Origin of the sequence: Acinetobacter guerrae (assembly GCF_009372255.1) — a bacterium.
Taxonomy (GTDB): domain Bacteria; phylum Pseudomonadota; class Gammaproteobacteria; order Pseudomonadales; family Moraxellaceae; genus Acinetobacter; species Acinetobacter guerrae.
Genome location: NZ_LXGN01000007.1, coordinates 57,672 through 115,342, shown reverse-complemented (window position 1 = coordinate 115,342; position 57,671 = coordinate 57,672). Strand labels below are relative to the sequence as shown.

Here is a 57,671-nt window from a genome sequence, read left to right as displayed (position 1 = left end):
GGATATGTTGCATCTTGGGATGGGAAATGGGGACATGAAATTACCTCAAAATTATCTGCTTATTACAATGATTATGATCAATCTGGCGATGGCTTAACCGCAAAGTCCAATGAGACGATTGTAGAAGGGCAGGTAAACCTACCATTTGACCTCATTGTGCCTAACAAATTAACTTTGGGTGGACAATGGCGTCGTTCAGAGCTAAATAATACTGATACGATCGGAACACCGATTAAAGATGCCAATGGTAATGTAGTACCGAGCTATGATGGTGCTGACTACGAAGGAATTTCAAAGTTAGAAGGTAAAACGTGGGCATTATTTATTGAAGATACTTTGGAATTGAATGATCAACTGAAATTAACACTTGGAAACCGTTATGACCACGATGAAAAATTTGGAGATCATAATAGTCCAAGAGCTTACCTCGTTTATTTACCAAGCGAAGATTGGGCGATTAAAGGTGGTATAGCAAGTGGTTTCCGTGCCCCTACCATTAAAGAAAGTACCGCGGGTGCAGCAACTCAATCGGGTGGAAATGGTTGTACCTCTTTAGCTTCAATGGGATACATTTCTGGTGGTTGTTACATGGCGGGTAATGCTGATTTACAACCAGAAAAAAGCACAAATTATGAAATTGGAGTCAATTATACAGGCTTTGGTAGTGATATTAACTTAACTTATTTTTATACAGATTTTGAAAATAAAATTGAATATGCTGCCTTGGGTCAATTTAACGGAGTTTGGTGGACACAGCTAAGAAATATTCAGAAAGCAAGAACTGAAGGTTTAGAATTTAGTGCAGCAATTCCTATCAATGACCAACTCAAATGGACCAATAGTGCAACCTATTTCTTTGAGGCAAAAAATTTGGATACAGGTGCAGCCTTAATTAACACGCCAGAATTAACTGCAACATCATCTTTAGATTATCTAATTAATGATGCTTGGGCGGTAAACTTACTCGCCGAATATACAGGTAAACAATATACAACCACTGTAACGAAAGACACAACTTTGCAAAAAGCACATACGGTGTTTGGTTTAGCTACAAACTATGATGTAAATGATGACATTACTATTCGTGCAGGGATTAACAATTTGTTAAATAAGAAGTTAGCACGTAGTACTTCTGGTTATTATTTAGAAGGACAAGCAGCATTTGTCGGAATGACATATCGTTTTTAAAAGCTTATTTCAATTTTAAAAAGACGCTGAATGCGTCTTTTTTTATGCCAACTCTTATTGTTAATTTAATCTGAACAATAATTTTTTTATTTTAGATATGAATAATAATAATTCTCGTTTTTATTGAATTTTACAATTTGTTTGCTAAAATGCCTGCGTGTTTTAAGCTAGTTTTAAGTTTTTAAGAAATCATGAAGGGGCGGGTAATGATTCGGCGTTCAATTTTAACGGTATCAGTTTTAGCCAGTATGGCAGCAAATGCAAATACAGAAGTTCCTCAACAGAGTAACGAAAATCTAAATATCCAACCTGAACAGGTGAAGTTAGAAACGATTGTTGTTACAGCAAGTGGTACTGGTGTAGATGTTAAAGATGCTCCAGCATCAATTAGTGTTATAACCTCAGAAGATATTGCAAGAAGACCTGTCAGTAGTTTGGCAGACCTATTAGGTGAGTTACCAGGGGTTACTGGGGGGTATTCTGATGTTGGCCCTGGTTCAAAAGTAGCATTCAGAGGCTCGCCTGATAAATATACATTGATACTTGTAGATGGTAAGCGTATCGGGAATTCTTCATTACTTGGCCATAGACCAGATACTATTTCACAAGATCTAGACTGGATATCACCTGAAATGATTGAGCGGATTGAAGTCGTCCGTGGTTCAATGTCAACGCTTTATGGTTCAGAGGCTGTAGGTGGTGTCATTAATATTATTACAAAAAAAATTCCAGATAAATTATCAGGATCTTTACGTACCGATTATAGTCAACCCGACGGTCGTAATAGAGGAGATACGATCAATGTTGCAGCGAATATTGCTGGGCCAATTACAGAAAATGTAGGCTTTAGACTGGGAGGAAATATCAAAAAAAGAAATGCGGATTCAGATATTCTGGGGGGAACAGGGGAAAATCAAGAAGAAAACATTTCGGGTCGTTTGAATTGGCGCATCAATGAAAATCAGGATTTAAATTTTGATCTTGGTTATGGTATTGAAAAAAATCCTGCATTTAGTGAAGAAGAAGAGCTTGAGCTTGCAGTAGAGCATTTCGGTGCCGATAAAATGGAGCATTTTAATGTTGGTATTGGACATGAAGGTCGCTTTGAAAACGAATTAAAAACCAACATTGATCTTTATTACAATCAATATGAAAATAAAACGTCCACATTTGCTGTTGATGGCGGAAGTAAAGCACAAGAAACAGTACTAGATGCGAAAGCAAGTAAACCCGTTACATTATGGGGCCATAATCATGAGGTCACAGCGGGGATTCAGGGCAAATATGAACAGGTTTCAAATGCCTCTAATATTGGTAATCAGTTTGTCCCTGATGAAAATGGAAATATTCAAGACCCTGAAAAAAATCCAGATGATTATTCTTGGTCAGTATTTGCTGAAGACCAAATCTATTTACGAGATGACTTTATTTTAACTTTAGGTGGTCGTTTAGATGGAAGTGGCGATTACGATGTGAATTTTAGTCCTCGTATTTATGGTGTATATCATCCTGCCGAAGCTTGGACAGTGAAAGGTGGTGTCTCTCGTAGTTTTAGAGCACCTAATCTTAAAGAACGCTCAGGATCATCAGGTACAAGTTCAATGGGAATGGGATGTACCAGTCTTATTCCTTATGGTTGGCAAAGTGGTCAATCATGTTATATGTTAGGAAATCCAGATCTTGATCCTGAAACTAGTACGAATTATGAAATTGGCTTCGGATATGATGAAAATGGTTATGGTGTCGATTTAACATACTTTTTAAGCGACTATAATGATTTAATTATTAATGATTTTTATGGTCGAATTAATGGGGTGTGGTATACACGCCAAACCAATGTTGAAGAAGCACGTACCAGTGGTTTGGAGCTGACTTATAAATTTCCTTTAAATGATTATTTGCGTGTCAATGGTAATGCAACCTATATGCTTGAATCTAAAAATAAAGCAACAGGTCAATCACTCGCGCAAACTCCAGAATTTACAACAAATATTGCAATGTATTGGGATATTAATGATCGTTTAAGTACTTTCGCTCGCGTTCAATATTTAGGTAAGCAGGCATTTACAAAGGCTGATATTGTTGCGGGTAATGGAACTGCTGGTAAAGAGCTGTATTTCACAGACTCTAGTGTTACAGGCGCAGTCGGAGTTAACTTTAATTATAATGATAATTTAAGTGTTCGTGCTGGTATCGAAAATATTGGCGGTGATAAAGTCAATAAAGGTAACTCAGATTACGGCAATGCCCCACCAGCGACTTATTATGTCGGCTTTACCACACGTTTTTAATTAAGACTTTCTAAAAAAGCAGTCCAGAAATGGGCTGTTTTTTATTCAAAATTATCTTTATCGGAGGCTAAATGAACGTATTACAAGAAGGCTATGTGGTGGATATTCCATATCCAACTTTTGTTCATCGTCAAATGATGCCCTCATGGTTGACGATGCTTACTCAGCTTGAGGGCGTACGTGGGCCTGATATTGAAAAACCCTATCGCTATTTAGAACTGGGTTGTGCAATGGGGATTCAGCTACATTTAAATGCTGCTGCAAACCCAATTGGACATTTTGTTGGTGTTGATTTTAATCCTCAACAATTGATGGTAGCTGAGGAGGGTGTACAAACTACAAAAAACAGTAATATCGAATTTATCCAAGCAGATTTTGAATCTTTTTTAGAATATGATATTGAGCCATTTGACTTTATTGTTACTCATGGAGTTTGGTCTTGGATTTCGGAAGAAAATCAGAATTTTATAATAAAAATAATCAATAAATTGTTAAAGAAAAATGGCATTCTATATTGTAGTTATATGAGCCATCCTGGAGCAACAGGATTAACATCGATACAGAAGTTAATGTTTGAAATGTCTAGGAATTTAAATGGTGATTCTGCAAAAAAAGCGGCACAATCTTTAAATTTAGTTAGAGCCATTGGCAATGCAAATGCTGGATTATTTAGAAAAATACCAAGTTTAAATCAGGAATTATCAGAACTTGCACAGGATAAAATAAATTATGTAGCGCATGATTTTTTATCTGAATACTGGCAACCACAACATTCCGCAGATATGATTCGTCAATTTGGGAAAATAGGTTTATCTTATATTGCTAGTGCGGGTATTATGGAAAATCTGAATAGATTGACACTTCCAGTTGAAATACAAAATATAATAAAAACTTTGCCTTTGATAACCCTACAGGAAACAGTGAAGGATATATCCTTAAATACTTTACAGCGTCAGGATATTTATATAAAAGAGCGTCAACAATTGAGCCAAAGTGAGTTGGAATCAGTTTATTCCATCATGAAGTTTGGTTTACTACCCGATGCTCCAGTTGGAAAAGATTTAAATCAAGATCCAAAAATAGGTAGAATTAAAGATGCGATAGATTATTTTAGAAAAATCTTAACTTTACTATCTAGACAAGACGCTAGTATTTTGGAATTATCAAAAGATCTAAATCAAAGTCTTACATTGAGACAGTTGACTGATATGGTCTTGGTGTTGGTTTGGGCAGGTTATATTCACCCTTTGCGTTCTGATAAAACTATTGCAGCATATAAGAAAAGAACAAATCAATGGATGTTGGCACAAAATTTAAAATGGAAATGTATTGCAAAATTTGGTTCAGCGATTGAGTTTTGATTATGTTAATAGTTATAGAGTAAAATAGCGTAAATATAATCTGTAGGAAATAGTGTATTTTTCCTACAGTTTTTATAAGCTATCATTATAGAGGTTTGAGTAAACTACTTACTCGCTCAGAATAATAAAACTTTTGCAAATAATGTCGTGCGCGCTCACGTAAATGTTTGGACTGAATCATCTCTTGAATAATTGGCGATAATAATTCAGTCAGTTGGTTTTGAATTAACTCTTCATTGATATTTAAATCACGCAACATTAAATCAAAAGAACGCTCCTGATTACGTGCATACCATGCATATACACCATCATGCACCTGTTGTTTTAAATAATCAGTCTGACGAATATGTTCCCAAATTTCATGACCAAGTCCGACTGTTTTAGGTAAATCATTCACTTCGACATAATTGCGAATAACGCTCACAGGTAATTTTTTGATCTTATGCCATAAATTGGCTTGGAATTGATATAACTTTTCATCGTTAAAATGCTGATTCAATACTGTTTCACTAAGCTGGCTTAACTTAATAATATTCTTTTGTAGATAGTTGGAGACCGTATCATCCAGATTAGAGTCGGTTACAGACTCAAGTACAGATTTTCCCATTTTCATGAAACGTCCAACACCAGGCACTTTTTTACTCATGAGAGAGTTGTCCAGATAATCCTGAATAGAATGTTGGATAAGTTGAGTCACCATCATTGAAAATGCTGGATTATTGGTGACACGTTTAATCAATGCTTTGCGATGTTCACTTTTACTGGCTACATATTGGGCGATATGGTCAATCGTCACCACAGGAATAATATCTTCAATACTTGTATGGTCATTACTTGGGTGAATTAAGGCAAAACGAATATGCTCAGTAATTTGCTCAATTAAAAAGGGACTGGCAGGCGTATCTAAAATTTGAGTTTGAATTAAATTATAAATTTGTTCAAACGACCATAAATCTTTCAATTGTTGTTTTCTAAGCCAATGATAGAATTCTGAAAATTCAGATTGAACAGTCGATTTTTGTGAAAATTCCTGATCTAAAAAATCAAGCTGTGCTTCTATTAATTGATCAATGATCGCGTTGTTCATAGAATCCCCAAATTAAATACATGAATTTTTAAAGTATAACTTTTTAATGTGTATCCAAAGATACAAGTGGATCGATCAACGGGTTTTTTTGATGCTGTGTTTTTTCTAAAAAAGGCAGGTAATATTGAATGACTATCTGATCGGCTTCAAGTATCGGCATATGTCCGACATGATTTAAAATAATCGGCGTTTCGGCACGTTTCAACATTTTCTTTAATTCACCCGCCGCTTCTACATTGACAATTTTATCCTCTGCACCCCATAAAATTAGGGTAGGTGCTTCAATCGAGCGCGCTAAAACTGAAAATGTATCTGGTGTATATAGACGTTTAAGTGCTACCAGTTGATCGACAATTTTACTGGTTTCCTGAGCATGTGTAATTAAATTTTGTTCCATCGCATTTTTATAATCATTGGATAAAAATGGCTGATGATACATGACTTGGCTCAGCACATAATTCAGATCGCCTTTTTTTGAAACAATCAATTGTTTGAGATAAGTTGGATCTTTTAAATAAATGGTATTGGCTGAATGATAAACGCCAGCACTGCTAATGAGAAATAAGCTTTGTGTATCGAAAGCATATTGTGATGCATAGAGCATCGCGATCGCTCCACCAACTGAATGCCCCACAATATTAATCTGATTGGACACATGTGCAGCTTCGGTAAAACGTCGAAGCTTTTCAGTCACATTGGGTACAGACAAATCAAAATCTTTTGGAACGATGGTATCGCCCGCCATAGGCAGATCAGGAATAATCACGTGGTAATAAGGGGTTAATACTTTGGCAATTGAATTCCAGTTGTCGCGGCTGCCTGCTAAACCATGAATAAGCAAAATAGTAGGTTTATTTGATGCACCACCTTCGCTATAGACCCATGTAATATCATCTACTTTGAGCGTTTTGGTTTTTAAGCCTGCCCAATTACGTTGCTGTTGTAGTTCATCGTGTAAATTAAAATGACAGTCTGCGGCATGAGCGATTTGTAAACTTCCCCCAAATAGTCCCATACATATACACAAAGCAAATGCCAATACGTATGAAAAATGAATCTGAGGAACACGGAAAGTCATTAAACTTCATCCTTGAAAGTTGCCGACGTTATTTGAGATCTTTACATTATGAAATAAAGACCAAATATTCGTCATTTGCTGCTAAAAAAAATATAGAGAAATTATAGTCAATTTGGTCATTCGAGCAGACTCAGAAACGTTAAATAGGTCGTATTATTGAAGAAATAAAATGTAAATAAATTTATAGGCAACAGTTAATTATCATTAATTGATTAAAAAAATATCAAAACACAGAAAGATTGTCATAGTTTAGTTTTTGTCAGTGACTTTCATAGTCTAGCTTATTACACTATTTTGAACTCATTATTTGATGGCAAAACAAATGATCACTGCTCAGGAAGCGCTTGAACGTCTTAAAGCTGGTAATAAAAGATTTGCGACAGGTGAGGTGACTCATCGCAAATTATTATCACATCAGGAACGTACTGATATGGCTCAAGATCAAAATCCATTTGCCATTATTTTAGGATGTTCAGATTCACGTGTACCCGCAGAAATTGTATTTGATCAGGGGCTAGGTGATTTGTTTGTGATCCGCGTGGCAGGCAATATTGTGGCGCCTTCCCAAGTAGGAAGTGTTGAATTTGCAGCGGAACGTTATGATTGTGCCGTGGTGGTGGTTCTTGGTCATAGCCATTGCGGTGCAATTCAGGCAACAGTAGATACGCTAATGAATCCAGATCATCCGCCGTCTGACAACTTGATGTCCATTGTAAATCGGGTGCGTCCATCTGTGGAAATTTTGCTGCAAACCGATTTAAAGCATGACCATGCTAAATTATGTATGCATGCGGTTCGTTCAAATGTATTTGCTTCAGTCAATCAGTTGCGTCATGGTTCTGCTGTGCTTGAAAGCCTGATTGATAAAGGTAAAATGATTGTTGTGGGTGCTGAATATTCTTTAGAAACAGGTGAAGTTACTTTTTTTGATTTTTAATTTGCCTTATGTATAGATTCATTGAAATTACAAAAGAATACCAATCACAATGGCTGTTTCTAAGGCAGCTATTGTGGCCTCGTGATGATGCAGAACATTGGGTCGAAATGCATGCTTTATTAAACAAACCGCAGGTTTATTTGCTTCTTGCACTGGATGGAAATATTGAAATTGGTTTTTTAGAAGCATCAATTCGTTATGAGTATGTGAATGGAACGAAAACATCACCTGTTGCCTTTCTAGAAGGAATTTTTGTTCAGCCATCGCTTCGCAAGTTGGGTATTGCCAAAGCATTAATCAACAAAGCAGAGGCTTGGGCTTTGGAGCAAAATTGTAAAGAATTAGCATCGGATACTTCTTTAGACAATATTCAAAGCCAAAAAGTCCATCTTGCTTTAGGGTTCCAAGAAACTGAAAGAGTTGTATATTTTTCAAAGCAACTCTGATCATCATAGATTTATAACGCGCCTTTAATATAAGGATAGGCATTGTCTAGCAGAATACCTTGAGCTTTGGCATTCGGGTGAATCTGATCATTTTGCATTAGCGTTTTATGTCCCGCGATACCTTGCATAAAAAATGGCAGTAATTGGACTTTATATTGCTGACTCACGACTTTGTAGTTGTTTTCAAAGGCCTGACTATAAGCAGTTCCGTAGTTAGGCGGAATTTTCATACCAAACAAGACCACTTTTGCTTTGGCTCTCTGACTCTGTTGTGCCAGTTGTCCCAAATTTTTTTGGATCATTTGAGGCGGTTGGCCTCTTAAAGCATCATTGCCACCCAACTCTATCACCACAACATCAGGTTTGTAGCTCTGTATAAGTTTAGGGAGTCTGGCTAATGCGCCACTGGTTGTTTCACCGCTTACACTTGCATTGACCACTTTATGCTGTTTCGGATACTGTTGGTCTAGGCGTTTTTGTAATAATTGAACCCAGCCTTGTTCGGGGTTAATTCCATAACCAGCACTGAGGCTATCTCCCACAATCAGAATCGTTTTGGCATAAGCTGCAAAAGGTATCAGGGTGAGTGTAGCAACCAAGTAGTATTTTACAGATTTGGGTTTGAACAAGCGTTTTAAAATTTGCATATTAAAAAGTGACCGATCATTGAATCAGACAGGATAATGACCATCATGCCACAACCGATTATTTCTGCCCACCAACTGACACAAACAATTCCATTAAATAATAAAGTATTTACTATTTTAAATGAGATCAATCTTGAAATTTATGCAGGTGAGCAGGTTGCGATTACTGGACGTTCCGGTTCTGGAAAATCAACACTTTTAGGAATATTGGCCACACTTGATCAGCCAAGTTCGGGTGAAGTATGGGTCTGTGGAGAAGCAGTACATCAACTGAGTGAAGAAGCTCGGGCAAAAGTACGTCTGGAAAATATTGGTTTCGTATTTCAGTCTTTTCAACTTTTACCACACCTGAGTGCATTGGAAAATGTCATGCTGCCTTTAAGATTGCAGCCGCATTTTGGCTATCGGGAAGCTGAACAAAAAGCGTTATCGTGGCTGAAAAGAGTTGGTCTAGAACGTCAAGCATTGCAAACGCCCAAAGTTTTGTCTGGCGGGGAGCAGCAGCGTGTAGCAATTGCGCGAGCATTGATTGCATTGCCTAAAATTATTTTTGCCGATGAACCTACAGGTAATCTGGATGGACAAACTGCGCATGAAATTGAAACCTTATTATTTGAACTTAATCGTGAGTTAGGAACCACTTTAATTCTGGTAACACATGACTCAAAACTGGCTGAAATGTGTCAGCGCCGTTTGCAATTGGTCGATGGGCAACTTTTAGAAGACGCCATCACAAACAATAAATCCTCGCAAAATCGAATATTGAATGAGCAAGCATCTGCCTTGGTCGATCAAGTAGAGGATGGAACATGAGTTCTTTACTAAAACCCTTATTTATTCAAAGTTTTCGTACAGGTGGTATTTATCTGCTCATCATTGCCTTATCACTTGCGATTAGTGCAACGACTGCACTTAAATTTAGTAATGATCAAATTCAAAATGCAGTAACTTTACAAGCCGCTGAAATGCTGGCAGCAGATTTAGTGCTTTCCGACAATGAACCAATTAGCGATACATGGAAGCGAGAAGCGAGTGCTGATAACTTTCAACAGTCCGATGTTACTGTCTTTAGTTCAATGGCGCGAACGCATGATCAATTTGTGATGGTTAATGTCAAAGCGATAGATGCACATTTTCCATTACGTGGGCAGTTAAAAATTGAGCCAAAAAATCAGCAATTAAAATCAGGTGAAATATGGTTAAGTCCACGCGCAATGGATTTACTCAAGGTTAAATTGGGTGAGCAAGTATTTATTGCAGATGGAGAGTTTAAATTCACAGGCATCATTGCACATGATCCCAATCAGGAATTAGGTTTTTCTGGGTTTTCTCCCACTGTCATGATCAATCAGGTAGACATTGCAAAAACCAATGCGATTCAAGTCGGTAGTCGGATTGAATATCGTTTGCTCATGGCTGGAGCGCCTGAGAATATTCAAAATTTTGAAAAAAAATTTAAAGCGCAACATCATGTTAAGGATGATACAGAGGCCGATCCAGAATCTAGTTTAAGGCTGCGTAACGCTGCTCAAGGCAATACTCGTTTGATGAAGCCAATTGAAAATCTGGATACATTTTTGCAGTTGGCCAATATTTTAACGATTTTACTTTGTGGTATTGCAATTGCTTTAACGGGTCAGCGTTATGTACAACAAAATCAGGATCATATTGCACTGATGCGTTGTTTAGGGGCAACTCGTATACAGATTATCTGGGCATATCTTGGATTATTGGCTGTAGTAAGTTTGATTTCAATCCTCATTGGTTCATTACTTGGTGTCGTGCTAGGTTATGGTTTATTACAACTGATGTTGCAGTTGATTCCTCAACTCAACTTAAGTTTTTCAGTGATTGCATTTTTATTCGGCCCATTACCGATTGCGATATTTACCAGTATCGTGGTGATGGCAGGATTTATCTTGCCAAGTATCTGGGAGTTGCTGAATACACCGCCAATTCGGGTGATTCGTCAGGAAATGCGTTCCAGACGCTCATTTACTTTTATATTTTTGGCAGGAATTTTAAGTCTGGCTGTTTTTAGTATGGTGCTGAGTGAAAATATTCAGCTCAGTGGACTTATGTTGGTAGCGATACTCTTACTTAGCGCGATTTTATATGGTGTGGTTTGGAGCCTATTAAAATTCTTTAAGCGCCTCAAAAATCAGTTTTCGGGATATATACGGACACCTGCACATACGGCTTTACAAATTACAGCGCTGGCTTTGGGTTTAAGTTTAATTACGGTCTTGACGGTTTTGCGTACCGATCTGTTACAGCGTTGGCAACAGCAATTGCCAGAGGGGACACCGAATCAATTTGTTTATGGTTTACCCCCTTTTGATATGCCTGAGTTTAAGCAACAGCTTGAAAAAAATGGCTGGCAAAGTACGCCTTTATATCCCAATATTCGGGGAAGATTGATTGCCAAGAATGATCAACCCTTTGCTAATGAATTGATTCAAACAAATAATTCTTTACGGCGTGAGCTGAATTTGACCCAAGCAGAGACCTTACCAAAGGACAATGTCATTACACAAGGACAGCCATTATTTAATCAGGTCAATCAAGTATCGGTTGAGGCTAAATTGGCTGAAGAGCTGGGTATAAAAGTAGGGGATAAGCTGACATTTAATTTACCCGAAGGAGCGATATCTGCGCGGGTGATTAACTTACGAAGTGTAGAATGGGAAAGTTTTAGTCCAAATTTCTTCTTTATTTTTTCACCGCACAGCATGGATGAAAATGCAGGAAGCTATTTAGGCAGTTTTTATGTTCCACCGCAGGACAAAAATCAATTAATTCAGGTGATCCAACAGTTTTCTAATACTGTATTTATCGATGTCAGTTTGATACTTGATGAAATTAAAAGACTAGTCACTGTGTTGGTTCAGGTGATTACGGTATTGGCAATATTGGTTGGGCTGTCTGGGATTTTGGTCTTAGTGGCGTGTTTGAATCTACTCATGGATGAACGCCGTCGTGAAGTGGCATTGATGCGTTCATTTGGATTATCGAATTCAAAACTTAAACATATGCTGAGTTTGGAAATTGGATTTATCGGTTTGATTGCAGGGGTAGTATCCTGCTTCTTTGCTGAAATTATCAGTGCCATTGCCAGTTATAAAATGAATATTGGTCTACAATGGCATCCTGAAATCTGGCTGATTTTACCTATTGCCATGATGCTGATTTGTGCCTTGATTGGACGATATCGACTCAGTTATTTGTGTGACATTCCACCGTTACAAAGTTTAAGAGAAATGAATCAATCTTAAACTCTGAATGTGAGTGAGCTATAACACCATGAAAAGCCAGCTATAAACCAAGCTGGCTTTTCATTTGCGTTAAAATTTCTTGCCAAAGTGGCTCAATCGGTGGAATGAGGCTGACACAGTACTGATAAAATAAGACACAAACCGCAGCACCGATGACTAATCCAACCAATGACCCCATTTTTGCGATATTCATTTTTTGGCTGAAATACCAGATTAAGGCCAATAAAGCGCCCATGATCATTCCGCCAATATGCGCTGCGTTGTTAATCCCTGTCGCAATAAAACCAAAGGCAAGGTTAATCACCATGACCATCAGCAATGACTTTTTATCTAGAATAAAACGCTGATCGGGCAAGGCTGGACATAAAGCTAAAATGGTCAGTGCGGCCCCAAGTCCCATGACTGCACCAGAGGCACCTGCGCCAACATGAGGAAGTAAAGTTGGATCAAAATGCTCAAGTAACGCATAGCTGTCACGAATTGTGACGTAACTGCTGAGCAAACTGCCCATGAGTCCTGCCAATAGATACAACCCGATAAAATAAAAACGCCCAAGCATTTGTTCTGCAATACTGCCGAAAATATACAGCGCCCACATATTCAGCATGAGATGGACTAAACCAAAATGAAAAAACATACTGGTAAATAAACGTTGTGGTTGTTCTAGAAAAGTCATGGGCGAGAAGTCTGCACCCCAACGTATAGCATCGGCTGTTGTGGGGCTAGTAGCATCGACACCTGTCAGCACTTGCCAGCCATATAAACCGACATTAATGGCGATTAAAACTGCGGTGATCCACCACAGATTGACTTCAAGTTTACGATTTATTTGCGGAGGACTATATTCAGACATGATATGCTTTTGTTATATATCAATAATGCTTGCATTAAGCTTAACATGAAATATGCAGATTTCTGGAGAACCCTACTGGCATGAAGAAATTTATTGTTCGCGCTGTTTTAATTCTTGTCAGTTTTATTCTTCTGGTGCAATTATGGATTTTTTGTAGTTTGGCTTGGTGGCGAACTCATCCTGTCGAAACCACTATGTTTATGCGTCTCGATTATTGGTCTGATCCTTCTGAACCGATCAAACATCAGTGGCGTGACTACGACCATATTAGTGATAATTTTAAGCGTGCTGTCGTGGCAGCAGAAGATGGAAAGTTTTTACAGCATCATGGCTTTGACTGGGATGGTATTCAGTATGCGCTTGAGAAAAATGAAAAATCAGGTGAAGTCGTGAATGGTGGTTCTACTATTTCACAGCAATTGGCAAAGAATTTATTTTTATACAACCGCAGATCGTTTATCCGTAAAGGTCAGGAAGCCGTGGCGACTTGGATGATGGAACGGATGTGGTCAAAGCAACGTATTCTTGAGGTATATATGAATTCCGTTGAACTTGGAGATAATATCTATGGCGTGGAAGCCGCCTCTCAATATTATTTTCATAAAAGTGCCAGAAGCTTAACCAATCAACAAGCTGCTTTTTTGGCTGCATTATTGCCGAATCCAAAAGGTTATCAAGAAAATCGTAACGATCCAAAGTTTAAGTTTAAGCAGCGTTTTACCTTAAAATATATGCGTTATAGTCAGATTCCTTAAGCAGTAAACTCTAGATTGTATTAATTTTTAAAAAAGCTTGTGAAAACGGGCTTTTTTTATGAAATTGTCATAATTTTGCAGCATACTAATCACAGGCATCAAAAATTTATAACCTTAGGTTGAATGCATGAATACCGCCATTATAACTCCTTCAGAAACCACGCCGACAGAAGCAGAATATACATATAACGATCGCTATATTAATCGTGAGCTTTCAATTCTCGACTTTCATCTGAGAGTATTGGAGCAGGCAGTCGATCCTCTGCATCCACTTTTAGAGCGAATGAATTTTCTGCTGATTTTCTCACGTAATCTGGATGAATTTTTTGAAATTCGTGTGGCTGGTGTGATGGAACAAATGTCTCTGGGGAATGAAAGTCGTAGCCCAGATGGTTTAACGCCACGACAAGTTTTAGATCAAATATCTAAAACGGCACATGCAGCCATTGAGCGCCAATACCGTATTTTAAATGAAGAAATTTTACCAAAGCTTCGCGAAGAAGATATTTGCTTCTTGCGTCGTGGTGAACTAACGCCTGCACAAGCTGCATGGATTAAAAAGTATTTTCAGGAACAAGTTGCGCCTGTATTAACCCCAATTAGCCTAGATCCTGCGCATCCATTTCCACGTTTAGTCAATAAAAGCCTAAATTTTATCGTGACTTTAGAAGGTAAAGATGCCTTTGGTCGGCAGATTGATCTGGCAGTTGTACCTGCTCCACGTTCGTTGCCGCGTGTGGTACGCTTGCCTGATGAGTTAACAGGCGGTAAAGAACATCATGTGATGCTTTCTGCGATTATTCATGAACATATTTCTGATCTGTTTCCGGGGATGACTGCGACAGGATGCTATCAGTTCCGTGTTACTCGTAATGCAGACTTGGCGTTAAATGAAGATGTTGAAGACTTGGCCAAAGCTTTAAAAGGTGAATTAAGCTCACGCCGTTTTGGTCGTGCGGTACGTTTAGAAGTGACTGAAAATTGTCCAAAGCATATTTATGAATATTTGCTAGATGAATTTGATCTGGATGATGAGCAGCTTTATAAGGTCGATGGCCCAGTCAATCTTGCACGTTTATTATCGAATTTTAAACGTCCCCATTTACGTTATGATTCGCATACCCCTGTAATCCCTAAAATATTAAAAAAATCTGAAAATATTTTTGCTGCCATGCAAAAACAGGACATTTTACTGCATCATCCTTTTGAATCTTTTGCACCCGTCATTAATCTACTGCGTGAAGCAGCACGTGATCCACAGGTACTTGCGATTAAACAAACGCTGTATCGTAGCGGCGCCGATTCTGAAATTGTTCAAGTTTTGGCAGAAGCAGCGCGTAATGGTAAGGAAGTGACTGCTATTATTGAGTTACGCGCGCGCTTTGATGAAGAATCCAATATTGAAGTTGCCAATTTACTACAAGAAGCTGGAGCGGTAGTGGTCTATGGCATTGTGGGTTATAAAACCCACGCCAAAATGATTATGGTCGTGCGCCGCGAAAATAATAAACTGGTTCGATATGTACATTTGGGCACAGGGAATTACCATGCAGGTAATGCCCGTATTTATACAGATTATGGATTACTCACCACAGATAAAGAGCTGTGTGATGATGTGCATCGTATTTTTCAGGAATTGACTGGAATGGGTAAAATGGCAAAGCTGAAAAAGCTTTTACATGCACCTTTTACCCTACATGCCCAATTGGTCAATTTTATTGATGATGAAATTGCCAATGCGAAAGCAGGCAAGGCTGCTCAAATTATTATAAAAGTGAATGCTCTAACTGAAATGCAGTTGATTAATAAGCTCTATGAAGCTTCTCAGGCTGGGGTGAAAATTGATCTGATTATTCGTTCTATTTGTTGTTTGCGTCCTGAATTGCCTGGTCTTTCAGAAAATATTCGTGTACGTTCTATCGTTGGTCGTTTTTTAGAACACACCCGTGTTTATTATTTTAGTAATAACGGCGACGCACGAATTTATTGTTCAAGTGCTGACTGGATGGATCGTAACCTGTTTAATCGTGTTGAAGCTTGCTTCCCAATTGAAGATGCTGCATTGAAAAAGCGTATTTATCAGCAGGGCTTACTCAATTATCTAAAAGATAATCAACAATCATGGCAATTGCATGGCGATGGTACATGGACCAGAGTACAGTTAGCTGAAGGCGAAGAACCACATAATGCGCAACAAACATTATTGGAAATTTTTAAATAAAATTTCAAAATAAAAAAGAGAATCTCAGGATTCTCTTTTTTATTTAAAGAATAAATTATGCGCGAACAACTAATACAGGCAGATGAATCTCTCCTAGAACTTTTTGAGCCACGCTGCCAAGCACTAATTTTTTTATGCCTGTTCGTCCATGTGAACCGATGACCACCAAATCTGCATTTATATCACTTGCTGCTTTTACGATTTCTTTATAGATTTCCTGACCTTCAACTATTTTAGTATTTGCTTCTACACCTTGCGTTGAAAACTCTTGCTTTGCTTCTTGTAAAATTTCATTGATCATGGCTCGACCATGATTGATCGCATCTTCTTTTTGGCTTTCTGCATTGACATATTCGACCCCAATAAAAGGATCAATCGTCACAACCAGTAAAATCGTCACTTCACTGTTATAGGTTTTTGCTAATTGTGCCGCTTGATTAACCGCAGCATACGCAGTAGATGAACCATCAACAGGAACTAAAATATGTTGATATGACATTTGCATGTCCTCCTTTTTATTTATGAAACTATAAATTATGCTTTTATGAAAACTCTTAAAAATCAGATAAATATTGATATTATCTAATTTTGTTATTTTATTAAATGACGAGACTAAAACTTCTCAAACTATACACTAGCATAAATTTTTAACGGATGAAGATTTCTAAAACTAAAGTTAAGTTTTAACCAGAAGTTATGTCTTTTTCAGTTTTATCATTTCGTTTGAACAAATGTGATGCTATTTTTTATAATTGAATATCTAAAACCTAAAAAATCATGATGTCGAAAGAGCTTTATTCGCAAATATTGGAAGTGATTGCCTTAATTCCTTATGGAAAGGTTGCCACATATGGGCAGATTGCACAGCTAGCTGGATTACCTAAACATGCCCGACTGGTTGGTTATGTACTCAAACATCTCGATCCAAAAAGTGAAATACCTTGGTATCGGGTGATTAATTCTCAGGGAAAAATGAGTACCACTCGATTAAATTTGCGAGGTGAGAATATTCAGCAAGTGAAATTATGTGAAGAAGGCATTGTAGTAATAGATGGAAAAGTTAAGCTAAAAGAATATCAATGGATTTAATTACCAAACTCCTTATTTAACAATTAAAACAGGTATAGAGCTTTCATTAAGTACTTTTTGTGCAACACTGCCCAAGACCAGTTTTTTTATTCCAGTACGCCCATGAGAACCCATAACAATGAGATCTGCATGCATTTCTTGAGCAGCTTGATAAATTGCATCGGCAACCGAGAAACCCTCTAGTAATTGGGTTGATATATCAAACGTTGTGGCATATTCAGCTTTGATTCTAGCTAAAGACTCCAGAATATAATTTCGACCACGTTCAATATATTCATTACTTTGTCCAGTTTTAACATATTCTTCAGCGGTAATAGGATCAAGTTGTAGAACTTCGACAAGGGTAAGTTTGCTATCTAAATCTTGTGCCAGCTTGATGGCTTGTTTTAAAGCAATAAGAGAAGGTTCAGAATCATCAATAGCAACTAAAATATGTGGATAACTCATCTGGATTCACCTGATTATAAAATGAAGTACATATTAATTTTTTAGCATATATTCAAATCTAAAGGGGTAAAGATTTAATAAAATAGTTTTTTTTACAACATAAAAAAAGCCCCCTTAAGGAGGCTTTAGCATCAAATATATTCGACACTCACGACTTCATATTCAACTTCACCTTGAGGTGTCACAATTTTGGCTTCATCGCCTTCATTTTTACCTAAAAGGCCACGTGCGATAGGAGAGTTCACGGAGATTTTATTGATTTTAAAATCAGCTTCGTCATCACCTACAATTTTATAGGTTTTACGTTCTTCAGTATCCAGATTTTCAATGGTTACAGTTACCCCAAAAACAACACGACCATTTTTTTCAAGTTCATGAATATCGATCACTTGAGCCGCACCAAGTTTGCCTTCGATGTCCTGAATACGACCTTCACAAAAACCCTGTTGTTCGCGGGCAGCATGATATTCGGCATTTTCTTTTAAGTCACCGTGTTCACGTGCTTCAGCAATTGCTTGAATAATACGTGGACGTTCAACACTTTTTAGGTGCTGTAATTCTTTTTCAAGGGCTTCTTTGCCCTCAGGCGTCATTGGATAACGTTGCATTTTAGTCCCTCTAAATGAAATGGGAGTGAGATTCTATTGATATTTTAGGCTTGCTGTTTTATCAGCTAAACTTGAGCCTTTTCGTTTTTGGCTCAGGTTATAAGTCCTTTGAAATATCGATAGATTCTCTTTTTAAAAAACAAAAAACCCGCCACCGATAAGGTGACGGGCTTATCGGTAACGAATTAACCTACAGTTTGTAAATCTTGCAAGCGATATACATCCATTGGTAATTGAATTGCAAAGGCTTGGCAAACCGCTTCAGCACCATTGATTGTGGTCGTGTAGTAAACTTTGCCTTGTAGGGCAGCACGACGGATCATGGCAGAATCATACTGAGCCTGTTTGCCTTCAGTGGTATTGACAATAAGGTGTATTTCACCATTTTTCAAGCGGTCAACAATATGTGGACGGCCTTCGGTTACTTTATTTACACGTTCGCATTGCAAACCTGCGTCTTTAAGTACTTGATAAGTTCCACCAGTTGCAACCAGTTTGAAACCATAATCAACTAGTTTTTTCGCAATATCAGCAATATGCTTCTTGTCTGATTCACGTACAGACAAGAATGCATGTTTCACTTCACCTTCAGTTGGTAAGCCCGGCAAGCGTTCATTTGAACCCAATACTGCTTTATAGAAAGCTTCACCAAATGTCGTGCCAACACCCATGACTTCACCTGTTGATTTCATTTCAGGCCCAAGCATTGGATCGACACCTTGGAATTTAGCGAAAGGGAATACCGCTTCTTTTACCGCAAAGTGAGTTGGAATAATTTCTTTAGTGAAACCTTGAGATGCAAGTGATTGACCTGCCATACAACGTGCAGCAACTTTTGCTAAAGATTCACCAATACATTTAGATACGAAAGGAACCGTACGTGATGCACGTGGGTTCACTTCAAGGATATAAATGTCATTGCCTTTAACCGCAAACTGAACGTTCATCAAACCAATTACGCCAAGTTCTTTTGCCATGGCAACTGTTTGACGACGCATTTCGTCCTGAACTTCTACAGACAACGAGTAAGGCGGAATTGAACATGCTGAGTCACCTGAGTGAATACCCGCTTGCTCAATATGCTGCATGATACCGCCAATCACTACATCTTTACCGTCAGATACGCAGTCAACGTCAACTTCAGTCGCATCATCAAGGAAACGATCTAACAGAACAGGTGCTTCATTCGATGCTTGAACTGCTTCACGAAGGTAACGTTTCAGTTCGTCTTCGTTATAAACGATTTCCATTGCACGGCCGCCCAATACATAAGATGGACGAACAACCAGTGGATAGCCGACTTTAGCTGCTTCAGAAATACCTTCTTCAGCAGATTTAACGATACTGTTGTTGGGTTGGCGAAGTTGTAAACGTTGAATCATTTGCTGGAAACGTTCACGGTCTTCTGCACGATCAATCGCGTCAGGAGATGTCCCAATAATTGGAGTACCTGCTTCTTCTAAGGCACGTGCCAATTTCAATGGAGTTTGACCACCGTACTGGACGATTACGCCTTTAGGTTTCTCGATACGAACAATTTCTAATACATCTTCAAGCGTTACTGGCTCAAAGTATAAACGATCTGAGGTGTCATAATCAGTTGAAACCGTTTCAGGGTTACAGTTGACCATAATGGTTTCGTAACCATCATCACGCATAGCAAGCGCAGCATGTACACAGCAATAATCAAACTCAATCCCTTGACCAATACGGTTAGGGCCACCACCGATAACCATGATTTTGTCACGGTTTGATGGATTGGCTTCACACTCTTCATCATAAGTTGAATACATATATGCAGTTGAAGATTCAAACTCAGCCGCACAAGTATCTACACGTTTATAAACTGGATAAACACCCAAGTTCCAACGTTGTTTACGGAATTGCTTTTGTGAAATACCCATTAAGTTAGCAATACGTAGGTCAGATAAGCCTTTACGCTTAAATGAACGAATATTGTCAGCATTCAAATCACCAAAGCCCAATGTTTTCACTTGTTCTTCAGTTTTAATGATGTCTTCGATTTGAATCAGGAACCAACGGTCAATTTTAGTCGCTTCAAACACTTCATCCAGTGTAAAACCATGACGGAATGCATCAGCGATATACCAGATACGCTCTGGGCCAGGAACTTTTAGTTCTTGTAGGAGTTTTTCTTTGACATTGGTTGTACCAGCTTCGATTTTTTCATCAAAACCACATACACCTACTTCAAGACCGCGAAGCGCTTTTTGAACAGATTCCTGAAAGTTACGACCAATCGCCATCACTTCGCCCACAGATTTCATCTGAGTGGTCAGTACAGGTTCAGCTTGTGGGAATTTCTCAAAGTTAAAGCGAGGAATTTTGGTCACTACGTAGTCGATCGATGGTTCAAATGATGCAGGTGTTGTTCCACCCGTAATATCATTTTTTAACTCATCAAGGGTATAACCCACTGCAAGTTTTGCCGCAATTTTAGCAATCGGAAAGCCTGTTGCTTTTGAGGCAAGCGCAGATGAACGTGATACACGTGGGTTCATCTCGATCACAACCATACGGCCGTCTTGAGGATTGATACCAAACTGAACGTTAGAACCACCAGTTTCAACACCAATTTCACGAAGAACGGCAATCGATGCATTACGCATGATTTGATATTCTTTATCTGTCAGTGTTTGCGCAGGTGCAACCGTGATCGAGTCACCAGTATGAACACCCATTGGGTCAAAGTTTTCAATGGCACAGACAATGATACAGTTGTCGTTTTTATCACGAACAACTTCCATTTCGTACTCTTTCCAACCAATCAATGATTCATCGATTAACAATTGATGCGTTGGAGAAAGGTCAAAACCACGTTCACAGATTTCAAGGAATTCTTCACGATTATATGCAATACCGCCACCTGAACCACCCATTGTAAATGATGGGCGAATAATGACAGGGAAGCCAAAGCGCGATTGAATTTCCAAAGCTTCTTGCATATTTTCTGCAATGGCTGCTTTTGGACATTCCAAACCAATTTTGCGCATTGCGATATCGAACAGTTTACGATCTTCTGCTTTTTCGATGGCATCTTTACTTGCGCCAATCAGCTCTACACCGTACTTTTCTAGCACACCATTTTCATCGAGTGCCAAAGCGCAGTTTAATGCAGTCTGACCACCCATGGTCGGAAGTACTGCATCTGGACGTTCTTTTTCAATGATCTGTGCAACCGTTTGCCAAGTAATCGGCTCGATATAAGTTGCATCTGCCATTGAAGGGTCGGTCATGATGGTCGCAGGGTTCGAGTTGACCAAAATAACGCGATAACCTTCTTCACGAAGGGCTTTACATGCTTGCGCACCTGAGTAGTCAAACTCACACGCCTGACCAATGACAATAGGACCCGCACCAATAATCAAGATGCTTTTAATATCCGTACGTTTAGGCATTATTCGCTCCTCAATTACTTCTTAGCGGCTTCAATAAGTTCGATAAAATGATCGAACAGTGGGGCACAGTCATGTGGACCTGGGCTCGCTTCAGGATGACCCTGAAAGCTAAATGCTGGTTTGTCAGTACGATGAATCCCTTGGTTTGTACCATCAAACAATGAACGGTGTGTCACCTTCAAGTTTGCTGGTAAGGTGCTTTCATCAACAGCAAAGCCGTGGTTTTGAGACGTAATCATCACTGTACCTTTTTCTAGGTTTTGTACAGGATGGTTGGCACCGTGATGACCATGATTCATTTTCATGGTTTTGGCGCCAGAAGCGAGTGCTAAAATTTGATGACCTAAACAAATACCAAATACAGGCAGGCTTGTGGTTTCAACAATGGTTTTAACTGCTTCAATGGCATAATCACATGCTGCTGGATCACCAGGACCATTCGACAAGAAAACACCATCTGGATTCAAGGCCAACACTTTTTCAGCAGGAGTTTGCGCAGGAACAACGGTCAATTTACAACCACGGTCTGCAAGCATACGCAGGATGTTGGTTTTGACACCATAATCGTATGCAACAACATGATATTTTAATTCAGGTTGAGTAAAGCCTGTGCCAAGTTCCCATGAACCTTCAGTCCACTCAAAACCGCTCGGATCACAGCATTCTTTCGCAAGATCTAAGCCATTTAAACCGCCAAATTCGCGTGCTTTCGCTAAAGCTTCTTCTTCAGTAATATTTTCACCAGCAAGGATGCAACCGTTTTGCGCACCTTTATCGCGCAAAATACGTGTCAATTTACGTGTGTCAATATCTGCAATCGCAACGACATTATTTTGTTGTAAGTAGTCGCCTAGTGATTGTTCTGCACGAAAATTGCTATGAAGTAATGGAAGATCGCGAATGATTAAGCCATTGGCCCATACTTTCTGGATACGGCCAGACTCATTATCTTCACTATTGCATCCAGTATTACCAATGTGGGGATAAGTCAGCGTCACCAGTTGTTGTGCATAACTTGGATCGGTCAGAATTTCTTGATAGCCTGTCATGGCTGTGTTAAAAACGACTTCACCAGTCGTTGATCCCGTTGCACCAATAGACGTTCCTTTAAAGATCGTTCCATCAGCAAGGGCTAAAATGGCGGGGGTGCTCAAACCAAAGCTCCTGAATTAAAACCACAAAAATAGGGCTGTAAAAAAGCGAGTAGACATAAAAAAAGGCCGGCTGTCTTTCAAAAACACGCCCTCCTTTTGGTCTGCTCGCTTATAACTTAACAGCGCATTATACGCATGAAGTCCTCATAAGTCTACGAGTTTTAGCGTAAATCCACGCTTATTTCGGTGTTTGGCAAATAATCGTTATTTATCGGAATACTCAGTTAAAAAATCAATTGTCTAACAATTTACATCTTGGATGAATGTTGATCGATTTAAAATAAAAGTGGTCATAATTCCAAAAAAGAGGGTAAACAAATGCCAGTAAAGAAACCACTGAAAGCTGTTGTCGAAGAGCATCAACAACAAGTTGAGCAGTTATATACAGAAACCACTGCTCAAGTTAAAGATGTTCTGAACGAAACTCAGGAAAAAATTGAAGCGGAAGCTAAAGAGTTGAATCAAACGATTCAAAGCCAACTTTCGCATTTAAAAGAAGATGTTTTGCAGCGTGTTGACGTGATCAAATCTCAATTCAACAACTCACAAGGTGATTTAACAGAACTTGGCGATGTCATCAAAAAAGAGTTGGGAACATTGGTAGAAGATCTTGGTAAAGTCGGTCGTGAAATTAAAGATGATTTAGGTCAAATTACTTTAAAACACAAGGATACTTTAACTGACGTACTCAAACGCTCAAAAGAACATGCTGTTGAAGCATGGAATAAAGTACGTGAGAACTAAAAAACAAAAAGAACCAGTAAAAGTAACTACTTTTACTGGTTTAAACAGCTCAAAATAATTGTATTAAAACTCATGCAGCCAATCGCGTTTATTATGAAAATCAGCTGATGGGCTGCTGTGTTGCATGGCATAAAAATGCATACCTTGTGATGTGTTTAAAACAGCGCTTAAACCTACATAAAGATCAGACCATTTCAGTTGATGCTTTTGCATAAACACGGTTAAGTCCACACTTACATTCATCCCATAATGGGTTCGTTTCAATTGATTTAACTCAATGTCATAAGCTGCGATTGGCGGTATATTTTCAGGATAACGATACTCTTCAAACTGATAGGCTTGCCATGCTTCAGAAGGGGATAAATTAATCTCGCGATAAAAATCCTGATTTTTCACCCCAATGAAAATTTCGAAACAAGTTTGCTCCCACAAAAAATCACGACGTGGATGAGCGGCAACTTGCTCTGGCCAAAGCATTAAATGATTAGGATCACGTAGCCAATAACCAACATTGAGTGTAAATGGAGATTGTTGTTCGATCGCTCCAACCAATGAGATTGATTCAAAACGATCGAAAGACATCAATTCATAACTTGCCATAATTAAAATCGATTTATTTGGCTAAATGTGCGTGACGAACAAGATTGGATAAATTCGGATTTTGTTTCGGTGCTTTTTTGTAGAGTAATACGATCTTGCCAATTTTCTGAACTGCTTCTGCACCTGTGGCTTGAGCAAGCTCATCAATGACTTGTGCACGAACTTCGCGATCTTCACCTGCAACTTTTACTTTAATCAGTTCATGGTCGTTTAAAGCGCGGTTGGTTTCTTCGATCACGTTTTCAGTTAAACCTTGCCCACCGATCATGACCACAGGATTTAGCGCATGTCCGATCTGACGTAAACGTTTGCGCTCTTGGATAGATAAAGCCGCCATGAAAACTACCTGAATGTAAAAACGACCTAGTATAACTTGCATCCCGTATCTAAGATAGATTCAGCATGCAGCCAATACGCATAAATATACGAAATATTCGATGATGATCATTGGAAAAAAGATGACGAAAGTGGTTATTCTGGATACATATGCATACTGCAAAGCCTGTATTTTTCACGTACAATCATAATCCAGAAGTTTTTTAATATTTAGTGAGTTATGGCAACACGCATTACCAATCAGAAGTTATCTAAGAGCAGTCGTGCGTGGATGAGGGAACACCTTGATGATCCTTTTGTCAAAAAAGCACAAAAGGAAGGTTACCGTGCGCGTGCAGCTTATAAACTTCTTGAAATTCAGGAAAAATATAAACTGATTAGACCAGGTATGACGGTGGTCGATTTAGGCGCAGCACCAGGGAGTTGGTCCCAGATTGCAGGGAAATTGGTTGGAAGTAAAGGGCTTGTAATCGCATCCGATATCTTACCAATGGATGCACTTCCTGACGTTACTTTTTTACAAGGTGACTTTCGCGAAGAAGAAGTCTTCGAAAAATTGTTAAATATTTTAAATGGACGTACTGTAGACATTGTAATTTCAGATATGGCCCCCAATACATCAGGTAATAGGGCTGTAGATCAACCCCGTCAGATATACTTATGTGAACTGGCTCTTGATTTCGCCCAAAAAGTTCTCGGCCCCAATGGACAATTTGTGGTAAAAGTGTTTCAGGGTGCTGGTTTCGATGAGTTTCGAAAGCAAGTTGTCGATAGTTTTGATGTGTTGAAAACTGTAAAACCAGAAGCTTCTCGTGCACGTTCAAAAGAAGTTTTTTTGATCGGGCAGGGGCGCAAAAAGGCAATGCGATAAAGTTTACTTGCCAAGTCGAGAAAAATTGTGCATTTTGTACAATTTCAACTTGTAGCAAGCACTAGACTTGCTGTTTACTAGGGTCTACCCCGTAATGGGCATGATCAAATTAGATTGATAATGGGAATAAAGCTTTGAGCGATCTCTTCAAGAATGCCGTATTGTGGCTAATAATACTTGGTGTTCTGATTTTGATTTTCAGTAACATCAGTGACCGCAATAAGCCATCAGCGATGAATTATTCAGAATTCGTTACTGCGGTGAATGCTGGTCAAATTAAGCAAGTCACTATTGATGGTTTAAATATTAGTGGTGAAAAAACCAACGGCTCTCATTTTGAGACAGTACGCCCGCAGGTTGAAGACACCGAGCTTTTACCAAGCCTGAACAAAAATAACGTTGTGGTTGAAGGAACAGCACCTCAGCGTCAAGGCTTGTTGATGCAACTTCTCATTGCTAGTTTCCCTGTACTTCTCATCATTTTGTTATTCATGTTCTTTATGCGAAATATGGGTGGGGGAGCTGGTGGCAAGAACGGACCAATGAGTTTTGGTAAGTCTAAGGCTAAAATGCTTTCAGAAGACCAGATCAAAGTGACGTTTAAAGATGTTGCAGGTTGTGATGAAGCGAAGCAGGAAGTCGTCGAAATTGTCGATTTCTTAAAAGATCCAGCCAAGTTTAAGCGTTTGGGTGCAACCATTCCTCGTGGCGTGTTGATGGTGGGTCCACCTGGTACAGGTAAGACTTTATTAGCTAAAGCAATTGCGGGTGAAGCCAAAGTTCCATTCTTTAGTATCTCGGGTTCTGACTTTGTTGAAATGTTTGTGGGGGTGGGTGCGTCCCGCGTTCGTGACATGTTTGAACAAGCGAAACGCCATGCACCTTGTATCATCTTTATTGATGAGATCGATGCGGTCGGTCGTCATCGTGGTTCAGGTACAGGTGGTGGACATGATGAGCGTGAACAGACTTTGAACCAGATGTTGGTTGAGATGGATGGTTTTGAAGGTAATGAAGGTGTGATCGTCATTGCTGCAACCAACCGTGCTGATGTATTGGATAAAGCACTACTACGTCCAGGTCGTTTTGATCGACAAGTAATGGTCGGTTTGCCTGATATTAATGGTCGTGAGCAAATCCTGAATGTTCATTTGAAGAAACTTCCTTCGGTAACAGGTGTAGATCTAAAAGTATTGGCACGTGGTACACCAGGATTCTCTGGTGCACAGTTGGCAAACCTTGTAAATGAGGCAGCTTTATTTGCAGCCCGTCGTAATAAAAATACGGTGGATATGCATGATTTTGAAGATGCCAAAGACAAGATCTACATGGGGCCTGAGCGTAAATCCATGATTCTTCGTGAAGAAGAACGTCGTGCGACGGCTTACCATGAATCTGGGCATGCGATTGTTGCTGAAATGCTACCAGGTACAGATCCTGTGCATAAGGTTACGATCATGCCACGTGGTTGGGCGTTGGGTGTGACTTGGCAGCTACCTGAACAAGACCAGATTAGTCACTATAAAGACAAAATGCTCAATGAAATTTCGATTTTATTTGGTGGTCGTATTGCTGAAGAGATTTTTATCAATCAGCAATCAACGGGTGCTTCTAATGACTTTGAACGTGCAACCAAAATGGCGCGTGCAATGGTCACCAAATATGGAATGTCGGATAAACTGGGTGTAATGGTTTATGAAGACGAAAACCAAAATGGTTTCTTTGGAAATGTGGGAAGTCGTACCATTTCAGAAGCAACGCAGCAACAAGTTGATCAGGAAGTGCGTCGTATTCTGGATGAACAGTATAAAGTTGCTTGGGACATCCTTGAAAATAACAAGGACAAAGCCCATGTGATGGTGAAGGCACTGCTTGATTGGGAAACAATTGATCGTGAGCAGGTACGTGACATTATGGAAGGCCGTGAACCACGTCCACCAAAAGTTTATGTGGCTGAAAATCCTGTGGTCAATTTAGATCCGCCAAGTAGTGGTCCATCGACACCACCGCCATTACCATCAATGGGTTAATGGTCTATCTAATATAAGAGCTGCTTCGGCAGCTCTTTTTTATTTGAATATTATTTAACTGAATGTGAAATTAAATCAGCCAAAATTTGGATTCGTACTGATAAAATACGTCACACGAATAGGAGTCACAAAATGCGTTTAATGTCTTTGCCTCAGCGACAACTCAAGTGTGGTCAGCACCAGCTTGATTTATCACAACCGCAAGTGATGGGCATTTTAAATGTTACTCCTGATTCATTTAGTGATGGCGGTCAACATAATCAAAAACAACAAGCTTATGCCCATGCAATGCAAATGATTATAGATGGGGCTTCCATTATTGATATTGGTGGAGAGTCTACGCGTCCGGGTGCTTCATCTGTTGATGTTGAAGAAGAAATTAAACGGGTTCTGCCTGTAGTTGAGTTATTGGCTAAAGAAAATATCATTCTTTCGATTGATACTAGTCAACCTCAAGTGATAAAAGCAGCGGTGGAGGCGGGGGCACATATCTGGAATGATGTGAGAGCATTGACTCGTCCTAAAGCTTTGGAAACTGCTAAAGAACTGGATATTCCAGTGATTATAATGCACATGCGTGGTGAACCAACTACGATGAACCATTTGGATCAGTATAGGGATGTTACATCTGATGTAATACATGAGTTGCAAGATAGAATTAATGACGCTTTACTGGCGGGCGTAAAATCTGAAAATATTCTCATTGATCCTGGGTTTGGATTTGCAAAAAATGCACAACAAAACCTAAAGTTACTGCAAGAATTTTGGAAGCTTAGTGATTTGGGTTATCCGATTTTATCAGCATTATCACGTAAACGTTTTATTGGTGAAGTATTGGGTGGGGCTAATGCACAGCAGCGAGCAGTTGGAAGTGTAACTGCCCATTTGCTGAGTATTCAGCAGGGCGCGTCTATTGTCCGCGCACATGATGTAAAGGCAACCGTGGATGCGATTCGAATTTGGCAGGCAATGCTCAAAATATAAACTATTTTATTTAACTCATTTTAAAGAAGCCAATTGTTTAAGATGATGAAGTTTTGCGTGTTTGAGGATAAGGTTGAAAATTTGGCATATGTTAATTTATTAATCAACTTGTGATTTGATTAGTATTTTTATGATGCAACTTCATCCCGTTACTTTTGCGATTTTTGTTATTTCTATTATTTTAGATATATTTTTTTTAATTTTTGCGATTTGTTATTCTGACAAACTATTTGTCTTTATCGCAATATTATTACTTGCAGCAGCTTGGCTTATTTATAAGGAATATCAGCTTAGTCTGGATGTCTTTTATTAGCAACTAGTCGAATTTAGTTTTTAAATATGTTATAAGCAGCTCGGAATTTTAATGTTGTTAAGTATTTATTCATGTTGAACGATCTTCTTCTCCCTATGTTTGATGATGGCTATTATCCGCAAATTTTAGTCGCTGAAATTAAGCAATATATCATTGATTTTTCAAAAAAGATTATTGGTTCTACTAAAACTGAATCAGAAATTTATCATTTAGCTCATTTGACTTTGTCAAAAATTAACGAGATGAAGGCCGAATTTGAAGATCTTGATTCGAGTTTGGATGACACTGCAACTGATTATATTGCTGAAGCCATGATGATGGTGGTGCAAGATGCAGGTTATCTGGATATTGATATGGAAGAGCTAGTGGTTATTCGGGAATGGTAAAATTTTTTGAGGACTTGGCTCTTTAGTTATCTGTAGTATCCAAATTAGTTAAATGATCTAGAGCATCGCTGAGATGGCAACTTCGATGTGGATGAATATCAATAATCTGATCAACATTCAGTTTTAAGACTTGATTATCGGAAAAATCCACCTTTGCCAACACACTTAACCAGTAAGTGGGATAGCTTTGTTGAAATTGTTTGAGTTGTACGAAAATTTCTGAGTTTTGACTTTCAATTAAATACTCCTTTGCTCCAAGATCACAACGCTTCAGATAAAAGTCTTGATCTTTTTGAATAATAGTTCCCATAAAAAGATCTTGCGCAGAAGCGGTTGAGACGTTTAAAAAACTTAATAAGCAAAATAGAGAAAAGATTCGTTTCTTTTTCATTGTGTTCTCAAATTTGAAGCATAAAAAAACCAGCATAATGCTGGAGCTTTAATTTGTCACGGTTATCAACATAAAAGATGGTGCCCGGGGCCGGACTCGAACCGGCACGCTTTGTGGGCGGGGGATTTTAAATCCCCTGTGTCTACCTATTTCACCACCCGGGCTTGAGGGCAATAATAGTGGAACAAACTTGTATTGGCAAGAATATCCTATATTATTTGTAGTTTTTTCAAACAACTACTTCGATTTTACTCAATTATTGTATTTGATGAATCAGACGTGCAATATTTTCACAGCTTCGTGTTAAATTTTTAGCACCATTTTGTAAGGCAGTTTCAAGATCACAACTTCGATCTAATATTCCAAAAACTGCGGTTATGCCTTCCTGATACAGTGTATCAATTCCTTCTCCGATATAACCTGCACAAACAAAAACAGGCTTATTTAATTTTTGTGCAACACGTGCAACCCCAATAGGTGTTTTTCCAAATTTGGTCTGAAAATCAATACCCCCTTCGCCTGTAAAAACATAATCTGCCTGTTGAATTGCTTGGTGCAAACCAATGCTTTCAATAACGGTATCTACTCCAGACTGAATTTTTGCATGGGTAAAAGCTAATAGACCAGCAGCTAAACCACCTGCGGCACCTGCACCTGCTATATGTTGAATATTAATTTTCAACTGTTGTTTAAGTAAATTTGCAAAATGATTAATATTAGCTTCAAGCAATTGCACCATTTCAGGATTAGCGCCTTTTTGCGGTCCAAATACATGAGTTGCACCATTTGGTCCCAATAAGGGGTTGTTCACGTCGCTGGCAATGATAATTTCAACGTCATCCAGTCGTTGATCTATTTCAGAAATATCTATGAAGTGAATTTCATTGAGATAACCTCCACCTAACTTAACGGGTTGTTTATTTTGATCTAAAAATTTCACACCTAAGGCCGTTGCCATGCCCATACCTGCATCATTGGTAACACTGCCGCCCAAACCAATAATAATCTTTTTAACATGATGATCTAGTGCTGCACGGATCATTTGACCTGTACCAAATGTAGATGTATACAATGGATTGCGTTGTTCACCAGTCAAAAGGTGAATGCCATTGGCTTTAGCCATTTCAATAACAGCAGTTTGGTTGTTATCAATCAGACCGAAATACGTTTTAACTTTTTGAGAGGGGAGTGGCCCCATAACCTCAAGATCGACTTTTTTGCCATCTGTGGCGTTAATTAATGCATCTACAGTGCCTTCACCACCATCTGCCATTGGGCATAAAATAAATTGGCTATCAGTAAATATTTTTTGCAGCCCGATTTGCATCGCCTGACAGGCTTCTATTGCAGTCATACTTTCTTTAAATGAGTCTGGGGCAAGAACGAAAATTTTAGGCATAGGGGCTGCTTACTTTTAGGGTAAATTCATGGAAAAAATATGCTTATCTGCAAGATAGCATTGCTTTGACATAATACGAAATGTTTTAACTGGATCATAAAAAGAGAATAAAAATTGCACGGTGGACAACTATTGATCGTTTAGTGTTTGTTGGATGCTATGGATTATTAGGCTTGCTTCTGGGACTAGCCGCTGCTTTATTTGTGTCTAAATACGTGGACACGAAATTTGATTCGGCTACGATCATTGTTTTTACAGGCTTAATTTGTGCAACTACTGCTTTTATTGCACCCAATATGATGAGTCTATGTTTTAGAAAATTATGGTTGTGGATCAAATATTGGTGGTCTTAATTTATTTTAGGCATAAAAAAAACCAGCTTGCGCTGGATTCTTTATTGACACCATTTTAAGTGATTTAAAATGGTGCCCGGGGCCGGACTCGAACCGGCACGCTTTGTGGGCGGGGGATTTTAAATCCCCTGTGTCTACCTATTTCACCACCCGGGCTTGACCAAATTTGGAGGCGGAGGTCGGAATCGAACCGGCGTACACGGAGTTGCAGTCCGCTGCATGACCACTCTGCCACCCCGCCATCATTTGGTGATGCACATATTAGCAAGCTTCAGAAAAAAAACAATAGTGAATTCAGAGAATATGCACATAAAAACAACATCTAAAATAAAATTGGCTCAATTATCATGTATCATTTGCAAAATCGAATTCATATCTACTTTGGAGATGTGCTGTGGCATTGGTTCTTGATGGTCGTGCATTGGCAAAACAAATTGAAACTGACTTGCTGACACGCGTAGAAGCGTTAAAAGCAAAATCAGGTCGTACCCCAATTTTGGCTACCATTTTGGTGGGAGATGATGGTGCATCTGCAACTTACGTGCGTATGAAAGGCAATGCTTGCCGCCGTGTAGGTATGGATTCAGTTAAAATTGAATTGCCACAGGAAACGACTACTGAGCAACTTTTGGCTGAAATTGAAAAATTAAATGCCAATCCAGATGTACATGGAATTTTATTGCAACATCCTGTGCCTGCTCAGATAGACGAACGTGCTTGTTTCGATGCGATTTCTTTGAATAAAGATGTCGATGGCGTAACCTGTTTGGGTTATGGTCGTATGGCAATGGGCGAAGCGGCATATGGCTCTGCTACTCCTGCTGGAATTATGACGATTCTAAAAGAAAACAACATTGAAATTGCAGGTAAACATGCTGTTGTGGTGGGACGTTCTGCAATTTTAGGCAAGCCAATGGCTGCGATGTTACTTGAAGCGAATGCGACGGTAACCATTTGCCATTCACGGACTCAAAATTTGTCAGAATTTGTGAAACAAGCAGATATTATTGTGGGTGCGGTGGGTAAAGCAGAGTTGATTCAAAAAGACTGGATTAAACAAGGCGCAGTTGTGGTCGATGCGGGTTTCCATCCGCGTGATGGCGGCGGTGTAGGTGATATCCAATTACAAGGAATTGAAGACATTGCATCGGCTTATACGCCTGTACCAGGTGGTGTTGGGCCAATGACCATTACAACCTTAATCCGTCAAACAGTAGAAGCGGCTGAAAAAGCTTTAGGTTAATTTTATTTATTCATCATAGAGTCCTATTGTTTCGTACAAATGTTAGCAATTATTAGGTTACTTTTCTTTCGGGGAAAGTAACTAAATTAATGTGTCATCCGACAAATTCTTCAGATTTTGGTTTGCTTTAGACAATCTAGTAGCACCATTACGGTCTTGAACAATTGCGGATGATGTTGATATGTATCAAATAGTAATTATAAATTATTGAACTTAATATGAGTTGTACTTTTCAATTTACTCAAGCCCCTGAACATTTACTGCAAGCATTAAATGACGTTATTCCTAATTGCGAGTTAATGGCACAACAATTGCCAGAAACACCTATTTCACTTTGGTTGATTCCGCCAGTGTTTCCCACTGATCGTTTGGATGATGAAGTGATTCGACGGATCTGGAATGACACGCCATACTGGATTTTTTGTTGGGCATCGGGTTTGGCGATGGCTCAATGGTTATTGGCAGAGCCGCAGCATGTTAAGGATAAAGTTGTTTTAGACTTTGGTGCAGGTTCTGGGGTTGTGGCGATTGCAGCTAAAATGGCAGGTGCTAAAAGGGTAATTTGCTGTGATATCGACCAAGTAAGTTTGGATGCCTGTCGTGAAAATGCGCTGCTAAATCATGTTGAACTTGAGTATCTGGACGATTTATATAGAGCAGAACAAGTCGATGTTTTGCTGGCAGCCGATGTCTTATATGACCAATGTAATCGTTTTTTTCTGGATGAATTTCTAAAATTTGCACCTGAAGTATGGGTGGCAGATAGCCGAGTCAAAAATTTTAGTCATCCTAAATATATGAAGATTGATGAACGTAGTGCCACAACATGGCCTGATCTAGATGAAGCTAGAGAGTTTCGTAATGTCAGTTTCTATAAAACGCTGTAAATATTTACAGCGTTTTATATTGATAAGTTATGAACAAGTATAGCGTACAACTTTAAGTGTGCTTGGTTTGGTATCGAGCGCTTGCCGAGTTGCATAACCTTCGCTGTTATTTAAGCTAGGAGAGTCCATTAATCCTACAGACATGCGTGAGTTGCCTACTTGTAGTCCATCATGATTTGATTGATTAGAAGCAGGATTTGCAATTTCATTTACACTTAAAATTGATAATTTATAAGTTTTTGTGGTGCCTAAAACTTGTTGGCAGGCACGTTGTAATTTTCGTTCATCAAGTTCTCGATTAGATCGTCCTGCTAGGGTATAGGCTAAAGTTGCAGAAGATACCGTTTTATTTTCAACCTGATAACCTGTATTGCCATTGTATTGACGTGGTGTACTTTGACAGGCGCTTAATACAATCACGCTCCCTGAAATTAAAAGTAATAAGGTTTTTTTCATGAGGTTGTTCCTTCTAATCGTATTCAAATAAGCCGTTGAAAATATGCAGATGTATTTTTTATATTTTAAGCATTTACTTGCTTAAACAAACGATAAAATTGTATTAACTTTAAAACCAAATAAAAACACATTAAAAATACATAGCATGTAACGACTGGAATGCTTTTACTTTACGTGTAAATTTGCTAACTTCGAATGATCTTAATTAAATAATGATAATAATAAAAAGGGGGTGAGATATGTTATCTAATCTAAAAGATCTTCCTCTTTACGATCTGGCAGTGATTGGTGGTGGGATTAATGGTGTGGGTATTGCCAATGATGCTGCGGGACGTGGGCTCTCTGTTTTTTTGTGTGAGAAGGATGATTTTGCGAGTCATACTTCATCTGCTAGTAGTAAGTTGATTCATGGTGGTTTACGCTATTTAGAGCATTTTGAGTTTCGTTTAGTCCGTGAGGCACTTGCCGAACGAGAAGTACTTATGGCTAAAGCACCACATATTATTCGTCCTCTGCGTTTTGTATTGCCACATCGTCCGCATTTGCGTCCAGCATGGCTGATTCGTTCAGGGTTATTTTTGTATGATTATTTGGGTAAGCGAGAGAAATTGCCTGCATCCAGAAGGTTGGTGCTAGATCATCAAGGGCCGTTAAAACAGGATATCGTCTTGGGTTTTGAATACTCAGATTGTGCGGTAGATGATGCGCGATTGGTCATTTTAAATGCGATGCAAGCCAGAGAAAAGGGTGCAGAACTGGTGACTCGAACTGAGTGTATTGCCGCCGAAGTAATAGATGATGTGTGGTTATTAACTTTGAGACACCAACAAACACAGTATCAAATTTGTGCAAAATCCTTAGTCAATGCAGCAGGACCGTGGGTTGAGCGTTTTCTAAAGGAGACGCTAAAGCTAACTTCACCTTATAAAATTCGTCAAATTCAGGGTAGTCATTTGATTGTGCCTAAACTTTACGAGGGTGATTATGCTTATATTTTGCAAAACGAAGATCGGCGAATCGTCTTTACTATTCCTTATTTACATGAATATACCTTGATTGGAACAACTGACCAAATTTATCAAGGTGATTTGGAGCAAGTTGAAATTACACAGCAGGAAATTGAATATTTACTGGCAGTGGTTAATCTACACTTTGAAAATAGCCTTATTCAATCCGATATCATTGAAACATTTTCGGGAGTTCGGCCCTTATGTGATGATGAATCAGATCAACCCTCAGCTGTAACTCGTGATTATACATTGGCAATGACAAGGGTGAATGGTGCTGTTCCATTGTTGTCAGTATTTGGCGGCAAACTTACAACTTATCGTAGACTTGCTGAATCTGCACTGGATGAATTGAATTGTTATTTCCCTGAGTTAAGACCTGAATGGACTGAGCATGAGCCTTTGCCTGGAGGCGAGTATTTTAAAAGCATGGAGAGTTTAATTCGAGGAATTCAGTTAAGAATTAAAAATATTCCACTCGAAATTGCGATACGATGGGCAAATAGCTATGGCACACGCGTGTGGCAATTACTTAGAGAAATTTACTCTTTTGATGATTTCGGCATAAATTTTGGGCATGGCCTGTATCAACTTGAAGTTGACTACCTGATCAAAGTTGAATGGGTGCAATCAGTCGATGATATTTTGTGGAGACGCAGTAAACTGGGCTTGAAATTTAATTGTGCTGAAATTGTAGGATTAGATAATTATCTTCAAAATGTATTGGGAAATCAGCAAAGCAAGATTGCTTAAAAAGATATTAGCGAAAACGACATTGCCTAAAAATGACTGCACAAAGCCTATTTATGCAGCCATAAAAAATAATTTTAGATTTCTTTACCGCCTAAATTCTGGCAGTTGACATTAGGTGATGTCCATTTGACTGCAGTCCCTGTTGCTACAGGGCGAACAATACGCCACGGCCAAAAACCAAAACGTTGACTTGCATTGTAGTCTACGATGGCATTAGCATTCAGTTTTTGTGCAGCATTGCCTAATTTTGGATAGAGTTCTTCTACACTTCCGTAGGTACCTTTTGCAACTTTTACACGTTTAACGACAACATATTGTTGTGATGGAACGCCATTAATGAGACATACCCCAAAATGATCCTTCGCTTTTTCATTTGCTGTTACCTCATCTGCATGGGTGATGTTGCAAAGAACAAGTAAAGACAAAGTAGAAAGAACAAGCTTTTTCATTGTTTGCTTCTCGTTGGTTGTAAAAAATAAATTTTAAATTATCAATGTATTAAAGATTTTATGCCGATTATTTTTGCATATACCACATAATAAAACAGGCCATTGTATGGCCTGTTTTATTTATCCATTTATATTAGTGATTTTTTACAGCATCTAATAACGCTTCTTGGCGTTCTTTCAATGCTTTTGGTAAACGTTCACCAAGTTTGTTGAATAATTCAGTATGGCTTTGGATTTCAGTGATCCACTGGTCTTTGTCTTGTGCAGTGATAAGTTCAAATTCTTCTTTAGAAAAATCTGTTCCTGCCCAGTTTAGATCATCATAAGTTGGTACATAACCAATTGGCGTTTCAACAGCATTGGCACGACCTTCAACACGGTCAATCATCCACTCAAGAACACGCATGTTTTGACCAAAACCAGGCCATACAAAGTTACCTTCAGCATCACGACGGAACCAGTTTACGTTGAAGATTTTTGGTAATTTATTACCAGCAGCTTCAGCTTTTTCCCCAACTTGCTGTCCTACTTCTAACCAGTGCTGGAAGTAGTCTGCCATGTTGTAGCCTGTAAATGGTAACATTGCAAATGGGTCACGACGTACCACACCTTGCTGGCCAACAGCTGCCGCAGTGGTTTCAGAACCCATTGTTGCTGCTTTATAAACACCATCAACCCAGTCAAAAGCTTCTGATACTAAAGGTACAGTATCGGCACGACGACCACCAAAGATGAATGCAGAAATAGGAACACCTGCTGGATTTTCCCAATCAGCATCAATAGAAGGACATTGACCTGCTGCAACTGTGAAACGCGCATTTGGATGTGCTGCTTTTTCACCATCTACGTGTGGTTGACCTTTCCAGTTAGTCAAATTCGCTGGAACTTCTTTAGAAAGACCTTCCCACCAAACTTCACCGTTATCAGTTACTGCAACGTTAGTATAAATAACATCTTTGTGCAGGGTTGCCATACAGTTCGGATTGGTTTTTGTATTTGTACCTGGTGCAACACCGAAGAAGCCTGCTTCTGGGTTGATTGCATATAGGCGACCATCTTCACCTGGTTTGATCCAAGCAATATCGTCACCAACAGTTTCAATTTTCCAACCTTCATAACCCGCTGGTGGAATCAACATTGCAAAGTTGGTTTTACCGCAAGCAGAAGGGAATGCTGCTGCGATGTAGTGTTTTTCACCTTGTGGGTTCGTTACACCTAAAATCAGCATGTGTTCAGCTAACCAGCCTTGTTCACGACCCATTGCAGAAGCGATACGAAGGGCTAAACATTTTTTACCTAGTAATGCATTACCGCCGTAACCTGAACCAAATGACCAGATTTCACGTGTTTCTGGATAATGGACAATGTATTTTTCAGGGTTGCATGGCCATGCAACATCTTTTTGACCTTCAGCAAGAGGTGCACCAACAGTATGAACACATGGTACAAATTCGCCGTCTGTACCCAATACGTCATAAACAGCTTTACCCATACGTGCCATTTTACGCATGCTGACTGCCACATATGGCGAGTCAGTTAGTTCGATACCGATTTGCGCGATATGGCTACCCAATGGACCCATTGAGAATGGAACCACATACATGGTGCGGCCTTGCATTGCGCCATCAAATAAACCGTTTAGTTTAGTGCGCATGGCTGCTGGTGCTTCCCAGTTGTTTGTTGCACCCGCATCTTCTTGCTTTTCAGAGCAAATGAATGTGCGATCTTCAACACGAGCAACGTCAGAAGGGTCAGAGTTTGCAAGATAAGAACCTGGATGTTTTTCTTGGTTGAGTGCTTGCATTGTGCCGTTTGCGATCATCAGGTCGATAAGACGCTGATATTCTTCTTCGCTACCGTCACACCACTCGATTTTTGCAGGTTTGGTTAATTTTGCAATTTCTTCAACCCATGCAATAAGCTTAGGATGACGAACGAATTCTGGTGCGTTCACTTGGGTCATGGTGAGGCCTATTTAAAAAACGTACTAAAGTACAAATCTAGATGCAGGGATACAGCAAATAGATGAAGTAAAAAAAAGTGGCGCTATTAAAGCATAAATTGATGAAAAAAATAAGACTAAAGACTAAATTAGAGTTTTAAGCCGAAAATTGGGATAAATATATATAAATCATATTCTTACTGTATTTAAGCTAGTATTAATGTTGGTATTAATATTTTTGATATGTGTTATTTTTAAATAAAATTTATATAAAAATCAAAATATTAATTTAAAATTAAACTTGAGAACAATTATCGATTAAATAAATAGTCATCATTTGAATTTTACATAAAGCGTATTTTATTTGCTTAGTTCTTGGACAAAAATAGACTCAATCATTAGCTTAGAATGATAAAAATGCCAACACTTCGACCTTTATCTATTATTTACAACGAAAAGTCTGGGTTTCATGCTGCCAATAAAGACGGCGTGTATGAGCAAATTATGACGATATTTACCAACCATGATTTTGAGATACAAGTCTTTGAATTAGGTGCTGAAGATAATTTTGATGACTTCATGCAGCAGGTATTAAGTCGCCATCAGAGTGAGGATCGTGGGGTGGTCGTTGCTGCTGGGGGCGATGGAACTCTGAATGCGGTGGCATCAAGATTAAAAAATACTGATATTCCAATGGGAATTTTGCCTTTGGGAACATTTAATTATGTGGCACGAGTTTTGGAGATTCCACAGGATTTACTTCAAGCAGCAGAAGTGATTGCAACAGGAGTACCGCGTTCTGTTCATGTTGCGACTTTAAATGATCGAATGTATTTAAATAATGCCAGTTTAGGTTTGTATCCATTATTTATTCAAAAAAGGGAACAATATAATCAGCGCTTTGGACGCTTTACTTTAAATGCCTATACCTCTGGTCTGGATGTCCTCATTCGTGACCATAAAGAACTTAAATTATCCATCACTGTGGATGGGAAAATTTACCCAGTAAAAACACCGCTCATTTTCTTTGGAAATAATCAGTTGCAGCTTCAGGAGATGAATTTGAACATCGCTCAATGTGCGGCAGAAGGGCGAGTAGCAGGCGTAGTCGTTGCAAAAAGCGATAAAATAAGTTTGTTTCGGATGCTTTTTCAACTGATCAAAGGCGATCTTGAGCATGCCAGAGATGTCTATAGTTTTAGTGCCGACCACGTGCTTGTCGATTCAAAAAGTAAAACCTTAACGGTTGCAATTGATGGGGAAATTGAGGAAATGGCTACACCGTTAACATTTGGTGTTGCAAAGAACGCGTTAAGCATTATGGTGCCTGCACATGCTACTTCATCTATCTGATCTGCATTTTGGTACAGAAAAGCAGGAATGTCTGACCGCAATCGAAAAGTTCTGTCGGGAGTATCAACCTGAACTGATTGTAGTGAGTGGAGATCTAACGCAGCGTGCAAAGTTTGTTGAATTTTATAAATGCCGACAATTTTTGGATTCACTGAAGATTCCTTATATTGTCGTTCCAGGAAATCACGATATCTCGTTGTATAATTTGTGGAATCGTTTTTTTTCTCCATTCACCCGCTATCAATTCTTTTTTGGCGAATTAGAGCCAAAATTGGAAACTGAACATTTTTTTATTGTTGGGGTGAATAGTATTCGTCGGCGTTATCATACTCGTGGCTATATCTCGTTGGAACAAATTCAAAGAACCAATGAGATATTAAAACTCGCGCCTGATCAAAAATTGAAGTTGGTGGTGTTACATCAGCCTTTTTATACTCCACCAGACGATTCGCATGGAGTAAAAGACTGTCCAGTTCTAGGAAGAATGGCCTTGGAGAATTGGAGTAAAAATGGTTTATTTGGTGTGCTACATGGGCATTTACATCAAACAGCAGTCTATAATTTAACGCAAATTTTTCATTTGAAAGTCAATCATCCTGTGTATGATATCCATGCAGGCACTGCAACATCTTATCGTTTGCATAAAGGTCTGCCCAATAGTTTTAATACGATTTTAAATGATGGCAGAATTCAGCATTATTGGTTTGATGAACAAGCACAAAATTTTGTTTTGCACATTGATTCGGCAGAGAAAACCACAAAGATGTTTGAGTGATTAAAAAATATACAAAAATAGCATTTTTTTTAATTTTTCCCCTTGAAGCGTTTTTTTCCATCCCCACAAAAGTGTCATCAAATTCATTTTGATGGTTGCTAAAGGAATAATGAAAGCAAGCATCATTTATCAAATCGTAGACTTAGTCTGGTGGAGTTATTTATGAGCAACATTCGTCCATTACATGACCGTGTAGTTATTCGTCGTGTTGAAGAAGAAACAAAAACTGCTGGCGGTATTTTATTGCCAGGTTCTGCTGCTGAAAAACCAGCTCAAGGTGAAGTGATTGCAGTAGGTAATGGTCAAATCACTGACAATGGCGTACGTGCATTGGACGTTAAAGTGGGTGATAAAGTGTTATTTGGTACTTATGCAGGGACAACTGTAAAAGTAAATGGCGACGAATTCTTAATCATGAAAGAATCTGACATTTTAGCTGTTCTTGAAGGCTAATTTTTCACTTAACTCATTGATAAATCAGATCAAGCATAGATATAAAATTTGGAGTAAATAATGTCAGCTAAAGACGTTAAATTCGGTGATTCAGCGCGTTCAAAAATGATCGCAGGTGTCAATGTTCTTGCAGATGCAGTGAAAGTGACTTTAGGCCCTAAAGGTCGTAACGTGGTTATTGATCGTTCTTTTGGTGCACCGCACATTACTAAAGACGGTGTAACGGTTGCTAAAGAAATCAGCCTAAAAGACAAATTCGAAAACATGGGTGCGCAGCTTGTACGTGAAGTATCAAGCAAGACCAATGATATTGCGGGTGACGGTACTACGACTGCGACTGTACTTGCTCAAGCTATTTTAAATGAAGGGATCAAATCAGTCACTGCTGGTATGAACCCAATGGATCTTAAACGTGGTATCGATATCGCGGTTAAAGCAGTTGTAGAAAACATTCGTGCGACCGCTAAACCAGCAGATGATTTTAAAGCGATTGAGCAAGTTGGTTCGATTTCTGCAAACTCTGATGAAACTGTGGGTAAATTGATCGCTCAAGCCATGGAACGTGTCGGTAAAGAAGGCGTCATCACAGTTGAAGAAGGTTCTGGCTTTGAAGATGCGCTTGATGTTGTAGAAGGTATGCAGTTTGATCGCGGCTATATCTCTCCATATTTCGCAAACAAACAAGACACGTTAACTGCTGAACTTGAAAATCCGTTCATCTTGTTGGTTGATAAAAAAATCAGCAATATCCGTGAATTGATTACAGTTTTAGAAGCGGTTGCAAAAACTGGTAAGCCTCTGCTTATTATTGCTGAAGATGTTGAAGGCGAAGCGCTTGCAACACTTGTTGTGAACAACATGCGCGGTATTATTAAAGTTTGTGCAGTGAAAGCACCTGGTTTTGGTGATCGTCGTAAAGCGATGCTTCAAGACATTGCAATTTTGACCGGTGCAACTGTAATCTCTGAAGAAGTGGGTATGTCTTTAGAGCAGGCAACACTTCAAGATTTAGGTACTGCACATAAAATCACAGTTTCTAAAGAAAATACTGTAATTGTGGATGGTGCTGGCAATGCAGCACAAATTGCGGAGCGTGTTCAACAGATTCGTGCGCAAATCGAAGAATCAACGTCTGAATACGACAAAGAAAAACTTCAAGAGCGTGTTGCTAAATTAGCAGGCGGTGTTGCGGTCATCAAAATTGGTGCAGCAACTGAAGTTGAAATGAAAGAGAAAAAAGACCGTGTTGATGATGCGCTTCATGCAACTCGTGCTGCTGTTGAAGAAGGTGTCGTTGCAGGTGGTGGTGTTGCGTTAGTTCGTGCAGTCAATGCCCTTGATGGTCTTAAAGGCATCAATGAAGATCAAACCGCAGGTATCAATATTTTACGCCGTGCGATTGAAGCTCCTCTTCGTCAAATCGTTTCAAATGCGGGTGATGAACCTTCAGTTGTTGTAAATGCTGTTAAAGCAGGTGAAGGTAACTATGGTTACAACGCTGCAACTGGTGTTTATGGTGACATGCTTGAGATGGGTATTCTTGATCCAGCTAAAGTAACGCGTTCTGCACTTGAGCATGCAGCATCTGTTGCTGGCTTGATGTTGACGACTGAAGCAATGATTACTGATATTCCAGAAGACAAGCCTGCAATGCCAGATATGGGCGGCATGGGTGGTATGGGCGGCATGATGTAATCTGCTCATATATAGTTTAAGTTATTGTCATTTAATATGATTTAAACTGTATTTGTTAAACTTACTCACAATGTTACTCACATTCGAGTTTTTTAAAAAAAGGTCACAAATTTTATTTGTGGCCTTTTTTAATTTTATAGCTCTATGTTTAGTATTTTTAAAAGAAGTCATTGTCTGGAATAAAAATTTGATTATGGGATGAATGAACAAATTAAAAAATTTAAAAATAAGTATTTTATCGTTGTTGAGTAAATTCTATTTTACTGTGGCGATTTATAAGCAAGTGGGATTAATGATGATGTTCTTGAATAACATCGATGTTTTTAAAATTTAGCCATGTGGTCTTTGGTTATACTGATTTCTTGTGAAATTGTTGCAAGAAGGGAATGCGGCATTAATTTGGTATCTTTCTTCTTTAGAGAACTTGGATATATTGCTTTATTGTGTGTTTTGCAGGGATGAGTTGAAAAATCAAAATGAACTTCATACATTCTTAACTTTATCAACTCGATACAAACGTCTTGAATTTCGTGACTAAATTCGCTTTATATAGAAGCAAATAAGTCAAAATTAAACTCACTAATTACCTAAAAGCAGTAAAACAGTCATCCCCAATGTAAAGGATGACATGAATAATCCTAACAAATCAATCAACAAACAAATCTTTTGCCAATTGATTCGCATGTTCAGGTGAACAGGCATACTCGTTAAAATCACGAATGCCTGCCAGTCTTAATGCGTCTTCATCAAGGAGAGTTTGCCCTGTGATCTTGCCACAAGCACCGCTAATAATGGCAAAAGCAGCATCACTCATCATTTCAGGTTTACGGCTGAATTGTCGAGCAGCGACCTCACCAATCTTGACACTAACCGCGGCAGTATTAATTAGCGTTACAGGCCATAATGTATTGCATTGAATATCATCGTTTTTTAGTTCCTCTGCAAGACCAAGTGTTAAAAGAGTCATTCCATATTTCGATAAAGCATATGGAGCGTATTGTCCAAGCCAGTGTGCTGCAAGGTTAATCGGCGGTGCAAAACTTAAAATATGTGCCTGTGAGGATTTTTTTAAATAGGGTAAAGCATGCTTTGCAGCAATAAAGGTTGCTCGGTGATTGATAGCTTGAATAAGATCATATTGTTTCAATGAGGTATCTTGAACATTGCCAAGATGAATCGCACCTGCATTATTGACTAAAATATCAATGCCTGAGAAATGATCGGCTGTTTCTGCTAAGGCATGAATGATTTGTTGCTCGTCGCGAACATCGACTTGTAAGGGTAGAACGTTTCCACCTGCGGCAGTGATTTCTTCGGCGACCGTGTAAATTGACCCACCTAGTATGGGATGGGGATCTGCTGATTTGGCTGCAATGACCACATTAGCGCCAGCCCTGCCACAACGAATCGCCAATGAACGTCCAATCCCTCGGCTACCACCCGTAATAAAAACGGTTTTCCCTGTTAAGTTTTTCATTTTTTGAATCCTGTTTTTGAATTGTAGATTAATTTGCAATATAGGCTGGGTGATCTTTTGCAGGCTGAATAACTTGAGTTCCTTTACTCCCAAAACCTGCTAGATAGTCGAGTTGTTCTTGCCGACCACGTTGGATTTGTTTTTCTCGTAAGATCGGAATAAATCGTTGCAATCTGAAGGTTGCTATGTTCTTTGGAGTGAGCAATATCGGGTACCACGGTATGATATGTTTGGGTAAGCCCAATAGCTCCATCTTCTTGCTGCCCAAAAAATAGCGGCTAATGCTTAAATGTTTATGATAATCCAACTGCTGGCGTAATTTGATGAACCTCTGATACTCTTTCTCAAAAGGTTCTTGAGACAAAGAGTATCCAAGAGCTTTGCTGGTCCAATCGGCGGATGGTTGAGTCTGTATAAACTGATACATTAAAATCATTCCATCAACCTCATGTTCTGCCAACCATTTTTCTTCCACACCCATCAACCATCCTAAATATTTCCAAAAGTGCATGACTGCGTCGGCTTCTTGTCGATTGGGGAAAATACCAATTCCACGTAGACCAAGCAAAAATAAGTTACAAAATGCCAGATTGGTCGCCGCCATATCGATCTGGTTAATAGGTAAACCCCATGCAGATGCATTCCATTCCTGACGTTTTTTCAGATTACGACGCACCAGTGAATGAATCATACGGACGTGAATGGTCGATTTAAAACCTGCTCCATCACGTCTTAAACCATTTTTTGTGGTGCAATCAATCCACCATTTACTGGTTTCTGCTAGCCGTCGTGATGCACCTTTATTCAATGCACCTGTGAGTACGAGTGCCTGATTAAGACCAGAAAGGAGATATCCACCCATTAAGGCAACATCACGTAAAATATAATTGGCATGTATACCTGTAGCCGCTATAAAGTCTAAAGCCTGCTCCATTTTTTTCTGGTCAAGCCATGCAGGATAAGTCTCTATTTGCTTAAAAAAGTGTTGTATCTCGATGGGGCAGTCTTCAATACTACTGATACCGTGTTGTAACGCTTGTTCAAAGATTTTTTTCCGCTGTGCAGGATTTTCAGAAAATAGCCACTCTACTAGCACATCCATAGATGGATCGCCTTGCCATAAACCATCACTCAATTGCTGATAACGAGAAGAATTAGGAATGACTTGTTTTTTAATGATGAATGACAGGGGTTTGAGCAATACACCTTGTTGTTGGATGTGTTTGAATGATTTTACCCGTTGGGGGATAGGATTTTTATCGGATGTATTTAAATAATTTAACTCGGTAAGATGTTCAGACATGTCGTCTTCTACCAGATTTAAGCGTTGTTTATACCATAATATGAATGTATATTCGCATACAATTCGTGTTTAGCCGTGAGAGATTTCATGCGCAAAAAACCTCAACAAAGCCGTTCTAGAGAACTGGTTAATGTAATACTTCAAGCAACTGAAAAAGCAGTGTGTTTATATGGTTTGGAAAATACAACGACACCAAAAATTGCGGAGCTTTCAGGGGTGAGTGTGGGTTCTATTTATCAATATTTTTCAGATAAACAAAATATATTGGATTGCTTGCTTGAGCAAAAAAGTCATGAGATTGGGCAACAACTAAAACAACTGCTCAGCCTAAGTCCTGATGAAAAGTTAGAGACGTTAATTTCTACCGCAATTAACTTTGGTTTCGAGGCTTTAAATAACAATCAATTTTATGTTGAGGTTATTCGGCATTGGCATAATTTCCCTCAAACTCGCGCAACCGATGTTATGCAACAACATATTTTTGATTTGGGACAACAAGTATTGCTCAAGTATCATCAGCATTTGGACTTAAATAATCTATCAACAAAATTATTTATTATTATCAATAGCACCATGTATACCATGATGCGCTATATCAGTTTAGAACATAGTTTAATGAGCCAGAATGAAATTGTGGACGAGCTAAAATTGATGATACTAGGATACTTACAGCTTAAAAGAGAATAAGTGATTCAGTAAAATAGCTAGCGATCAATCAAGGGTAATATAAAATTCAATTGATCGCCCAGTTACGATATGAAAGACAATAAGCTGAAGATATTTTTCAATCGTTATTGTCGATTAATAAACAATTTTGCCTCAGTTTTTTTCACAGAATGATCAGAAAAAAGTTTTATCTTTTGGTTAAATGACCAATCGAAACAACAACATTGAAAATGTATGATCTGTTACACCGTATAGCGTTTACTTAATCCCCAATCGGCCAAAATACGACGATAAGTTGTAGAAGAACGATCCGCTTCAAAATGTGCTTCCATGGTTAAATCGAGAGGTAATTCCTCAGGTTTTTGCGCTTCAACCATCTCTTGATCTTCTGCAAAAATTTGTTCATTAAAGTCATAAACAGCCTGTAAATCTCCCGTCGTATCAAAATTACGCGTAAGCGGTACAAATAAACGAGTTTGGTTATGTGAAACTGGGCAGCAGGCATTTAAGATTTTTAAAATTCCATCATTCGGAAAATGCACGGTCAATATTGCAGAAAACGGTGGATATACATCAAATACACGTTTCCATAAAAAATCTTGAGGTGCCAGATGTTGCAGACCATGAGGATAATTACTGACATCGCTCACATATTCAGTATGTAAACCATAATCAGTTTTTATAGTGGAGTATTTAGGCACAACTGGGTTTTCACGACTCGCAAACGCTTCATTATGCACCCATGCAAAATGTGCAACATCAATAAATCCTTCAAGTTGGCGTCCACTTGAGCCCGCGATATCGACAAATGGCGGCAAAATAGCTTGATGTGTTGCATCTTCCCACGTATCAAGTACTGGAAAATTAGCAGATTCGACATGGCGGTTTTGAATACTGGTCCAGATCAAACCATATTTTTGTACAACTGGAAATTTAGTTAAGCGAAAACGATCTGAAATTTTGGTTAATTCTGGTTGAGCTGGAATTTTTGTGCATTTTCCTTCTGCGTTATAACGTAAGCCATGATAGGGACACACAATTTCCTCACCTTCAACCCAACCTTTTGTAAGAGGCACGCCGCGATGTGGACAGATATCGCGCACCAGATGAATATCACCTGATTCGGTTTTATATAATGCCATTTTAACATCTAGCAATGTAACCTGTTGCGGCTGAATCGAAACATCCTCAATCCGAGCCACTGGATACCAATGCTGAGAAAGAATTTGCCAATCCTGATCTTCGAATTGGCTATAACAAGGTTTATTGATCAAATTAATGACTGGGATTGCATTCATGGCTGCGCCTCGTACTTTATTTTGATGAGATAGATCGGATTAAATGCAGTATTGAATGTATGATGTATATTGTCTATTAGAATGATTTGTATAATCTGTTCTAAAAAATAGAATAGTTGTTGGCGCGATTGATTATGCAGGGGGTGAGAATGATCGATGTTCCTTTTTCTCGGTTTGCTGAATATTTTTTGGTGGTTGCCGAAACTGAAAATTTACATAAAGCGGCCGAGCAGCTCTTTATTTCTGTTTCAGCCGTTCATCGTCAAATCACACTCGCTGAGGAGCAATTGGGCATTGCGCTATTTGAGCGTTTACCCAATGGACTTAAATTAACACTGGCGGGTGAATTACTATATTCAGACTTATTGCGCTGGAAAAAAGAATTCAATCAAACACGGATACGTTTTGATGAGATACAAGGATTAAAGCGAGGATCTGTTGAATTGGGATTAATTTCTGCCCTGAGTGAAGGTTTTGTAATTGGTACTTTGGCAGATTTACAGCAGCAATATCCGTGGATTACGTTTAATATTCATACACATGAAAGTAAGGTGATTATTCAAAAAATTATCAATACAGAAATTGATTTTGGCTTGATTTTAGATCCTTTGATACATGCGCAACTTGAAGTTTTATCGTTTATAGAAATTCCAATCGGCTTTGTGATGAGTCCAAAGCATAAGCTTGCGACTCATGCAAAACTCACTCTTGCTGATACATTTGAAAGTCGCCATATTATTGCAGATGCACCCTTGATCATTCATGAACGAGTCATCGCAATGTACAAAAAACAGCATATTGTGCCCATACATCAAACCCTGACCAATGATATCCGACTCATGATTTCAATGTTAAAAAGAAATATGGGGGTTGCGATTCTGAGCTATTTAGATGTTTATACTGCCGTTGAGAATAAAGAATTGGTTTTTATTCCGATTTGTGAAAAAGCAATTCAACCACTAACTTTAGCGCTATGTGCAGGGCAACGCCGTCAACTTTCCAGAATTTCCCAAATTTTGATACAACAATTGAGCAGGAATATGGAACAGTTAAAAATTTCTCCACATGACAAAAAATAGCGTGCAAATATTTTCCAGACAGCCAAATCAGACTCTATCTACCGAGCTTTTCATCAATTGAAATCACAATGATTAAACTTAGTTATAAATAATAAATTTTAAAAACTCAGTTGGACTGAAGACCTTTTAGCAGTGAAAAATAAGGTGTTTCTATGGCAATGTCGGAGGGTAAAGTCAAACTCATCAATCGATTTACTTCATCTTGACTAATCCCTAAATTGATAAACATGCTTTCCATTACCAGATTTAAATAATCCTGACCCACTGTTTCCGTTAAAATAGTTTCCATAGAGTAATAGGCAGAACCCAGAAAAATATCACGCGATACCCGATAATCTTTGATCGTAATTAAAGCCAAGTCATCGGCTTTTTTTAAGTCTCGAGTGAGATAGAGTGAAATATTTCTACCACGAATAGTAAATTTGGGACCTATGCTGGTAATTAATTGTCCCCAGATGGGATAGCGAATCGCAGAACGTAAATATAATTTAGTAGCCAACATTATTCGCTCAACGGGATGGTCATATTGCAAAATAATAGGTTCAATAATGTCCAGTACCTCGTCACTCATCTGCATGGCAATTTCAGTGAGCAAATCATTTGTCGAAGTAAAGTAATTATAAAAAGTACCTCGAGATACACCAGCATGTTTGACAAAATCATCAATCAATAAATTTTGCTCGGCAGGCGCTTGGCAATATAGATCAAGCGATGAAAGCATCAAATGATTTTTCATTTTTTGCTTTTTTTCTAAACCGACTCTGCTTCGGTGGTCCAATTTTTCCTCTTTAGAAGCTTTATGCTATCTCATTGAAATCTTAACTATATTATCTAAATTTTGGTCTAAATCCAAAAGTAATCTTCATTTGCCTTATGCAAAAATATAAATATTTAAAAATCAAAAACATAATTTGATCACTTTTAAACTGATCAAAAAATGATTGACAACATCTTTTTTTAGGTTAAATATGACAATATGTCATAATGACAAAATGTCAATTTAATAAAAAAGGGAATAGAAGCATGAAGCTTATCCGATTTGGTACTCAAGGAAATGAAAAGCCAGGGATATTAGACAACAAAGGCATAATCCGCGATGTTTCATCACTGATTCCAGACTGGAGTCCAGAATGGCTAAGCAATGAAAAACTTGCCCTTGTGAAACAGCTCGATTTGGATATTTTCCCAATCGTAGATACAGCGCAAAGGCTTGGTACGCCTGTGACTGGTGTACGTCAATTTATTGCGATTGGGCTGAATTATGGTGAGCATGCTCGAGAGGCAGGTCTAGAATTCCCTGCTGAACCTGTTGTGTTTCTCAAAGCTATTACTTCTCTAAGTGGTCCAAATGACAACGTGGTTTTGCCGCCAAACTCAACGGCAACAGATTGGGAACTCGAACTCGGTTTTGTGATGAGCAAAATTGCTCAGAATGTATCCGAAGCAGACGCTTTGGATTATGTCGCAGGTTACTGTCTGGCTAATGATGTTTCTGAGCGTCATTGGCAGTTACAACGTAATGGGCAATGGGGCAAGGGTAAAAGCTTTGACACCTTTGGTCCTATTGGACCGTGGTTAGTGACGCGTGATGAATTAACAGATCCACAAAATGTTCAATTTTCATTAAAAGTCAACGATGAACTCATGCAGTCTGCCCATACCAGCGACATGATTTTCTCTGTGGCGAAAATTATTGCCTATGTCAGTCAATTTATGACGCTTTTACCGGGTGATGTGGTGATTACAGGAACACCAGCGGGTGTAGGTGGTGGAATGAAGCCAGCGCGCTTCCTTAAAAAAGGTGATGTTGTGACACTGGACAGTGATCTGCTAGGTCAGCAAAAACAAGTGATTGTGTAATGTAAAAACACCCGCTTGTTTTCTTTATGGATGAAAGAAATAAACAACATTAGGACAATGTTATGAATAATAAAAGACAAGATCAGCTTGCGGTGCACTCTATCTGCGAGTTCATAATCAGCGTTCCAGATCTACAGAAGGCTTATGACTTTTTTAATGCTTTCGGTTTGCAAGTCAAACGATCAACGGCGGGACATCTTGAACTCTATACTTATGGAGATACCCATCGGTGGGCGCGTATTTATCAGGCTGGTGATAAAAAACAATTGAAATGGTTATCTTTTGGCGTCTATGCCGAAGATTTTGATGCAATGCAACAGCACATCGCGGCAAAGAATATCCAGACCATAACAGCATTGGACGATCATGCCGAGCAATCGTTTTGGATTCGAGGGCCAGATAATCTTGCTTTACAGATTATGGTGGCAGATAAAGTTTCGCCTAGCCACAAATCTCAAGCCATTTATCCATCAACGGAGTCAAGAGCTGGACGTGCGCCAAATCGAAATTCAATTACTCAAGTTCATCCTGGATACCTATCTCATCTTTCCATTTTTACGGTAGATGTTGAAGCCACGGTGGATTTTTATGTTGATGTATTAGGTCTGCGTATTTCTGATCAGTCACGTGGCATTGTGGCATTTTTACATGGTGCTCATGGTAGTGATCATCATCTACTTGCCATTGCAAAATCCAATGGTGGTGGTTTACATCATTCGAGCTGGAATGTAGATCGGATTGATGATGTTGGACTAGGGAAACAGCAAATGGAGCAGGCGGGTTACGATCAAGGGTGGGGGCTTGGACGTCATGTTCTGGGTTCAAATTATTTCCATTATGTTCGCGATCCTTGGGGAAGTTATGCCGAATATTCGCATGACATCGATTTTGTCGCACATGATCATGATTGGCCTGCTGCGAACCATCCTGTTGAAGACTCGATGTTTGTATGGGGGCCAAACCCTCCAAAGGATTTTATTACTAACTACGAAACCATTTAATTAAAAGGAATTTAATCATGGTAGCTCAGCAAACAGATGTGATTGTTGTCGGTTTTGGACCTGTCAGTGCAGTTTTGGCATTAAATCTGGCACGAAAAGGCCATCAGGTTCAGATTTTTGAACGCTGGACAGAGCGTTATCCATTACCACGTGCCATTTGTATCGACCACGAAATGCGTCGTATGTTATTGACACTTGGTTTGGAGCAACAACTGCAAGCGATTATTCAGCCAGGTGAAACTTATCAATGGGTCAATGCTGACTGGAAAGAACTCATTACCTTCGATTGGGCACGTGAGTCGATTTCAGGCGGTGCGGAAGTAAATTTTATTCATCAACCCAGCTTTGAAAGATTAGTTGAAAATGAATTAAAAAAATATCCAAATGTCGATGTTCGTCTTGGTTATGAAGTTCTAAAAATAGAACAAGATGCACAGCAAGCCAAAGTAATGGCTAGAAATCTGGCAACAGAACAAACCGATTTATTTTCTGCAAGTTTTGTGGTTGGTGCCGATGGTGCAAATAGTATTGTACGGCAGTCGATTGATGCTAACTGGTTTGATAAAGGTTTTCAGGCAGATTGGTTAGTCGTAGATATTATTCCAAATGAAAATATCCGAAATAACATTCCCGTCGAAGCCACACAATATTGTAATCCTGAACGACCAACTACGATTGCTCCTGCGGGAATTTTTGAAGGTCAATATTTGAGAAGATGGGAATTTATGCGTTTACCGCATGAGTCAGTGGCCGATCTTGAAAATGAAGAAAAGGTGTGGGAACTGCTAAAGCCGTGGGTTACTTCAGAACAGGCCACCTTGATTCGCTTCAAATTATATAACTTTAAATCTCTTATTTCACAAAAATGGCGGCAAGATCGAATCCTGATTGCAGGGGATGCAGCACATGTGATGCCACCCTTTATGGGACAAGGAATGTGCGCAGGTTTTCGTGATGCGCTAAATTTATCATGGAAAATCTCAGGTGTATTAAGTGGTCAATATAATGATGAGATCTTGGAAAGTTATTTTGAAGAACGTAGTCCACACGTCAATGATGTGATTGAGCTATCGATGTTCTTGGGTAAAGTGATTTGTGTATCTGACCCAACCGAAGCACAGCAACGAGATCAGGCATTTTTTGATGGGATTGTACCGCCACCACCAAATTTTCCTGATTTGACCCAAGGAATTTTGGCAAAAAATCCAAAATTTAACCCGCAGCAAATTGCAGGTCAGTTGTCTCCACACAGCATTTTACAATGTGGCGCCGTTCAGAAAAGATTGGATGATTTGATTTCAGGACAATTTGCATTATTGACTCTGAATCAGACTATAGCGCTTTCATCATCAGACCAATTACAAACCCTTTCATTGCAGGATGAACAATCCAAAGATATTCAGCAGGTGATCACGCAATTTATGCAGCAGCATCAAATTCAAGCCATGCTGGTTCGCCCAGATTTCTACATCTTTGGTGCGGTTGAACAAGCTGAAGATGCACAGCAATTGATTGAGTATTTTGAGGCATATATGCAGCAATACAGCTCGACACATGCAACTGCTATAGCTTAGTGAGACAAACAAAATGAGTAAAATATATCAAAATGCCGCAGCAGCTTTGGATGGTGTGATAAAGGATGATTTGACTATTGCAGTAGGAGGATTTGGATTATGTGGTATCCCAGATCAACTAATTACTGCGGTTAGAGAGAGTGGTGTCAAAGATTTGACCTGTATTTCCAATAATGCGGGATTGGATGATTATGGGCTTGGGATGTTGTTAAAAACTCGCCAGATTAAAAAAATGATTGCGTCTTATATTGGTGATAACCAAGAGTTTGAGCGTCAATTACTCACAGGTGAGTTAGATGTAGAGTTGACACCACAAGGCACATTAGCAGAAAAACTTCGTGCTGCGGGGGCTGGTATTCCTGCGTTCTATACACGTACAGGTGTAGGTACGGTGATTGCAGAGCAGAAAGAAATTCGTGAATTTAATGGTCAGGAATATTTATTGGAACAATCTTTTCAGGTCGATGTGGCGCTGGTGAAAGCTTACAAGGCAGACAAAGCAGGTAATTTGGTTTTTAGAAAAACGGCCCGTAATTTTAATCCAGACTGTGCAGTCGCAGGAAAAACGACAATTGTTGAAGTTGAACAACTGGTCGAGATTGGCGAAATAGACCCAGATGATGTGCATTTACCCGGTATTTATGTACAGAGAATTATCCATGTTCCCAACCCTGTAAAACGGATGGAGCAAGTGAAACTCAAACAACAGGCGGGAGCATAAAATGGGCTGGTCAAGATTTGAAATGGCGCAACGCGCTGCACAAGAGTTGCAAGATGGCTTCTATGTCAATTTAGGAATTGGTTTACCTACATTGGTGGCAAACTACATTCCAGAAGATTCACAAATTTGGTTGCAGTCAGAAAATGGTCTATTGGGCATGGGTGAATTTCCAACGGAGGAAACGGTGGATGTCGACCTCATCAATGCAGGCAAGCAAACAGTCACTGCAATTCCGGGTGCTTCCTTTTTTGAAAGTTCTGCTTCTTTCGCCATGATTCGTGGGGGAAATATAGATGTGGCGATTTTGGGTGCGATGGAAGTATCAGAACAGGGAGATTTGGCAAACTGGATGGTACCTGGTCAAAAAGTCAAAGGCATTGGTGGTGCAATGGATTTGGTTGCAGGGGTTAAAAAAGTCGTTGTTCTTATGGAGCATGTTGCTAAATCAGGAAAACCTAAACTATTGAAACACTGTCAATTGCCACTGACTGGTAAGAAAGTGGTGCAACGGATTATTAGTGATTTAGGTGTGATTGATATTACCCCACATGGTTTTAAATTGGTCGAACTGGCTAAAGATGTCTCGATCAAGCAGATTCAGGACGCAACTGGCGCAGACTTAATCATTGAATCAAATTAAGCAATTAGTCAGTCTTTCATGTATTAAAAACAAAAAATTGCTGGCTTCAATCTAATAGCAGGATAGGACATCTTGCAGGTTGAGTCATGCCAAAAAAAGGATGTATCTCATGTTAAAAACAACATTAAATGTAGTATGTGGTTTCATATTGTCAGTAGCCAGTAGTCAGGTTTTTGCACTGGAAAATGGTGCTGATTCGGCAGCATTGGGCGCAGAAGGTAATATGGCTGGTAATTTGCCCCCAGCAGGGGTTTATTTGCTAACCTATTTTCAGGATTATAGTGCAAATAAAATGGTAGATCGCCATGCAGATTCCACTGTTCCAAATTTTGATTTGGATGTTAATGCATTGGTACTACGAGTAGTGTGGATGACGGATAAAACCTTTTTAGGTGGTCAGCTTGGGTTTTATGGTATCCAGCCTATGATAAGTATGCGTTTAAATGTAGCAGGTTTATCGGATAGTGATAAAGGATTGGCTGATTTTGTTTTTGCCCCATTATTGGCGTGGCATCAGGGTAATCATCATTGGGGTGTTGCTCTGGAAAACGTTGTACCGAGCGGAGATTATGATAAAAATCATTTAGCCAATATTGGTAAAAATTACTATACAGGGCGACCAATGTTCGCTTATAGCTATATCAATCATTATGTGGATATTTCCACTAAATTTTCCTATAGCATCAATGGCAAAAATGATGATACTGATTATCGCTCAGGGGATTATGCCGCTGTTGATTATAATATTGGGTATCATATTTCTCCAGCTTTAACCGTGGGTGTGCAAGGTTATGCCTTAAAGCAAACGACTGCGGATAAAGTAAATTCTGTCAAAATTGAAGATAATAAAGCACAAGTGATCGCTTATGGGCCTGCAATAGCTTATCACCCATCTCGACAATGGTTTTTGGAAGGGAAATATTTGATTGAAGATCAAGTAGAAAATCGAGCCAAAGGGCATAATATCGGATTGAAATTTGTGTGGAGTTTTTAGGTCTTTGATATAGATTCCATCTAGTTTAGATTACTCAATTTTGTTTATTTTAATGTTACTCCGATCAACCATGTTCCAGATTAAAATATCGCCTTTAATCTGGACGTGATATTTGATAATTTAATTGTACATAATTCAAGCAAGGTTATTTGTAACATGCTAGCGACTTGAATTAAATCACAATGAAATTTCCCGTAATCTTATAAAAATTTTTAAATTATATTAAAGGGTTAATCCGCATTTAATAATTTAAAATAATGTTTAATCCATTGTTTTTATATGGAATTTTAATCAATATTCTCAATCCTAAGGTAATATTTAATAGTTTTATATCATGATAAATTTCAAATAATAGTTCGATTAATATTTAAAAATAATAAAGATATATCAAACATTTATAAGAAATTAACAAAGATGCTATAAAATTTCAATAAATTGCATATGTAAATGCTAATTATTATCATTATCTTATTCTTGCTGCTATATGCAGTAGGTCGTTAAAGAAAAATCATAAAGTTAATTTAAGTGATGACCAGAAATGGCTGCTTATTTTACTCTATTTTAGAGGATATACTCAGATGAAAGAGCTTGCCAATCGTTTGGCGATGCAACATCTCGTCAATGCCTATACTCAGGAAACTGATAAAGGGCATTTACTCGAAAACTTTCAACAAAACTCTCCCCAACAAGCGTTTAGCCAAGGCTTGACCTTACTTGTTATTCCAGTTGAAAGTTTAAATGCTCAAATACTGGTCGCTTTATCTTATGTTAGTCGAGTGGGTCGACATCGACTGGCAGCATTGCCAAAGTTATGGATTAATCATCAATTTCGTGATTTAAGTATGGTGGCTATTGCCACCATTTTATTGGAAGAATTAATTTTAAATGAAACCAATAAATTAGATGCGGCATCACTTATCGAGCGATGGATACAAAGTCGTGATGCCTTGCAGCAGTTTTTAAACCATCGATCACAGAACTTAGATGCTTTAATTGATGCAGAACAAAACTTCATCGAGTCTGAACAAGCTTTGTTGTTGGGACACAGTATGCATCCAGCCCCTAAAAGCCGTACAGGTTTTATCCATGAAGACTGGCATAAATTTTCGCCTGAATATCAGGGTAAAACGCCACTTCATTTCTGGTTGGTTCATCCAGATTCAATTGCTGAAGGGAGTGCAGAAGGGCAACTGATCTCTAGTCAGCTTAAAGATTATTTGAAATGGCAAATGTCTGAAGCGGATATACGTCTTTTAGAAAATTATGCTCACTATAAATTATTGCCTTTACACCCTTGGCAGGCACGATATCTACAAAGCAAGAAATGGTACAGTCAGCTTAAGCAAAAAACGAGATTGATTGATCTTGGCTTACAAGGTGTAGATTTTTATCCAACTACTTCTGTTCGAACATTAGCCAGTTTTTCATCGCCATGGATGCTTAAACCATCATTGTCTGTGATGATTACTAATTCAATTCGGGTCAATCTGGCCAAAGAATGCCATCGTGGAGAATTGACGCATCGGTTATGGCATAGCGTTTTAGGCAAACAAATTCTAAAAAATTGTCCCACCCTTAAAGCGGTGAATGATCCTGCATGGATTGCGCTGAGACTGGATGATGAAATCATTAATGAAAGTATTTGTATTTTTAGAGACCAGCCTTTTAACCGCAATGATCAGATTACGTGTATAGCGTCGTTGTGTCAGGATCATCCAGCTAAACCGCTGAATCGTTTTAATGCTTTATTTGACAAAATCAGTCAGCAACATCCGTCATTTACCCATCAACAAATTGCAATGAATTGGTTTCATGACTTTTTAGAAATTAGCCTAAAACCATTGATGTATCTCTACCATGAATATGGCATGGCCTTTGAGTCACATCAGCAAAATGTTTTGGTTGAACTTGAAAACTTTAAACCAAAAAATATCTGGTTACGTGATAATCAGGGATTTTATTATATCGAGGAATTGGCAGAGAAAGTTCTTCACCAGTTTCCCGAACTCAATGAAAAAGCGCATGCAGTTGGACCACAAAGCTTTGTGGATGAGCGTTTTAGTTATTATTTCTTTGGCAATACCTTGTTTGGGTTGATTAATGCGATTGCTGCAACGGGCTATGTGTCTGAAGATGATTTACTCGAATATCTGCAAAAAACCTTAATCGCATTATTAGAGCAATATCCACAAAGTTCGTTAATAAAAAGTTTGTTGTACAAAGAAAGTCTGCCTTATAAGGGAAATCTGCTGACTCGGTTGCATGAACTAGACGAATTAATTGCGCCTGTTGAGCATCAATCTGTTTATGTTGAATTACCGAATCCACTGATGATCAAACAAGAGGATTTACTCTATGCTTGATTTCATTGGTATCGGCTTAGGCCCTTTTAATTTAAGTTTAGCCAGTTTGCTGCAAGACAAAACTAAACTTAACTATTTATTTTTTGAGCAAAAAGATTGTTTTGACTGGCATGCAGGCATGCAGTTACCCAACACCATGTTGCAAGTGCCTTTCATGGCAGATTTGGTGTCGATGGTTGATCCTACCAGTCCTTATAGCTTTTTAAATTATTTAAAACATCAGCAACGGCTTTATAAGTTTTATTTTCTTGAGCAATCACATATTCCAAGAAAAGAATATAATCAGTATTGTCAATGGGTTGCGGCGCAACTAAATAATATCCAGTATCAGTCTCAAGTTCTGGAAATCGAAGCGCTTGCCTCAGGTTTTCAGGTGACTGTTGAGCAGCATGGCGTTAAACAGCACTATCGCTGTAAGC

At 38.8% G+C, this 57,671-nt stretch carries 51 protein-coding genes, 3 tRNA genes and 1 pseudogene (2 of these 55 cut by a window edge); 32 read left to right on the top strand and 23 right to left on the bottom strand.

Annotation, left to right across the window (positions count from 1 at the left end; all coding sequences use genetic code 11):
• From A7A69_RS06090 to A7A69_RS06080, 3 genes are all read left to right on the top strand, one after another.
• Positions 1–1,188 carry the 3' portion of a TonB-dependent receptor domain-containing protein gene (locus A7A69_RS06090; protein WP_151982506.1) on the top strand. 957 nt of this gene lie to the left of the window's left edge, so the window shows 1,188 of its 2,145 coding nt (coding positions 958–2,145); its start codon lies beyond the left edge, outside the window; it ends in the stop codon at positions 1,186–1,188.
• 206 nt (positions 1,189–1,394) lie between these two features.
• Positions 1,395–3,479: a TonB-dependent receptor plug domain-containing protein gene (locus A7A69_RS06085; RefSeq protein ID WP_241675219.1), complete on the top strand. Its 2,085-nt coding sequence runs from the start codon at positions 1,395–1,397 to the stop codon at positions 3,477–3,479.
• Between the two features lie 71 nt (positions 3,480–3,550).
• Positions 3,551–4,840 carry a class I SAM-dependent methyltransferase gene (locus A7A69_RS06080; RefSeq protein ID WP_152876600.1) on the top strand — a complete coding sequence of 430 codons (1,290 nt, stop codon included), beginning with the start codon at positions 3,551–3,553 and terminating at the stop codon, positions 4,838–4,840.
• Positions 4,841–4,925: 85 nt separating this feature from the next.
• On the opposite strand, the gene A7A69_RS06075 is transcribed toward A7A69_RS06080, so the two are convergent.
• Together A7A69_RS06075 and A7A69_RS06070 are read right to left on the bottom strand one after the other, a co-directional pair.
• Positions 4,926–5,927: a hypothetical protein gene (locus tag A7A69_RS06075; RefSeq protein WP_152876599.1), complete on the bottom strand. Its 1,002-nt coding sequence runs from the start codon at positions 5,925–5,927 to the stop codon at positions 4,926–4,928.
• Positions 5,928–5,970: 43 nt separating this feature from the next.
• Positions 5,971–7,005, bottom strand: a complete 1,035-nt coding sequence (locus A7A69_RS06070; protein ID WP_152876598.1) for an alpha/beta fold hydrolase — start codon at positions 7,003–7,005, stop codon at positions 5,971–5,973.
• A 322-nt stretch (positions 7,006–7,327) separates the two neighbouring features.
• Between A7A69_RS06070 and A7A69_RS06065 the strand changes: the two genes are divergently transcribed.
• A complete protein-coding gene (locus A7A69_RS06065) occupies positions 7,328–7,942 on the top strand; it encodes a carbonic anhydrase (RefSeq protein WP_120369490.1) in 615 nt (204 codons plus the stop codon).
• Between the two features lie 8 nt (positions 7,943–7,950).
• Complete coding sequence (gene aac(6') / locus A7A69_RS06060) at positions 7,951–8,388, top strand: aminoglycoside 6'-N-acetyltransferase (RefSeq protein WP_152876597.1); 438 nt, start codon at positions 7,951–7,953, stop codon at positions 8,386–8,388.
• 11 nt (positions 8,389–8,399) lie between these two features.
• On the opposite strand, the gene A7A69_RS06055 is transcribed toward aac(6'), so the two are convergent.
• Entirely contained in the window at positions 8,400–9,035 is a 636-nt protein-coding gene (locus tag A7A69_RS06055) for an arylesterase (RefSeq protein ID WP_152876596.1), read from the bottom strand.
• A gap of 45 nt (positions 9,036–9,080) precedes the next feature.
• On the opposite strand from A7A69_RS06055, the gene A7A69_RS06050 reads away from it, so the two are divergent.
• On the top strand, positions 9,081–9,848 hold the full coding sequence (locus A7A69_RS06050) for an ABC transporter ATP-binding protein (RefSeq protein WP_152876595.1): 768 nt from the start codon (positions 9,081–9,083) through the stop codon (positions 9,846–9,848).
• Positions 9,845–12,310, top strand: a complete 2,466-nt coding sequence (locus A7A69_RS06045) for an ABC transporter permease (RefSeq protein ID WP_152876594.1) — start codon at positions 9,845–9,847, stop codon at positions 12,308–12,310. The genes A7A69_RS06050 and A7A69_RS06045 overlap by 4 nt, the downstream gene beginning before the upstream one ends.
• 40 nt (positions 12,311–12,350) lie before the next feature.
• Here A7A69_RS06045 and A7A69_RS06040 read toward each other — a convergent pair whose 3' ends face one another.
• On the bottom strand, positions 12,351–13,163 hold the full coding sequence (locus A7A69_RS06040) for a rhomboid family intramembrane serine protease (protein ID WP_120369354.1): 813 nt from the start codon (positions 13,161–13,163) through the stop codon (positions 12,351–12,353).
• An 80-nt stretch (positions 13,164–13,243) separates the two neighbouring features.
• Here A7A69_RS06040 and mtgA point away from each other — a divergent pair, with 80 nt between their 5' ends.
• On the top strand, positions 13,244–13,918 hold the full coding sequence (mtgA, locus tag A7A69_RS06035; RefSeq protein ID WP_120369355.1) for a monofunctional biosynthetic peptidoglycan transglycosylase: 675 nt from the start codon (positions 13,244–13,246) through the stop codon (positions 13,916–13,918).
• Positions 13,919–14,045: 127 nt separating this feature from the next.
• Positions 14,046–16,139 (top strand): polyphosphate kinase 1, encoded by a 2,094-nt coding sequence (gene ppk1, locus A7A69_RS06030; protein WP_152876593.1) that lies wholly within the window; start codon positions 14,046–14,048, stop codon positions 16,137–16,139.
• A gap of 55 nt (positions 16,140–16,194) precedes the next feature.
• On the opposite strand, the gene A7A69_RS06025 is transcribed toward ppk1, so the two are convergent.
• On the bottom strand, positions 16,195–16,638 hold the full coding sequence (locus tag A7A69_RS06025) for a universal stress protein (RefSeq protein WP_120369357.1): 444 nt from the start codon (positions 16,636–16,638) through the stop codon (positions 16,195–16,197).
• Between the two features lie 281 nt (positions 16,639–16,919).
• Here A7A69_RS06025 and A7A69_RS06020 point away from each other — a divergent pair, with 281 nt between their 5' ends.
• Positions 16,920–17,228 carry an MGMT family protein gene (locus A7A69_RS06020; RefSeq protein ID WP_152876592.1) on the top strand — a complete coding sequence of 103 codons (309 nt, stop codon included), beginning with the start codon at positions 16,920–16,922 and terminating at the stop codon, positions 17,226–17,228.
• Positions 17,229–17,240: 12 nt separating this feature from the next.
• Here the strand turns inward: A7A69_RS06020 and A7A69_RS06015 are convergent, their stop codons facing one another.
• The 4 genes from A7A69_RS06015 to carA all read right to left on the bottom strand — a co-directional run bounded on the left by A7A69_RS06015 (position 17,241) and on the right by carA (position 22,856).
• A complete protein-coding gene (locus A7A69_RS06015; protein ID WP_120369359.1) occupies positions 17,241–17,675 on the bottom strand; it encodes a universal stress protein in 435 nt (144 codons plus the stop codon).
• 131 nt (positions 17,676–17,806) lie between these two features.
• Positions 17,807–18,283 (bottom strand): transcription elongation factor GreA, encoded by a 477-nt coding sequence (gene greA, locus A7A69_RS06010; protein WP_120369360.1) that lies wholly within the window; start codon positions 18,281–18,283, stop codon positions 17,807–17,809.
• A gap of 185 nt (positions 18,284–18,468) precedes the next feature.
• Complete coding sequence (gene carB, locus A7A69_RS06005; protein ID WP_120369361.1) at positions 18,469–21,702, bottom strand: carbamoyl-phosphate synthase large subunit; 3,234 nt, start codon at positions 21,700–21,702, stop codon at positions 18,469–18,471.
• Between the two features lie 14 nt (positions 21,703–21,716).
• The gene (gene carA, locus A7A69_RS06000) at positions 21,717–22,856 is read right to left on the bottom strand and encodes a glutamine-hydrolyzing carbamoyl-phosphate synthase small subunit (RefSeq protein ID WP_120369362.1); all 1,140 of its coding nucleotides are present in this window, start codon (positions 22,854–22,856) and stop codon (positions 21,717–21,719) included.
• A gap of 318 nt (positions 22,857–23,174) precedes the next feature.
• Here carA and A7A69_RS05995 point away from each other — a divergent pair, with 318 nt between their 5' ends.
• Complete coding sequence (locus A7A69_RS05995; RefSeq protein ID WP_120369363.1) at positions 23,175–23,600, top strand: IFT57 family protein; 426 nt, start codon at positions 23,175–23,177, stop codon at positions 23,598–23,600.
• 63 nt (positions 23,601–23,663) lie between these two features.
• On the opposite strand, the gene A7A69_RS05990 is transcribed toward A7A69_RS05995, so the two are convergent.
• On the bottom strand, positions 23,664–24,200 hold the full coding sequence (locus tag A7A69_RS05990) for a DOMON-like domain-containing protein (RefSeq protein WP_004990215.1): 537 nt from the start codon (positions 24,198–24,200) through the stop codon (positions 23,664–23,666).
• Positions 24,201–24,213: 13 nt separating this feature from the next.
• Positions 24,214–24,537 (bottom strand): ribosome assembly RNA-binding protein YhbY, encoded by a 324-nt coding sequence (gene yhbY, locus A7A69_RS05985; protein ID WP_004990213.1) that lies wholly within the window; start codon positions 24,535–24,537, stop codon positions 24,214–24,216.
• Between the two features lie 219 nt (positions 24,538–24,756).
• Between yhbY and rlmE the strand changes: the two genes are divergently transcribed.
• The 4 genes from rlmE to A7A69_RS05960 all read left to right on the top strand — a co-directional run bounded on the left by rlmE (position 24,757) and on the right by A7A69_RS05960 (position 29,120).
• Entirely contained in the window at positions 24,757–25,407 is a 651-nt protein-coding gene (gene rlmE, locus A7A69_RS05980; RefSeq protein WP_120369365.1) for a 23S rRNA (uridine(2552)-2'-O)-methyltransferase RlmE, read from the top strand.
• Between the two features lie 134 nt (positions 25,408–25,541).
• Positions 25,542–27,437 carry an ATP-dependent zinc metalloprotease FtsH gene (ftsH, locus tag A7A69_RS05975; RefSeq protein ID WP_120369366.1) on the top strand — a complete coding sequence of 632 codons (1,896 nt, stop codon included), beginning with the start codon at positions 25,542–25,544 and terminating at the stop codon, positions 27,435–27,437.
• A gap of 132 nt (positions 27,438–27,569) precedes the next feature.
• Positions 27,570–28,421 (top strand): dihydropteroate synthase, encoded by an 852-nt coding sequence (folP, locus tag A7A69_RS05970; RefSeq protein WP_151980935.1) that lies wholly within the window; start codon positions 27,570–27,572, stop codon positions 28,419–28,421.
• Positions 28,422–28,805: 384 nt separating this feature from the next.
• Entirely contained in the window at positions 28,806–29,120 is a 315-nt protein-coding gene (locus A7A69_RS05960; RefSeq protein ID WP_152876591.1) for a DUF5713 family protein, read from the top strand.
• A 22-nt stretch (positions 29,121–29,142) separates the two neighbouring features.
• Here the strand turns inward: A7A69_RS05960 and A7A69_RS05955 are convergent, their stop codons facing one another.
• The 5 genes from A7A69_RS05955 to A7A69_RS05935 all read right to left on the bottom strand — a co-directional run bounded on the left by A7A69_RS05955 (position 29,143) and on the right by A7A69_RS05935 (position 31,504).
• Positions 29,143–29,430 carry a hypothetical protein gene (locus A7A69_RS05955; RefSeq protein ID WP_152876590.1) on the bottom strand — a complete coding sequence of 96 codons (288 nt, stop codon included), beginning with the start codon at positions 29,428–29,430 and terminating at the stop codon, positions 29,143–29,145.
• Positions 29,431–29,589: 159 nt separating this feature from the next.
• A tRNA-Leu gene (locus tag A7A69_RS05950) sits at positions 29,590–29,675 on the bottom strand.
• 92 nt (positions 29,676–29,767) lie between these two features.
• Positions 29,768–30,910 (bottom strand): glycerate kinase family protein, encoded by a 1,143-nt coding sequence (locus A7A69_RS05945; RefSeq protein WP_152876589.1) that lies wholly within the window; start codon positions 30,908–30,910, stop codon positions 29,768–29,770.
• A 423-nt stretch (positions 30,911–31,333) separates the two neighbouring features.
• Positions 31,334–31,419 (bottom strand) — tRNA-Leu (locus A7A69_RS05940).
• 11 nt (positions 31,420–31,430) lie between these two features.
• Positions 31,431–31,504: transfer RNA gene (locus tag A7A69_RS05935), tRNA-Cys, on the bottom strand.
• A gap of 153 nt (positions 31,505–31,657) precedes the next feature.
• On the opposite strand from A7A69_RS05935, the gene folD reads away from it, so the two are divergent.
• Positions 31,658–32,506, top strand: coding sequence for a bifunctional methylenetetrahydrofolate dehydrogenase/methenyltetrahydrofolate cyclohydrolase FolD (folD, locus tag A7A69_RS05930; RefSeq protein ID WP_187349179.1), 849 nt, complete (start codon positions 31,658–31,660; stop codon positions 32,504–32,506).
• Positions 32,507–32,724: 218 nt separating this feature from the next.
• Positions 32,725–33,393 carry a class I SAM-dependent methyltransferase gene (locus tag A7A69_RS05925; RefSeq protein ID WP_152876588.1) on the top strand — a complete coding sequence of 223 codons (669 nt, stop codon included), beginning with the start codon at positions 32,725–32,727 and terminating at the stop codon, positions 33,391–33,393.
• A gap of 27 nt (positions 33,394–33,420) precedes the next feature.
• Here A7A69_RS05925 and A7A69_RS05920 read toward each other — a convergent pair whose 3' ends face one another.
• Entirely contained in the window at positions 33,421–33,849 is a 429-nt protein-coding gene (locus A7A69_RS05920; protein ID WP_152876587.1) for a hypothetical protein, read from the bottom strand.
• A gap of 239 nt (positions 33,850–34,088) precedes the next feature.
• Between A7A69_RS05920 and glpD the strand changes: the two genes are divergently transcribed.
• Positions 34,089–35,609 carry a glycerol-3-phosphate dehydrogenase gene (glpD, locus tag A7A69_RS05915; RefSeq protein WP_152876586.1) on the top strand — a complete coding sequence of 507 codons (1,521 nt, stop codon included), beginning with the start codon at positions 34,089–34,091 and terminating at the stop codon, positions 35,607–35,609.
• 74 nt (positions 35,610–35,683) lie between these two features.
• Here the strand turns inward: glpD and A7A69_RS05910 are convergent, their stop codons facing one another.
• Both A7A69_RS05910 and A7A69_RS05905 read right to left on the bottom strand, forming a co-directional pair.
• Entirely contained in the window at positions 35,684–36,058 is a 375-nt protein-coding gene (locus A7A69_RS05910) for a hypothetical protein (RefSeq protein ID WP_120369376.1), read from the bottom strand.
• A gap of 133 nt (positions 36,059–36,191) precedes the next feature.
• Positions 36,192–38,021: a phosphoenolpyruvate carboxykinase (GTP) gene (locus A7A69_RS05905; protein WP_152876585.1), complete on the bottom strand. Its 1,830-nt coding sequence runs from the start codon at positions 38,019–38,021 to the stop codon at positions 36,192–36,194.
• Positions 38,022–38,417: 396 nt separating this feature from the next.
• Here A7A69_RS05905 and A7A69_RS05900 point away from each other — a divergent pair, with 396 nt between their 5' ends.
• The 4 genes from A7A69_RS05900 (at position 38,418) to groL (ending at position 42,276) form a co-directional block, all read left to right on the top strand.
• Positions 38,418–39,353, top strand: coding sequence for a diacylglycerol/lipid kinase family protein (locus A7A69_RS05900; RefSeq protein WP_151980941.1), 936 nt, complete (start codon positions 38,418–38,420; stop codon positions 39,351–39,353).
• Complete coding sequence (locus tag A7A69_RS05895; protein ID WP_152876584.1) at positions 39,334–40,128, top strand: metallophosphoesterase family protein; 795 nt, start codon at positions 39,334–39,336, stop codon at positions 40,126–40,128. Before A7A69_RS05900 ends, A7A69_RS05895 begins: the two co-directional genes overlap by 20 nt.
• 162 nt (positions 40,129–40,290) lie before the next feature.
• The gene (groES, locus tag A7A69_RS05890; RefSeq protein ID WP_004939735.1) at positions 40,291–40,581 is read left to right on the top strand and encodes a co-chaperone GroES; all 291 of its coding nucleotides are present in this window, start codon (positions 40,291–40,293) and stop codon (positions 40,579–40,581) included.
• Between the two features lie 60 nt (positions 40,582–40,641).
• A complete protein-coding gene (gene groL, locus A7A69_RS05885) occupies positions 40,642–42,276 on the top strand; it encodes a chaperonin GroEL (protein WP_120369380.1) in 1,635 nt (544 codons plus the stop codon).
• Between the two features lie 646 nt (positions 42,277–42,922).
• Here the strand turns inward: groL and A7A69_RS05880 are convergent.
• Both A7A69_RS05880 and A7A69_RS05875 read right to left on the bottom strand, forming a co-directional pair.
• Positions 42,923–43,753, bottom strand: coding sequence for an SDR family oxidoreductase (locus A7A69_RS05880; protein ID WP_152876583.1), 831 nt, complete (start codon positions 43,751–43,753; stop codon positions 42,923–42,925).
• Between the two features lie 28 nt (positions 43,754–43,781).
• Complete coding sequence (locus tag A7A69_RS05875) at positions 43,782–45,056, bottom strand: oxygenase MpaB family protein (protein ID WP_152876582.1); 1,275 nt, start codon at positions 45,054–45,056, stop codon at positions 43,782–43,784.
• Between the two features lie 87 nt (positions 45,057–45,143).
• Between A7A69_RS05875 and A7A69_RS05870 the strand changes: the two genes are divergently transcribed.
• Positions 45,144–45,743, top strand: coding sequence for a TetR/AcrR family transcriptional regulator (locus A7A69_RS05870; protein ID WP_120369383.1), 600 nt, complete (start codon positions 45,144–45,146; stop codon positions 45,741–45,743).
• A gap of 221 nt (positions 45,744–45,964) precedes the next feature.
• On the opposite strand, the gene A7A69_RS05865 is transcribed toward A7A69_RS05870, so the two are convergent.
• The gene (locus A7A69_RS05865; RefSeq protein ID WP_151980945.1) at positions 45,965–47,020 is read right to left on the bottom strand and encodes an aromatic ring-hydroxylating oxygenase subunit alpha; all 1,056 of its coding nucleotides are present in this window, start codon (positions 47,018–47,020) and stop codon (positions 45,965–45,967) included.
• A 152-nt stretch (positions 47,021–47,172) separates the two neighbouring features.
• Here A7A69_RS05865 and A7A69_RS05860 point away from each other — a divergent pair, with 152 nt between their 5' ends.
• The gene (locus tag A7A69_RS05860; protein ID WP_187349188.1) at positions 47,173–48,099 is read left to right on the top strand and encodes a LysR substrate-binding domain-containing protein; all 927 of its coding nucleotides are present in this window, start codon (positions 47,173–47,175) and stop codon (positions 48,097–48,099) included.
• A 106-nt stretch (positions 48,100–48,205) separates the two neighbouring features.
• Here A7A69_RS05860 and A7A69_RS05855 read toward each other — a convergent pair whose 3' ends face one another.
• A complete protein-coding gene (locus tag A7A69_RS05855; RefSeq protein WP_152876580.1) occupies positions 48,206–48,835 on the bottom strand; it encodes a TetR/AcrR family transcriptional regulator in 630 nt (209 codons plus the stop codon).
• A 287-nt stretch (positions 48,836–49,122) separates the two neighbouring features.
• Between A7A69_RS05855 and A7A69_RS05850 the strand changes: the two genes are divergently transcribed.
• The 8 genes and pseudogenes from A7A69_RS05850 to A7A69_RS05815 all read left to right on the top strand — a co-directional run.
• Positions 49,123–49,959 carry a fumarylacetoacetate hydrolase family protein gene (locus A7A69_RS05850; RefSeq protein ID WP_152876579.1) on the top strand — a complete coding sequence of 279 codons (837 nt, stop codon included), beginning with the start codon at positions 49,123–49,125 and terminating at the stop codon, positions 49,957–49,959.
• Positions 49,960–50,021: 62 nt separating this feature from the next.
• Positions 50,022–50,960 carry a VOC family protein gene (locus tag A7A69_RS05845; protein ID WP_152876578.1) on the top strand — a complete coding sequence of 313 codons (939 nt, stop codon included), beginning with the start codon at positions 50,022–50,024 and terminating at the stop codon, positions 50,958–50,960.
• 17 nt (positions 50,961–50,977) lie between these two features.
• Positions 50,978–52,534 carry a bifunctional 3-(3-hydroxy-phenyl)propionate/3-hydroxycinnamic acid hydroxylase gene (locus tag A7A69_RS05840; RefSeq protein WP_152876577.1) on the top strand — a complete coding sequence of 519 codons (1,557 nt, stop codon included), beginning with the start codon at positions 50,978–50,980 and terminating at the stop codon, positions 52,532–52,534.
• 13 nt (positions 52,535–52,547) lie between these two features.
• Positions 52,548–53,255: a CoA transferase subunit A gene (locus A7A69_RS05835; protein ID WP_152876576.1), complete on the top strand. Its 708-nt coding sequence runs from the start codon at positions 52,548–52,550 to the stop codon at positions 53,253–53,255.
• Position 53,256: 1 nt separating this feature from the next.
• Complete coding sequence (locus tag A7A69_RS05830) at positions 53,257–53,895, top strand: CoA transferase subunit B (protein WP_152876575.1); 639 nt, start codon at positions 53,257–53,259, stop codon at positions 53,893–53,895.
• A 109-nt stretch (positions 53,896–54,004) separates the two neighbouring features.
• Positions 54,005–54,889 (top strand): SphA family protein, encoded by an 885-nt coding sequence (locus A7A69_RS05825; protein ID WP_152876574.1) that lies wholly within the window; start codon positions 54,005–54,007, stop codon positions 54,887–54,889.
• A gap of 578 nt (positions 54,890–55,467) precedes the next feature.
• Positions 55,468–57,252 (top strand): IucA/IucC family protein, encoded by a 1,785-nt coding sequence (locus A7A69_RS05820; protein WP_152876573.1) that lies wholly within the window; start codon positions 55,468–55,470, stop codon positions 57,250–57,252.
• Positions 57,245–57,671: pseudogene (locus tag A7A69_RS05815) on the top strand (lysine N(6)-hydroxylase/L-ornithine N(5)-oxygenase family protein) (its annotated part continues 875 nt past the right edge of the window); the annotation flags it as partial. The gene A7A69_RS05820 and the pseudogene A7A69_RS05815, both read left to right, overlap by 8 nt.

Bases quoted from the DNA above. Each gene is read 5' to 3' on its own strand.
- A7A69_RS06085 (WP_241675219.1), top strand. From the start codon at position 1,395: ATGATTCGGCGTTCAATTTTAACGGTATCAGTTTTAGCCAGTATGGCA.
- A7A69_RS06080 (WP_152876600.1), top strand. From the start codon at position 3,551: ATGAACGTATTACAAGAAGGCTATGTGGTGGATATTCCATATCCAACT.
- A7A69_RS06075 (WP_152876599.1), bottom strand. From the start codon at position 5,927: ATGAACAACGCGATCATTGATCAATTAATAGAAGCACAGCTTGATTTT.
- A7A69_RS06070 (WP_152876598.1), bottom strand. From the start codon at position 7,005: ATGACTTTCCGTGTTCCTCAGATTCATTTTTCATACGTATTGGCATTT.
- A7A69_RS06065 (WP_120369490.1), top strand. From the start codon at position 7,328: ATGATCACTGCTCAGGAAGCGCTTGAACGTCTTAAAGCTGGTAATAAA.
- A7A69_RS06055 (WP_152876596.1), bottom strand. From the start codon at position 9,035: ATGCAAATTTTAAAACGCTTGTTCAAACCCAAATCTGTAAAATACTAC.
- A7A69_RS06050 (WP_152876595.1), top strand. From the start codon at position 9,081: ATGCCACAACCGATTATTTCTGCCCACCAACTGACACAAACAATTCCA.
- A7A69_RS06045 (WP_152876594.1), top strand. From the start codon at position 9,845: ATGAGTTCTTTACTAAAACCCTTATTTATTCAAAGTTTTCGTACAGGT.
- A7A69_RS06040 (WP_120369354.1), bottom strand. From the start codon at position 13,163: ATGTCTGAATATAGTCCTCCGCAAATAAATCGTAAACTTGAAGTCAAT.
- mtgA (WP_120369355.1), top strand. From the start codon at position 13,244: ATGAAGAAATTTATTGTTCGCGCTGTTTTAATTCTTGTCAGTTTTATT.
- ppk1 (WP_152876593.1), top strand. From the start codon at position 14,046: ATGAATACCGCCATTATAACTCCTTCAGAAACCACGCCGACAGAAGCA.
- A7A69_RS06025 (WP_120369357.1), bottom strand. From the start codon at position 16,638: ATGTCATATCAACATATTTTAGTTCCTGTTGATGGTTCATCTACTGCG.
- A7A69_RS06020 (WP_152876592.1), top strand. From the start codon at position 16,920: ATGTCGAAAGAGCTTTATTCGCAAATATTGGAAGTGATTGCCTTAATT.
- A7A69_RS06015 (WP_120369359.1), bottom strand. From the start codon at position 17,675: ATGAGTTATCCACATATTTTAGTTGCTATTGATGATTCTGAACCTTCT.
- greA (WP_120369360.1), bottom strand. From the start codon at position 18,283: ATGCAACGTTATCCAATGACGCCTGAGGGCAAAGAAGCCCTTGAAAAA.
- carB (WP_120369361.1), bottom strand. From the start codon at position 21,702: ATGCCTAAACGTACGGATATTAAAAGCATCTTGATTATTGGTGCGGGT.
- A7A69_RS05995 (WP_120369363.1), top strand. From the start codon at position 23,175: ATGCCAGTAAAGAAACCACTGAAAGCTGTTGTCGAAGAGCATCAACAA.
- A7A69_RS05990 (WP_004990215.1), bottom strand. From the start codon at position 24,200: ATGGCAAGTTATGAATTGATGTCTTTCGATCGTTTTGAATCAATCTCA.
- yhbY (WP_004990213.1), bottom strand. From the start codon at position 24,537: ATGGCGGCTTTATCTATCCAAGAGCGCAAACGTTTACGTCAGATCGGA.
- rlmE (WP_120369365.1), top strand. From the start codon at position 24,757: ATGGCAACACGCATTACCAATCAGAAGTTATCTAAGAGCAGTCGTGCG.
- folP (WP_151980935.1), top strand. From the start codon at position 27,570: ATGCGTTTAATGTCTTTGCCTCAGCGACAACTCAAGTGTGGTCAGCAC.
- A7A69_RS05960 (WP_152876591.1), top strand. From the start codon at position 28,806: ATGTTGAACGATCTTCTTCTCCCTATGTTTGATGATGGCTATTATCCG.
- A7A69_RS05955 (WP_152876590.1), bottom strand. From the start codon at position 29,430: ATGGGAACTATTATTCAAAAAGATCAAGACTTTTATCTGAAGCGTTGT.
- A7A69_RS05945 (WP_152876589.1), bottom strand. From the start codon at position 30,910: ATGCCTAAAATTTTCGTTCTTGCCCCAGACTCATTTAAAGAAAGTATG.
- A7A69_RS05925 (WP_152876588.1), top strand. From the start codon at position 32,725: ATGAGTTGTACTTTTCAATTTACTCAAGCCCCTGAACATTTACTGCAA.
- A7A69_RS05920 (WP_152876587.1), bottom strand. From the start codon at position 33,849: ATGAAAAAAACCTTATTACTTTTAATTTCAGGGAGCGTGATTGTATTA.
- glpD (WP_152876586.1), top strand. From the start codon at position 34,089: ATGTTATCTAATCTAAAAGATCTTCCTCTTTACGATCTGGCAGTGATT.
- A7A69_RS05910 (WP_120369376.1), bottom strand. From the start codon at position 36,058: ATGAAAAAGCTTGTTCTTTCTACTTTGTCTTTACTTGTTCTTTGCAAC.
- A7A69_RS05905 (WP_152876585.1), bottom strand. From the start codon at position 38,021: ATGACCCAAGTGAACGCACCAGAATTCGTTCGTCATCCTAAGCTTATT.
- A7A69_RS05900 (WP_151980941.1), top strand. From the start codon at position 38,418: ATGCCAACACTTCGACCTTTATCTATTATTTACAACGAAAAGTCTGGG.
- A7A69_RS05895 (WP_152876584.1), top strand. From the start codon at position 39,334: ATGCTACTTCATCTATCTGATCTGCATTTTGGTACAGAAAAGCAGGAA.
- groES (WP_004939735.1), top strand. From the start codon at position 40,291: ATGAGCAACATTCGTCCATTACATGACCGTGTAGTTATTCGTCGTGTT.
- groL (WP_120369380.1), top strand. From the start codon at position 40,642: ATGTCAGCTAAAGACGTTAAATTCGGTGATTCAGCGCGTTCAAAAATG.
- A7A69_RS05880 (WP_152876583.1), bottom strand. From the start codon at position 43,753: ATGAAAAACTTAACAGGGAAAACCGTTTTTATTACGGGTGGTAGCCGA.
- A7A69_RS05875 (WP_152876582.1), bottom strand. From the start codon at position 45,056: ATGTCTGAACATCTTACCGAGTTAAATTATTTAAATACATCCGATAAA.
- A7A69_RS05870 (WP_120369383.1), top strand. From the start codon at position 45,144: ATGCGCAAAAAACCTCAACAAAGCCGTTCTAGAGAACTGGTTAATGTA.
- A7A69_RS05865 (WP_151980945.1), bottom strand. From the start codon at position 47,020: ATGAATGCAATCCCAGTCATTAATTTGATCAATAAACCTTGTTATAGC.
- A7A69_RS05855 (WP_152876580.1), bottom strand. From the start codon at position 48,835: ATGAAAAATCATTTGATGCTTTCATCGCTTGATCTATATTGCCAAGCG.
- A7A69_RS05850 (WP_152876579.1), top strand. From the start codon at position 49,123: ATGAAGCTTATCCGATTTGGTACTCAAGGAAATGAAAAGCCAGGGATA.
- A7A69_RS05845 (WP_152876578.1), top strand. From the start codon at position 50,022: ATGAATAATAAAAGACAAGATCAGCTTGCGGTGCACTCTATCTGCGAG.
- A7A69_RS05840 (WP_152876577.1), top strand. From the start codon at position 50,978: ATGGTAGCTCAGCAAACAGATGTGATTGTTGTCGGTTTTGGACCTGTC.
- A7A69_RS05835 (WP_152876576.1), top strand. From the start codon at position 52,548: ATGAGTAAAATATATCAAAATGCCGCAGCAGCTTTGGATGGTGTGATA.
- A7A69_RS05830 (WP_152876575.1), top strand. From the start codon at position 53,257: ATGGGCTGGTCAAGATTTGAAATGGCGCAACGCGCTGCACAAGAGTTG.
- A7A69_RS05825 (WP_152876574.1), top strand. From the start codon at position 54,005: ATGTTAAAAACAACATTAAATGTAGTATGTGGTTTCATATTGTCAGTA.
- A7A69_RS05820 (WP_152876573.1), top strand. From the start codon at position 55,468: ATGAAAGAGCTTGCCAATCGTTTGGCGATGCAACATCTCGTCAATGCC.